This window comes from Aquitalea sp. FJL05 (genome assembly GCF_003852595.1).
GTDB lineage: Bacteria > Pseudomonadota > Gammaproteobacteria > Burkholderiales > Chromobacteriaceae > Aquitalea > Aquitalea aquatilis.
This window is the reverse complement of sequence record NZ_QAJS01000021.1, coordinates 1-55,836: the sequence shown is the minus strand read 5'-3', so window position 1 is coordinate 55,836 and position 55,836 is coordinate 1. Positions and strand designations below refer to the sequence as shown.

Annotated in this window: 57 protein-coding genes and 2 pseudogenes (1 of these 59 only partly in view); 36 read left to right on the top strand and 23 right to left on the bottom strand. The window is 57.5% G+C overall.

The features are described from left to right. Window positions 1-591, bottom strand: the 5' portion of a protein-coding gene (locus tag DBR44_RS19055) for a competence protein CoiA family protein (protein WP_124645567.1). Its footprint begins 648 nt before the window's first position; the window shows 591 of its 1,239 coding nt (coding positions 1-591); its start codon is at window positions 589-591; the stop codon falls past the left edge of the window. Window positions 592-690: 99 nt separating this feature from the next. Between DBR44_RS19055 and DBR44_RS19050 the strand changes: the two genes are divergently transcribed. Then, window positions 691-1,704, top strand: coding sequence for a hypothetical protein (locus DBR44_RS19050; RefSeq protein WP_124645566.1), 1,014 nt, complete (start codon window positions 691-693; stop codon window positions 1,702-1,704). Window positions 1,705-2,053: 349 nt separating this feature from the next. After that, window positions 2,054-3,670 (top strand): methyl-accepting chemotaxis protein, encoded by a 1,617-nt coding sequence (locus DBR44_RS19045; protein WP_124645565.1) that lies wholly within the window; start codon window positions 2,054-2,056, stop codon window positions 3,668-3,670. A 551-nt stretch (window positions 3,671-4,221) separates the two neighbouring features. On the opposite strand, the gene DBR44_RS19040 is transcribed toward DBR44_RS19045, so the two are convergent. Further along, on the bottom strand, window positions 4,222-4,482 hold the full coding sequence (locus DBR44_RS19040) for a hypothetical protein (protein ID WP_124645564.1): 261 nt from the start codon (window positions 4,480-4,482) through the stop codon (window positions 4,222-4,224). A 123-nt stretch (window positions 4,483-4,605) separates the two neighbouring features. Between DBR44_RS19040 and DBR44_RS19035 the strand changes: the two genes are divergently transcribed. Continuing rightward, window positions 4,606-5,004 (top strand): PleD family two-component system response regulator, encoded by a 399-nt coding sequence (locus DBR44_RS19035; RefSeq protein WP_124645563.1) that lies wholly within the window; start codon window positions 4,606-4,608, stop codon window positions 5,002-5,004. A 321-nt stretch (window positions 5,005-5,325) separates the two neighbouring features. On the opposite strand, the gene DBR44_RS19030 is transcribed toward DBR44_RS19035, so the two are convergent. Beyond that, the gene (locus tag DBR44_RS19030) at window positions 5,326-5,928 is read right to left on the bottom strand and encodes a helix-turn-helix domain-containing protein (RefSeq protein ID WP_124645562.1); all 603 of its coding nucleotides are present in this window, start codon (window positions 5,926-5,928) and stop codon (window positions 5,326-5,328) included. Window positions 5,929-5,971: 43 nt separating this feature from the next. Here DBR44_RS19030 and DBR44_RS19025 point away from each other — a divergent pair, with 43 nt between their 5' ends. The 3 genes from DBR44_RS19025 to DBR44_RS19015 are packed head-to-tail and all read left to right on the top strand — an operon-like array spanning window position 5,972 to window position 7,992. Beyond that, on the top strand, window positions 5,972-6,661 hold the full coding sequence (locus DBR44_RS19025) for a B3/4 domain-containing protein (protein WP_124645561.1): 690 nt from the start codon (window positions 5,972-5,974) through the stop codon (window positions 6,659-6,661). 23 nt (window positions 6,662-6,684) lie between these two features. Beyond that, entirely contained in the window at window positions 6,685-7,302 is a 618-nt protein-coding gene (locus DBR44_RS19020) for a LysE family translocator (protein WP_124645560.1), read from the top strand. 45 nt (window positions 7,303-7,347) lie between these two features. After that, the gene (locus tag DBR44_RS19015; protein ID WP_124645559.1) at window positions 7,348-7,992 is read left to right on the top strand and encodes an FMN-binding negative transcriptional regulator; all 645 of its coding nucleotides are present in this window, start codon (window positions 7,348-7,350) and stop codon (window positions 7,990-7,992) included. Window positions 7,993-8,203: 211 nt separating this feature from the next. On the opposite strand, the gene DBR44_RS19010 is transcribed toward DBR44_RS19015, so the two are convergent. The 4 genes from DBR44_RS19010 to DBR44_RS18995 all read right to left on the bottom strand — a co-directional run bounded on the left by DBR44_RS19010 (window position 8,204) and on the right by DBR44_RS18995 (window position 10,410). After that, on the bottom strand, window positions 8,204-9,085 hold the full coding sequence (locus tag DBR44_RS19010; protein WP_124645558.1) for a GTPase family protein: 882 nt from the start codon (window positions 9,083-9,085) through the stop codon (window positions 8,204-8,206). Window positions 9,086-9,173: 88 nt separating this feature from the next. Next, a complete protein-coding gene (locus DBR44_RS19005; protein WP_124645557.1) occupies window positions 9,174-9,623 on the bottom strand; it encodes a hypothetical protein in 450 nt (149 codons plus the stop codon). Between the two features lie 75 nt (window positions 9,624-9,698). Further along, window positions 9,699-9,887 (bottom strand): hypothetical protein, encoded by a 189-nt coding sequence (locus tag DBR44_RS19000; RefSeq protein WP_124643840.1) that lies wholly within the window; start codon window positions 9,885-9,887, stop codon window positions 9,699-9,701. A 19-nt stretch (window positions 9,888-9,906) separates the two neighbouring features. Beyond that, window positions 9,907-10,410: a hypothetical protein gene (locus DBR44_RS18995; protein ID WP_124645556.1), complete on the bottom strand. Its 504-nt coding sequence runs from the start codon at window positions 10,408-10,410 to the stop codon at window positions 9,907-9,909. A 185-nt stretch (window positions 10,411-10,595) separates the two neighbouring features. Between DBR44_RS18995 and DBR44_RS18990 the strand changes: the two genes are divergently transcribed. Next, window positions 10,596-10,880 carry a helix-turn-helix transcriptional regulator gene (locus tag DBR44_RS18990; RefSeq protein WP_233578687.1) on the top strand — a complete coding sequence of 95 codons (285 nt, stop codon included), beginning with the start codon at window positions 10,596-10,598 and terminating at the stop codon, window positions 10,878-10,880. Window positions 10,881-10,903: 23 nt separating this feature from the next. On the opposite strand, the gene DBR44_RS18985 is transcribed toward DBR44_RS18990, so the two are convergent. The 5 genes and pseudogenes from DBR44_RS18985 to DBR44_RS19910 all read right to left on the bottom strand — a co-directional run. Continuing rightward, complete coding sequence (locus DBR44_RS18985; protein WP_124645554.1) at window positions 10,904-11,800, bottom strand: hypothetical protein; 897 nt, start codon at window positions 11,798-11,800, stop codon at window positions 10,904-10,906. Next, window positions 11,797-12,780: a YqaJ viral recombinase family protein gene (locus tag DBR44_RS18980; protein WP_124645553.1), complete on the bottom strand. Its 984-nt coding sequence runs from the start codon at window positions 12,778-12,780 to the stop codon at window positions 11,797-11,799. The genes DBR44_RS18985 and DBR44_RS18980 overlap by 4 nt, the downstream gene beginning before the upstream one ends. A gap of 157 nt (window positions 12,781-12,937) precedes the next feature. Then, window positions 12,938-13,399, bottom strand: a complete 462-nt coding sequence (locus DBR44_RS18975) for a hypothetical protein (protein ID WP_124645552.1) — start codon at window positions 13,397-13,399, stop codon at window positions 12,938-12,940. 4 nt (window positions 13,400-13,403) lie between these two features. Beyond that, window positions 13,404-14,360 (bottom strand): DUF932 domain-containing protein, encoded by a 957-nt coding sequence (locus DBR44_RS18970; protein ID WP_124645551.1) that lies wholly within the window; start codon window positions 14,358-14,360, stop codon window positions 13,404-13,406. Between the two features lie 211 nt (window positions 14,361-14,571). Continuing rightward, a pseudogene (locus DBR44_RS19910) lies at window positions 14,572-14,913 on the bottom strand (transposase); the annotation flags it as partial. 212 nt (window positions 14,914-15,125) lie between these two features. Between DBR44_RS19910 and tatA the strand changes: the two are divergent. The 17 genes from tatA (at window position 15,126) to DBR44_RS18880 (ending at window position 31,207) form a co-directional block, all read left to right on the top strand. Beyond that, window positions 15,126-15,314 (top strand): Sec-independent protein translocase subunit TatA, encoded by a 189-nt coding sequence (gene tatA / locus DBR44_RS18960; RefSeq protein ID WP_124645549.1) that lies wholly within the window; start codon window positions 15,126-15,128, stop codon window positions 15,312-15,314. A 366-nt stretch (window positions 15,315-15,680) separates the two neighbouring features. Continuing rightward, on the top strand, window positions 15,681-17,636 hold the full coding sequence (gene nosZ, locus DBR44_RS18955) for a TAT-dependent nitrous-oxide reductase (RefSeq protein WP_124645548.1): 1,956 nt from the start codon (window positions 15,681-15,683) through the stop codon (window positions 17,634-17,636). Between the two features lie 70 nt (window positions 17,637-17,706). Then, window positions 17,707-18,972: a nitrous oxide reductase family maturation protein NosD gene (locus DBR44_RS18950; RefSeq protein ID WP_124645547.1), complete on the top strand. Its 1,266-nt coding sequence runs from the start codon at window positions 17,707-17,709 to the stop codon at window positions 18,970-18,972. After that, entirely contained in the window at window positions 18,965-19,873 is a 909-nt protein-coding gene (locus DBR44_RS18945; protein WP_124645546.1) for an ABC transporter ATP-binding protein, read from the top strand. The genes DBR44_RS18950 and DBR44_RS18945 overlap by 8 nt, the downstream gene beginning before the upstream one ends. A gap of 31 nt (window positions 19,874-19,904) precedes the next feature. After that, on the top strand, window positions 19,905-20,717 hold the full coding sequence (locus tag DBR44_RS18940) for an ABC transporter permease (protein ID WP_124645545.1): 813 nt from the start codon (window positions 19,905-19,907) through the stop codon (window positions 20,715-20,717). Beyond that, window positions 20,714-21,235, top strand: coding sequence for a nitrous oxide reductase accessory protein NosL (locus tag DBR44_RS18935; protein WP_124645544.1), 522 nt, complete (start codon window positions 20,714-20,716; stop codon window positions 21,233-21,235). The genes DBR44_RS18940 and DBR44_RS18935 overlap by 4 nt, the downstream gene beginning before the upstream one ends. Before the next feature lie 11 nt (window positions 21,236-21,246). Next, on the top strand, window positions 21,247-21,540 hold the full coding sequence (locus DBR44_RS18930) for a hypothetical protein (RefSeq protein WP_124645543.1): 294 nt from the start codon (window positions 21,247-21,249) through the stop codon (window positions 21,538-21,540). After that, a complete protein-coding gene (locus DBR44_RS18925; protein WP_124645542.1) occupies window positions 21,521-21,874 on the top strand; it encodes a hypothetical protein in 354 nt (117 codons plus the stop codon). Before DBR44_RS18930 ends, DBR44_RS18925 begins: the two co-directional genes overlap by 20 nt. Window positions 21,875-22,094: 220 nt before the next feature. Continuing rightward, window positions 22,095-22,505 (top strand): cytochrome c5 family protein, encoded by a 411-nt coding sequence (locus DBR44_RS18920; protein ID WP_124645541.1) that lies wholly within the window; start codon window positions 22,095-22,097, stop codon window positions 22,503-22,505. An 11-nt stretch (window positions 22,506-22,516) separates the two neighbouring features. Further along, window positions 22,517-23,119, top strand: coding sequence for a hypothetical protein (locus DBR44_RS18915; RefSeq protein ID WP_124645540.1), 603 nt, complete (start codon window positions 22,517-22,519; stop codon window positions 23,117-23,119). A gap of 111 nt (window positions 23,120-23,230) precedes the next feature. After that, window positions 23,231-25,372 carry a NosR/NirI family protein gene (locus tag DBR44_RS18910; protein ID WP_233578685.1) on the top strand — a complete coding sequence of 714 codons (2,142 nt, stop codon included), beginning with the start codon at window positions 23,231-23,233 and terminating at the stop codon, window positions 25,370-25,372. After that, window positions 25,359-26,468 carry an FAD:protein FMN transferase gene (locus DBR44_RS18905; RefSeq protein WP_233578683.1) on the top strand — a complete coding sequence of 370 codons (1,110 nt, stop codon included), beginning with the start codon at window positions 25,359-25,361 and terminating at the stop codon, window positions 26,466-26,468. Before DBR44_RS18910 ends, DBR44_RS18905 begins: the two co-directional genes overlap by 14 nt. 1 nt (window position 26,469) lies before the next feature. Then, window positions 26,470-27,141 (top strand): ATP-binding cassette domain-containing protein, encoded by a 672-nt coding sequence (locus DBR44_RS18900; protein WP_158613674.1) that lies wholly within the window; start codon window positions 26,470-26,472, stop codon window positions 27,139-27,141. After that, window positions 27,138-27,890 (top strand): ABC transporter permease, encoded by a 753-nt coding sequence (locus DBR44_RS18895; RefSeq protein ID WP_233578682.1) that lies wholly within the window; start codon window positions 27,138-27,140, stop codon window positions 27,888-27,890. The genes DBR44_RS18900 and DBR44_RS18895 overlap by 4 nt, the downstream gene beginning before the upstream one ends. Before the next feature lie 502 nt (window positions 27,891-28,392). Then, window positions 28,393-30,321: a PAS domain S-box protein gene (locus tag DBR44_RS18890; protein WP_199731113.1), complete on the top strand. Its 1,929-nt coding sequence runs from the start codon at window positions 28,393-28,395 to the stop codon at window positions 30,319-30,321. 297 nt (window positions 30,322-30,618) lie between these two features. Next, a complete protein-coding gene (locus DBR44_RS18885) occupies window positions 30,619-30,891 on the top strand; it encodes a hypothetical protein (RefSeq protein WP_124645538.1) in 273 nt (90 codons plus the stop codon). Further along, window positions 30,881-31,207: a hypothetical protein gene (locus DBR44_RS18880; RefSeq protein ID WP_124645537.1), complete on the top strand. Its 327-nt coding sequence runs from the start codon at window positions 30,881-30,883 to the stop codon at window positions 31,205-31,207. Before DBR44_RS18885 ends, DBR44_RS18880 begins: the two co-directional genes overlap by 11 nt. 463 nt (window positions 31,208-31,670) lie before the next feature. Here DBR44_RS18880 and DBR44_RS18875 read toward each other — a convergent pair whose 3' ends face one another. Next, window positions 31,671-31,979, bottom strand: a complete 309-nt coding sequence (locus DBR44_RS18875; RefSeq protein WP_124645536.1) for an H-NS family nucleoid-associated regulatory protein — start codon at window positions 31,977-31,979, stop codon at window positions 31,671-31,673. Between the two features lie 31 nt (window positions 31,980-32,010). After that, a complete protein-coding gene (locus DBR44_RS18870) occupies window positions 32,011-33,297 on the bottom strand; it encodes a tyrosine-type recombinase/integrase (protein WP_124645535.1) in 1,287 nt (428 codons plus the stop codon). 649 nt (window positions 33,298-33,946) lie between these two features. Between DBR44_RS18870 and DBR44_RS18865 the strand changes: the two genes are divergently transcribed. From DBR44_RS18865 to cobA, 11 genes and pseudogenes are all read left to right on the top strand, one after another. Then, window positions 33,947-34,492: an iron transporter gene (locus DBR44_RS18865; protein ID WP_124645534.1), complete on the top strand. Its 546-nt coding sequence runs from the start codon at window positions 33,947-33,949 to the stop codon at window positions 34,490-34,492. 121 nt (window positions 34,493-34,613) lie between these two features. Then, a complete protein-coding gene (locus DBR44_RS18860) occupies window positions 34,614-34,937 on the top strand; it encodes a cupredoxin domain-containing protein (protein WP_124645533.1) in 324 nt (107 codons plus the stop codon). Between the two features lie 26 nt (window positions 34,938-34,963). Next, entirely contained in the window at window positions 34,964-35,782 is an 819-nt protein-coding gene (locus tag DBR44_RS18855) for an FTR1 family protein (RefSeq protein ID WP_124645532.1), read from the top strand. Beyond that, window positions 35,779-37,230: a 4Fe-4S binding protein gene (locus DBR44_RS18850; RefSeq protein WP_124645531.1), complete on the top strand. Its 1,452-nt coding sequence runs from the start codon at window positions 35,779-35,781 to the stop codon at window positions 37,228-37,230. Before DBR44_RS18855 ends, DBR44_RS18850 begins: the two co-directional genes overlap by 4 nt. A 320-nt stretch (window positions 37,231-37,550) precedes the next feature. Then, a complete protein-coding gene (locus DBR44_RS18845) occupies window positions 37,551-38,141 on the top strand; it encodes an ANTAR domain-containing response regulator (protein WP_124645530.1) in 591 nt (196 codons plus the stop codon). A 9-nt stretch (window positions 38,142-38,150) separates the two neighbouring features. Further along, entirely contained in the window at window positions 38,151-39,254 is a 1,104-nt protein-coding gene (locus DBR44_RS18840; RefSeq protein ID WP_124645529.1) for a CmpA/NrtA family ABC transporter substrate-binding protein, read from the top strand. Between the two features lie 253 nt (window positions 39,255-39,507). Continuing rightward, window positions 39,508-40,710: a NarK/NasA family nitrate transporter gene (locus DBR44_RS18835; RefSeq protein WP_124645528.1), complete on the top strand. Its 1,203-nt coding sequence runs from the start codon at window positions 39,508-39,510 to the stop codon at window positions 40,708-40,710. 18 nt (window positions 40,711-40,728) lie between these two features. Next, a pseudogene (gene nirB / locus DBR44_RS18830) lies at window positions 40,729-43,116 on the top strand (nitrite reductase large subunit NirB); the annotation flags it as partial. Between the two features lie 81 nt (window positions 43,117-43,197). After that, the gene (nirD, locus tag DBR44_RS18825) at window positions 43,198-43,515 is read left to right on the top strand and encodes a nitrite reductase small subunit NirD (protein ID WP_124645527.1); all 318 of its coding nucleotides are present in this window, start codon (window positions 43,198-43,200) and stop codon (window positions 43,513-43,515) included. A gap of 58 nt (window positions 43,516-43,573) precedes the next feature. Next, a complete protein-coding gene (locus DBR44_RS18820; protein WP_124645526.1) occupies window positions 43,574-46,282 on the top strand; it encodes a nitrate reductase in 2,709 nt (902 codons plus the stop codon). Window positions 46,283-46,297: 15 nt separating this feature from the next. Further along, a complete protein-coding gene (gene cobA, locus DBR44_RS18815) occupies window positions 46,298-47,062 on the top strand; it encodes a uroporphyrinogen-III C-methyltransferase (protein ID WP_124645525.1) in 765 nt (254 codons plus the stop codon). Between the two features lie 266 nt (window positions 47,063-47,328). On the opposite strand, the gene DBR44_RS18810 is transcribed toward cobA, so the two are convergent. Continuing rightward, on the bottom strand, window positions 47,329-47,793 hold the full coding sequence (locus DBR44_RS18810) for a nuclear transport factor 2 family protein (protein WP_124645524.1): 465 nt from the start codon (window positions 47,791-47,793) through the stop codon (window positions 47,329-47,331). Window positions 47,794-47,838: 45 nt separating this feature from the next. After that, a complete protein-coding gene (locus DBR44_RS18805) occupies window positions 47,839-48,387 on the bottom strand; it encodes a carboxymuconolactone decarboxylase family protein (protein ID WP_124645523.1) in 549 nt (182 codons plus the stop codon). A 109-nt stretch (window positions 48,388-48,496) separates the two neighbouring features. On the opposite strand from DBR44_RS18805, the gene DBR44_RS18800 reads away from it, so the two are divergent. Beyond that, entirely contained in the window at window positions 48,497-49,411 is a 915-nt protein-coding gene (locus tag DBR44_RS18800) for a LysR family transcriptional regulator (RefSeq protein ID WP_199731112.1), read from the top strand. Window positions 49,412-49,769: 358 nt separating this feature from the next. Here DBR44_RS18800 and DBR44_RS18795 read toward each other — a convergent pair whose 3' ends face one another. The 7 genes from DBR44_RS18795 to DBR44_RS18765 all read right to left on the bottom strand — a co-directional run bounded on the left by DBR44_RS18795 (window position 49,770) and on the right by DBR44_RS18765 (window position 55,755). Continuing rightward, window positions 49,770-50,276, bottom strand: a complete 507-nt coding sequence (locus tag DBR44_RS18795) for a DinB family protein (protein ID WP_124645522.1) — start codon at window positions 50,274-50,276, stop codon at window positions 49,770-49,772. Window positions 50,277-50,411: 135 nt separating this feature from the next. Next, complete coding sequence (locus DBR44_RS18790) at window positions 50,412-51,044, bottom strand: LysE family translocator (protein WP_124645521.1); 633 nt, start codon at window positions 51,042-51,044, stop codon at window positions 50,412-50,414. A gap of 383 nt (window positions 51,045-51,427) precedes the next feature. Then, window positions 51,428-51,958 carry a hypothetical protein gene (locus DBR44_RS18785; RefSeq protein WP_124645520.1) on the bottom strand — a complete coding sequence of 177 codons (531 nt, stop codon included), beginning with the start codon at window positions 51,956-51,958 and terminating at the stop codon, window positions 51,428-51,430. A gap of 89 nt (window positions 51,959-52,047) precedes the next feature. Beyond that, window positions 52,048-52,563 (bottom strand): hypothetical protein, encoded by a 516-nt coding sequence (locus DBR44_RS18780; protein WP_124645519.1) that lies wholly within the window; start codon window positions 52,561-52,563, stop codon window positions 52,048-52,050. A 238-nt stretch (window positions 52,564-52,801) separates the two neighbouring features. Then, the gene (locus DBR44_RS18775; protein WP_124645518.1) at window positions 52,802-53,143 is read right to left on the bottom strand and encodes a hypothetical protein; all 342 of its coding nucleotides are present in this window, start codon (window positions 53,141-53,143) and stop codon (window positions 52,802-52,804) included. 185 nt (window positions 53,144-53,328) lie between these two features. Continuing rightward, the gene (locus tag DBR44_RS18770; RefSeq protein ID WP_124645517.1) at window positions 53,329-54,168 is read right to left on the bottom strand and encodes an oxaloacetate decarboxylase; all 840 of its coding nucleotides are present in this window, start codon (window positions 54,166-54,168) and stop codon (window positions 53,329-53,331) included. 444 nt (window positions 54,169-54,612) lie between these two features. Then, the gene (locus DBR44_RS18765; protein ID WP_158613672.1) at window positions 54,613-55,755 is read right to left on the bottom strand and encodes an alpha/beta fold hydrolase; all 1,143 of its coding nucleotides are present in this window, start codon (window positions 55,753-55,755) and stop codon (window positions 54,613-54,615) included. Window positions 55,756-55,836: the final 81 nt, after the last annotated feature.

Genomic DNA, 55,836 nt, shown 5'->3' with positions numbered 1-55,836 from the left:
CGTCGTGATGGACTCCATCGGCACGAACGCGATATCTGCGATGTCAATCTCTAGAACGGAGTAGCCCTGCTGCTTCAGCCATGCCGCCTTCTCTGTATCGACCTCGTGCGTATTGCGGATTTCGATCGCTAAGGGATGGCCATCCAGCAGAGCCAACACGTCTGGCCGACGTATCCCATCTTGCGGGTTGTTGCCGTAAATGGTTTTCTCCGTCACGCAACCGGTTAGCACCTGTACGCCGGAGCCCTGAACGGTTACCGCTATCTCTTCACTCCATACTTGCTTCTCGCCATGGAGCATTTTCCTGAAGCTGCGCTCTGGGACGTAAACCTGCTGTCGCTCTTCGATCAATTGCTTGGCCATACGGTGCACTGCCGCTTCCGCTGCATGTTGGCAGTTGCTGTCTTTGTGGTGTGCGAAGTGCCATGCTCGAACTGTCCCTTGCTTTGCTTGCAAGGGGGCGGAGCAGGCGGAACAGATACATTCGCAAGCCAGACCATTTGCCACTGAACTTGCGTCAACCATACGTTGAGTAGGAACATGCCATCCAAATGGAATGCCATGTTGTTTGATCTGCCGCTCATGTTGCATTTGGGTTCTCCTCGTCAAGTAACGAAGGTCACCTTATGGCTGTGATGCGTGCTGCTGTAGTCAGATTGAGTAATTTTAGGGTCAGTCTAGGTGGGGAAAATGATTAAAAATCATGGTGTTGGTGATACTTCTGTTTGCTACTCGGCTGATGATTACGTTCAGGTCGCCAGGGTTTTGCAAGACGCCATTCCGCGTGATCGTCGGACTCAATGGAGTGGCAAGATCATGGATTATCTGGCCAAGCAAACAGAACATGCCTGCGTTGATGGTCAAGAGGTGCCCCAGATCTCGACCAAGGAGATTCATATGGATCTGGAAGGGAATCCGAACCAAGAGCCATCCGCTTGGTTGAGTCCATTGTGGAAGGAAATAGAGAAGCAGCGCTATCCTGAAATTGTTGAGAAGTTGCAGAATTTGTGCCGCCAGACGGGTCTGCCTGGCTACCCTGTTATCACGAAGCTTAGTGGAAAACCTGCACTTTATTGCCTTGAAATTCGGCCATTGCCCGAAGTGGCCATTACGGCAGAGACCCCAGATGCATCGATACCTGTAGGCACTATCCGGTATGAGCGTGACCTTTCATTAACCCTGTCGTGGATCGGTCGTATTTTTGCTAATCAAGGCATGCAGTGGACAACTGCTAAAAGGCTGAGTTTTGTGTCATTGAATTTGTTGGTGTTGATCGTCTTCCTCGGCTGGGAATGTCTTGTATTTTTCTATCTATGGTTCCGGCGTGTGCCGATTACAGGGCAAGACCTCTTAGTTGTTCTACTCGCGATCATTGCCCCATATGGCCTTTATACACATTTCAGGGATACTTTCGCGCTGTTTGAAGACCGGATTGTCATCGCCCCGGAATGGATGCTTGCCTGGAAGGAGTTCGGTGCAACGGTGGAAATCAAGCGGGCAGCAGATCTCGGATCTCCATCTACGATCCATGTGTATCGCTATACCGCGACTTGCCCTGTCTGCGGCTGGATGATCAAGCTGGATAAGGGAGGTTCCGACTTCCCTCGACGGATTGTTGGACGCTGTGAAGAAAATCCAAGGGAGCATGTGTACTCTTTCGATCGGAGTACGCTACGAGGATACTCCCTAACATCCAAGGGCTAGCACTGACTAAGGGCCAAAATGGGATGATTAGCTACCCTGTATGACCTCCATCAGGTAACCAGTTAGTCTGCAGATCGGCCAAAGCCGCCGTCTGGGTCGCAGGCTTTGTCAGACAGCATTGCATCTCTCAACGGCCATTCGAATGTATCTACAAGCTCGGGAGCAATTCAACTAGAAAGGAGCGGGGGAAGCGGTTCGGTAACAATGCTCTGCTAGGGTTGATTTATCTGGCGAGCTTGAAAATCCCTACTAGGATAGGGAGTACAATCATTGTAAGACTCTGGTTGTGTGGAATTGAACTTGCACCGCTTTTACTCAAAAAAAAATAGCTACGGATAGGTAATCCCTGATGAAAATCTCACAGCGCCTTTTGCTTCTTATAGCCATCGCTTTCGCATCGCTCATCGGAACTGGTGGGTACAGCCTCTATGTACAAGCTCAGCTAGCAGCCACTGCCCAAAATTTTGCTTCCAGTGATGTGCCGAGCCTGATCACCATCGATAAGTTCAGCAATGCTTTTGATGGAGTTCGTCTCTCTGGACTGCAGGATCTTTCTGCACTCACTGATGCAGATCGTGCCGCAGCAAAAGCCAAGGTGACTCAGGAGTACGATGCAGCCAAGGCTGCTTTGAATGAATATGCAAGTTTGGTGAATGATGATGAAGACCGGGCGCTGTACAACCAGGAAATTAAGCTACTGGATCAGTACCATGCAGCCATCGGTCCCATGCTGGCTGCCGCAGAGAGAAATGACATCCAGGAGGCGATGAAAATCCGGGCTAACAACGTTAGCCCCATCGGTGCAGAACTGCGTAAGACAATCAAAGCTCATGTCGAATACAACAAGCGATTTATCGACAAGGAGGTAAAGATTGCGGAAGAGCTGATCAGTAATGCGAAGCTACTCACGATCCTTGTGGTGGCGGTATTGCTGGTTGTGCTGGCGACATTTGCTTGGCTGACACACCGCGCAATCATGTATCCCCTGAGCCAACTGAATCAGACCATGGCCCAAGTAGGAGAGCAACTCAACTTTACCTTGGCTGTTAAAGTGCACAATGAAAACGATGAGATTGGTAGTACCGCAATCGCTTTCAATACCCTCATTGATCGCATCCGCAGCAGCTTCATCAGCATCCAGAGTAACTGCAGTAAAGTGAGTAGCTACTCCGGAAGTCTCAAAGAAGCAGCTAACCATGTATCGATTGCGACATCACAGCAGAATGAAGCCTCTGCTGCCATTGCAGCCACCATGGAAGAGTTGACCGTCAGTATCAATCATGTTGGTGACCGCGCAGAGCACAGCAACAAACAAACCGAAGAGGCAAACCGCCAAGCAGGAAACGGCCACGAGGTGATTGTGAAGGCCGTCGATGAAATCAACTCGATTTCGACCACCGTTGACCAAGCACATACCAGTCTCAGTGAGCTGGCCGAGCAAAACAGAAAAATTGCTGACTCCGTCAGTAGTATCAAAGACATTGCAGACCAGACCAACCTACTGGCATTGAATGCTGCCATTGAGGCGGCCCGAGCTGGCGAAACCGGTCGTGGATTTGCGGTCGTTGCAGACGAAGTGCGTAAACTGGCAGAGCGGACGACTGTTCTGACTGGGGATATTGATAAGGTGATTCGTGGTGTGACAGAGTCGGCAGATAAAACCACGCAGCACATGACCCAGGCACACGGCTTCGTCGCATCCGGAGTGGTTCGGGCAGATGCTGCGATGAGTGCTATTGGCGAGATCGGCCGCTCTTCTGGGGCTGCCCAGCAAATGGTATCGGAAATTGCTGATGCTATTCGTGAGCAGGCCAGTGCTTGCAACACGATTGCCAGCCAAGTCGAAAAAATTGCCCAGATGGCAAATCAGGCCAGTACCGCATCCTATGACACAGCCACTACGGCCCAGAGTCTGGATACCGCAGTAACTGAAATGAACAAAGCAATCAGTCGATACACACTGTGAACTTGGGTTAATCCTCGTACACGAGGACCGGCACCATAGAACAAACCCCGCGTCTTTTGCGCGGGGTTTTGCATTCCTGCGGTACCGACAACCTGACCGTCAGACAGCTAGCCCATCGACAAGCCCATAACCCATGTCCTTTGCTGGCTGCGCCCATGCCAAGGCAAGCTGGGAAGCGTACATTCAAGAGTTGGCGCTGGTGCCCTGCGAGGTGACATGGTAGGCCGTCCATCAGACATTGGTCGTAAGGCAACTTCCTAGTACTGACCTGACACGAACACCGGTAAGGTCACGTAAAACTTACCCAGCTCAAGGCGTGCAAATAGGTGTTGTAGGAAATTTCTGTCATGGAACAGCTCGTGATCAGCCCCGGATTTTGCCCACCAAGCATCATCGCTCACACAAATGAGTCACTCCGCCACATTCCATCCGGCCAGTACACCATCACGGGCCTAAGTATTGGCTCTAATGGGGAACGCTTTCTAACACCTCAGCAAGGGGATACATCCTACTTGGTAGACGAAGCTTTTCTCGACTGGGTCAGCACGACATCATTCTCCTGCGGACCTTGATGACCTCATGATCCGTGCAATCTGTGCCTCGGCTTCAAGAGCAGACACTACCCCTTCTGCGTCCTGCAAGCACAGCTCTCTCCCGAACCTAATCATCATGTTCATTTCAAGAGGGGTGAGCTTAGGAGAGATTTCTGACAATGCCTGAGCAAACGCAACTGCCAACGCATAAGGACGACCCGCACGTTGCGAAGGTACTTTCGTATCTGCCATCAGGGTAAGGATGTCTGCAACATTCATGGCCGCCTCCTTTTCTTTTGTTATGGCACACCAGATGATTGGTTGCTGATCACTCAGAGACGCGGGTAGCCGTATAGCTACTGAAACCTGGCTCACCTAAACTAAAAGAAAAGGGACCGTGCCATGAACGAATCAAAGATCCTGCTCGTTGAAGACGATGCACTATCGGCAATGCTGATGAAAAAGAGGCTTGGCAACACAGCAAGACTCCTACACTGCGCCACACCCCAAGAGTTTCTGCAAAGCGCAATCGGCTTTGCGCCAGACATCATCCTTATGGACATCGAGCTTGGTGCCGATATGTCTGGCTTTGATCTTGTCGAGTGGTACAGACAGCAGAAGGGAGCAGCGCAGATTATCTTCATCTCGTCATACGAAACGGCTGAGGTTCTTGCCCGCATCTACGCCTGCGGTGGCAATGACTACATTCTCAAGCCGCCACGCCTGGACGTTCTGGAGGCAAAGATTTTGGAAGCACTGGAGTGGCGCATGATGGATGCCATGCAGCCGAGAGGGGAATAGATACGATCGGGCGAAGTACCAACACGGTCCCCAATAGGGGTTTGAGTGCTGGTCTCCGTAGACCTGCGTTTCGATGAAGGCTGACATACCCGTCCTAGCCGGAAGGGCTGCTTCCCGGTGCATTCCCGACCGACTCTTTCGGCCCTTCTAACGGCGGCTATGGCCGAATTGCCGGCTACCAAGCTGACTTACTGACAGGTGGTCGGCCTAAGCGGTCAGTTGCATTTGCCTCCCTTGCGTTCCGCTTTCATTAGGAAACCGGCCACCAAACTGACCGGTTCATAAAAGAACAATGCAATCCGTGGATTACCTGACACCTTGTCATGAACCAGGCTCAGCAACCGTCATGGTAAATATCAGCAAGCCATCGCCATGATTAGCGTAATGATGCGGTGCATCGGTACGGGCCACCGCAGCATTGCCAGCGCTTATGGTTGTCACCGTATCTGCCACGCACAATTCCAATACGCCTTGTTCAGCATGGAACAGTTCAAATGTGCCATGCGGGTGACCAGGGGAGGTAAATACCTCTCCAGGGTGCATTTCCCAGCGCCACAACTCCACCATGTCCGGGCCACTGGTTCCTGCCAGCAAACGTGCGCTGCCTCCTGCGGGCCCCGTCCAGAGCACTGGAATGTCCTGTTGTTCGATTACATGAATCGATGGAGTGCTGGCTACATTCACAATGTCTGCAACGGAAATGCCCAAGGCAGCTGCCAGTTTGCAAAGGATGGCAATACTGGGATTGGCATTGCCCTTTTCGATTTCCACCAGCATGCCCTTGCTGACCCCGGCCCGGCGCGAGAGCTCATCAAGGGACAGTTTCTGCTCTTTGCGATGCTGCTTGAGTCGAGCCGCGAGGGCAGCACTGATTGTTTCCGCATCTGAACCCGGGTCGGTCGGCATATTGACTATTTTGGACATTGGTCGGTAATATGGAATGAAACGGTCAGTAAAGGATACCTCAATGTCGGCATTTTTACCTTCAATCAGCCCGGAAATTGCTTCAATTGCACCAGGATTTCGAGCCGTCAGCATTCGTGTGGCAGCAGCCGATCTGGCTGTGCCCGAGTTTGGTACACAGCAGTTACAGGCGGCCTGTGGCTTTGTACAGACAGGAGGTCCTACATGGGCGGATGCGCATTTGCAAGCATGGGCCGAGGTTTTCCGTACCTTTGGTGCCAAGCCTCAGCGCACGCCGTGTTCGGCCGAGGCCTTGCGCAAACGTGTATTGAAAGATGGCGGCTTGCCTGCCATTGACCCTGTTGTTGATCTCTACAATGCCATCAGCTTGCGCTACGCCATTCCGGTTGGAGGTGAAAATCTGTCGGCTTACATCGGCTCCCCCCGCCTCGTTATTGCCGATGGCAGCGAGCTGTTTGACACCATGAAGGCAGGCGAGCCGGCAACCGAGTCACCAGAGGTCGGGGAAGTGATCTGGCGTGATGACGCAGGCGTCACCTGCCGGCGTTGGAACTGGAGACAAGGCGTCAGAACCAGGCTCAGCGCCACTGATCAACACATGTGGTTCATTCTGGAAAGCCTGCCGCAAATGCCGCTCGAGGCACTGCACCAAGCGGGTGAAGAACTGATGCAAGGTATAGCACACATGATGCCGGGTTCGGTGATTGACTCCCATCTGATTACCTTGTCTTGATATCAGCGGAGAATTAAACAGCCATGTTGCTTTCATTCCCATTTTTGCTGGCGGCGGTATTACTGGCCATCATCCCAGGACCCGGCATTGCTTATGTTGCAGCCAGGACAGTGTCAGGGGGAAAGGCAGAAGGTATTTCCTCTTCACTTGGTACTGCGCTAGGTGGCATGGTGCATGTCATGGCGGCGGCGCTGGGATTGTCATTGCTGATTGTCAGTTCGCCAGTGGCCTATGGCTTGCTCAAATATCTTGGCGCAGCTTACTTGATCTATCTGGGCTACAAGACCTGGAATGCACCGGCAAGTAGCAGCAATACTGCAGCGGACCAGGGGCATGGTGTATGGAAGGCTTTTCGGGACGGTATCGTGGTTGAAGCCATGAATATCAAGACAGCCATGTTCTTTCTGGCCTTCATCCCGCAATTCATCCAGCCACAACAATCAGCCACAGTCCAGTTTGTGTTGATGGGTTCGGTATGTGTCCTATTGAATACCAGCGCAGACCTGATTGCCGTCTTTCTTGCTCATCAACTGGTATCCGGCAGTAGTGGCAAAGCACTTCGTGCCAGACTCATGACACGTGTCTCAGGCTCAATTATGGTCGTGCTGGGCTTGATGGTTGCGTTGGCGAGTCATTCATGAACGAATGTGGTGCAATTGCCCTGATGGCAGCAAATGGAGATATCTATGTACTTGCCAGAACACTTTGCTCAGACGGACATTTCAGCTCTGCATGACACCATTACTGCACACCCATTTGGTAGCCTGATCACACACGGGACATCCGGGCTGGACGCCAATCACTTGCCATTCGAACTATTGCGCAACGAGGGAACACTGGGGGTGCTCAATGCACACATCGCCAGACGAAACCCCTTGTGTAGTGAAGTAAGTGATGGAGATGACGTCCTGGTGACATTCCGGGCGGCGGATGCTTATGTATCACCCCATTACTATCCCAGCAAACAGGAAACTCAGCGCCAGGTTCCAACCTGGAACTACATGGTAGTGCATGCCCATGGACAGATCCGCTTTATCGACGATGACAAGTTTCTGAGAGCCGTGGTGGGTAGGCTGACCAAAATGCATGAAGGCAAGCAGCCTGTCCCTTGGAAAATGGCAGATGCGCCACCGGACTATCTGCAAGATCTGCTGAAAAATATTGTCGGTATTCAGATTGGCATTACCCGTTTAATCGGAAAAAACAAGCTGGGACAGGATGAGGAATTAAAAGATATGCGAGGAGCCGGGCAGGCGCTCCAGCTGGAAAGCTTCACTGATAGTCATGTCATTGGTAGCGCAATGTTGGAACTGGCGAGGCAAAGAAAATAGCGCACACTAGAATCTTGATATTTTTTTGTAACCACTGGCTTGTATTGCCTCTTCTTTCGCCTCACAGAGCACGAGAACGACTGAAAACCTTACAAAAGCGGAAGCCAATAATCTGTCGGTGAATGACCGCTTTGGCCGAAACTCGGTCATTTCCCCATCACAATCGCAAATAAAACACTCTCCGGCAAAGGGAGTGCTTTATGCCGCCAGTTCAGTGCCCCCGCAGAGTCCTGAGCTTGTCGGTCATCACAGTGTTGCCCTTTCGGGCCAGATCCCCCAGGCGGTTACGCAGTAGCTGCCACAGGCAAGCCAGACAGAGTTGCCAGGTGGTGTTGGAGATCTGCTCCGGCTTGGTTTCCCGTACCACCCCCCACTTTCTCTCATGCGGCAGTGCTCGCACGATGTTCGCCACCAATTCTGGCAGGCCGTAGTTTTCTGCAGCGGCAATCACACTGATGTGGCTCGTCGGGATGTTGAAGGACTCGGCGATCACCCGTTGCTTCAGGTCCAGATTCTCTTGTTGTAATGCACCGGGACGATGCTGTTGTTCATCCCATTCCCGGCATGGTTCTATCTTGTCGGCCTGGCTGATGACAAACAGCACTGGGATAGGATGTTCAGCCAGATTGGGCTGCAGCAATTCCTGATAGCACTGTTGATCCAGGCTGAGGGCGCGGTCGTCAGCTTTGATCAGCCACAGAATCAGATCCAGCTTAGGTAGCAGTGCCTGGTACTGTGCGCAGTACTCCGCATTTCGTTGCAGGCTTTCTCCTACGCCGGGCATGTCGATCAGAGAAATGCCTCGTCCGGTTTGAGAGGCCAGGGTGATTTCTTGTGGGTAACGGGTGCCTCCGGTCACATCACTGACCGCTGTTTCCTCTTGCCCGAATAACGCGTTGCACAGGGAGGATTTGCCGGTGCCACTCTTGCCCATCACGCCGATGGTGGCCTGGTAGCTGACGATCTTCTGTAGCTCATCCTGCAGATACTGGCGGTAATCTGCTGACAGATGGCGGGTTTGCTTGTCCAGCCACTGGCCCAGGCAGGCTTGCAGTGGTGGGGTGGATTTAGGCGGGTTGGTAGGCGTGTTCATGTCAGGCCTCACTTTCGTTGGGTGCAAAAAAAATCGCCACCTCGGGAGAGATGGCGATTTGGATCAGTAGGTCATGCCGGGCGGCTGATTACCAGGTTTCGCAATGGCTTCGCTGCAGTGGTGGCAATACCTTTGCAGCATCTTCCACCGGCAGAATCATGCTGTTCCTGCCGCCCTTCACGCTAATCTTCTTACCCGCACGGATAGCCTCCCAGGCGTAGCGGAAGTTGTCACCACCGGCATTGCTGCCAGCATCGGATGGCATCAGTTTCTTGCCATCGATGATCATGACGAAATCCCCCTTGCCATAGTTGCTACGCATGCTTTCGGGTGCGTATTCATTCTTATTGATCACCGCCGACATGGTCGCCGGCTCTTTGCCACAGAAGATGGTCAGGTTGTTGCCTTTGGCATCGCTGACCGAGTAGTTCATGGTTTGGCCATCCATACCCATCGCAGATGACCAATGGCCAGGTTGTGCCGCCAGAGCGGATGTACTGAAGGCTGCCGCGATGAGAGCAAGGGAGAGCGATTTCATGTCTTGTCTTTCGTAAGGGGAAAACTGGCAGGCCTCCCTACCAGTAAATTGAATCAGGTGAATGGACTGCAGGGCTTAGCGATCCGGCCTAGGGTGTGACGGTTCCTGTCGGTGCAGGCTGTCCCCCAGGGCAATGCCCAGCAGTAACAGACTGAGCGAACCGATACGGTCGGCCGAGGCATGCTTGAGTAGCAGTACACTGACCACCATCAGCAAGGGCAGCTGCATCGGATGACGACGTGGGGGAAGCAAGCTGTTGAGCATGGCGCTTTCCTTTCTCGGCTTAGATTCCCACCCATCCGTTGTCAGATTTGACCATTCGCAGGTTGTCGTAGGTGTAGTCGATGTGGATGGTGCTGGAGTAGGACGTGATATTGGCCTGCGAATAGTCACCGTAGACATTGCGCGGCATGTTCGGACAGGTGCGGTGCAGGTTGGCCATGATGCGCTCGCGTACCTTGACGATGAATTCATTCTTCTCCCATTGCACCCAGTCAGTGTGGCTGGTCAGCTGAGCATTCATGTCATCCAGCAGCTTGGCATTCTCGGGCAATGGTGCAAATTCCAGTGCGTACTTCACCTGCAGGGTGTAACGGTTATCGCCATCGGCAATCCCGTTGACCTTGTCGAAACTGCTGATGGTGACAATGCTGCAGTCCCCCAGTGATTTCTGGATGGCTTGCTTGGCTTCGGAAGAGGAAGGCGAGCTGGAGCCGGAGCAGCCGGTTAGTAATAACAGGCTGCCAAGTACGGTACCAAGGCAGAGGGCATGTTTGGCTGTAGACATATCAAAACTCCTTGAGCAATTTGAAATGGATTGATGATGGGTGGTGTGCTGATATCCAATTTGATTGTTGAATATACACGCCAATTGATGATGTGTTTAGAGCGTCGTTAATTTATCGTCAACTGGGCATCCTGTGTCGCATGACCGATGCACACACAAGCACAACTGCAGCAGGCCCCTCTCCGATGGCCATCGCTTTGGGTAAACGCCTGAAGCAGTGCCGCCATGCAGCGGATAAGTCGCAGGAAACCCTGGCATTTGAAGCCCAGGTGGATCGGACCTATATCTCTGCCATTGAACGTGGTGCGGCTAATCCGTCGATAGAAACGCTGGCGGATATCTGCCATGCGATGAGAATCAGCCTGGCCGAATTCTTTGGGACTTTTACGGAGATACCGCAGGCACCAGACGGTGAGCGGCGTAAGAATGCGGCGAAGCCAAAGGAGATCAAGCGCAGCCGGCTGCGCTGATTGAGCGTGGACAATCGGTTTGGCTAAGCCGTCCTGACTGCACCCAGCTTGGACGTGAGTCTTGTCGGCCGGGCAGCTGTCTTTGGCTTCTCCTCAGACTCAGCACTGCCTGCCACTGCCGGATAAAACTCCTCCAGCAGCTGCGGTACTTCCTCCTCGGTATCCTCGAACTGGCCGTTCTGCAGTAACAGCCGGGCGGCTTGCTCCAGTTCGGCAGTGTCGATACCGGCTTCCAACTGCTCGTCCGCTGTTTTACGTGCGGTACTGACCGCTTCGGCCAAGGTCTGGCCATCGCGCAGCGTCAGATCCACGTAGTACACCGGGGTTCGGTGCGACTGGGTGGTGCTCTTGGCCCGTAGACGTAACAGCAACGGCAGATGCTTGGTATTGCCACCACTGGCTGCTTCGTAATACTTCAAGCGCGCTGTCAATGTCCGGACCGAGTTGTAACCGGTGGTGCGGAAGATGAAGCTGCCCAGCTCATCCTGCTGACCTTCCACCTGGACGTTGAGACGACCGTACAGCTTGCAGCCCAGCTCCTTGGTCAGCGGACAACGGTCTGGCCCAGCACAACCAATCTCCTCCATGCCCTGACTGGTCACCCGCCGTGCCGTCTCTCCGTTACCGACACAGACCGGCCGCCCGTTATTCCGGTCGAAGGCACTGTATTCGGCCCGTAGATTCAGCTCGCTATCGTTGAACAGCAGTTGAATGGGAATGGCGCGGATCTTGCCATTCTGTGCCTGCTCCGACAGCGCCTGGTGCAAGGGATGCAGTAACCAGCCATCCCGGCTTTGCACCTGAGTGGTGAGTGAAAAGCTGTCGTCCTTCTCCGGTAGCCAGCGTTCTTGCTTCTGCACCAGCTTGCCAATGCTGATGCGCCCGATCACGGGCGGGGTAATGGCGAGACCCTTGATCACGATGCTTTCCTTTCCGTTTGAATGACAAATCGCCGGGAACCGGCAATGGACTTGCTGTACTGGGCCAGCAGGGTGGGATGGTCTTGCGACAGGCGTTCGACATCCGGGGCAACGCGATCTTTGGACCGCTTCCAGCTGATGCGGCCAGACTGGAAGACCGCAGCAGAGGCATGACCCAATACGTTCTGGATCTGCTGGCGGATGGCTGCCTCCCTAGCTTCCGCGTCTTCTTTCCTCTGCCGTTCTGCCAACAAGGCAGAGAACAGCCGATTGCCTTCAATCGATTCCGACAAGTCGATGGTCTGGCCATCGTCACGGGGAAACAGCCAGGACAGGGCAGAAGCCGCATCATCCGAACCATCCGGTGCCGGTTGGGTATCCAACACTACGTGCTGCCAGAACACCGTTTCGCGGGCAATCAGGTCCGAGATCTTGTCCTCATCCCGATTCACCCGATAGATCCGGAAGTCCTGACCACCGATCAGTACCGCCACATCAGCCCAGTCATGGCCGGTGACAGCGAGCTGGTGCAGTACCTGGCACTGATAGGCCACCGGAATGCCTTCTTCCCACTGCGGGGCAGAGTGATAACTGGCGGTCTTTATTTCCAGGATGCCCCAGCCTTCTTCTGGACAACGGACCTCCCGATCCAGATTGGCCAGCATGAAACGATGCTCCGGGTGCTGCAGCACTGCATTCACCCGGCGTACCTTGCGCCCGGTACGCTCGGCATACACCCGGGCCAGAATGGGTTCCAGAATCGTGCCCCAGATGACAGGCTCTTTCTCTGACAGATCTTCCGGCTCCTTCCGACTAGTCTTCTCCAACCAGAGAGACAAAGGGCACTTGTACGGTGACAGCCCAATCGCCGGAGCGGCATCAGAAGAACCAATGCCTAGCTGGCGAATGCGCAGCCATTCATCACGAGACAACTTCAGGGTAGAGGCCAGACGAATGGCCTGTGCGTAGCGTTCAGCCATGGCGAAACACTCCTTATAAAGGCATAAAGCCCGGCAGCAAGGCTGACCGGGCAATGGATGAAATAAACGGGGAGAGCAGAAGAAAGAGAAACGACAGCAGAGAGCCGGACAGTAGAACCAGGAGAACTAGCGGGAAGAAATCAGACCAATATCAGCTTCAAGCCGGAGCTACCGGTACGATCACCGGCAGCTCCGGAGAGAGCGTCAGCAGGATCTGGCGGATGGCAGGCCACTGCTGCGGCTGACCACGCAGCATGAACTCCCCGGCCAGTCGTACCAGGCAGGCTTTGACCCAATCGAGGGAAGGCGGCAGGCCATCATGCAAGACGATCCACTCGGCAATGGCACTGCCCAGCGTTTCCGTTACTTCGTAGTGCCACACACCCGGTGCAGCCTGACCCAGCTGGTCGTACAAGGTATCCGCTAGGGCTGCCACCATCGGTGCGTACTGCACCAGTTCAGCATGTAGTTCCAGACAGCCCTGGCCCCAGATCACCAGCAGGCTGCGCTCGGCATCCGGGCCGTCGTATGCCACACCCAGGCTGTTCCAGGTACAGAAGTCACGCATGCCTGCCGTCAAACAAGCAGCGGTCAGGGCAATGGATTGCACGGAAGCCATGGCATCACTCCACCAAGGCCAAAGCATGCTCTAGCGCCTTGCCCTTCAACTGGGCACCCTGACCGAACCAGGCTGAATCGAGACGGTAGTCCTGACTGCGAGCGCGACGACGATGATCCACATATTCGGTCATGGCATTCACCAGGCCCCAGGCTGTTCCCTTGGTACCAGCCAGCAGCGAACCCATACCGCCACCGCTATACAGGGCCGATATCTGCTGCAGCGCCTTCGAGGTGACGGCATCCTCCACGCCTTCCACCAGCGGTTCGTCCAGTACTTCGCGGAAGAACTGACAGGCTTCTTCAGGAGATACCGTGCGCTGCGACAGCTGTTTGATGTTGCCGATGAAACGGTCCCAGGCTGACAGCCCAATTCCCAGCGCATCTTTCACCTGCTGCGGATCAAATACGGTGGAGTGAGGCACCTTCACCGCACCGGTTCTATCCTTCACCGCCATCTGCAGGGTGTTGTTGCACACCACCCGCACCGAGGTGAACTGGGCAGTCGTGCACAGGGTACCGTCACAACTAGTGGCCAGCAGCAGATAGGCTTTCACCCGATCCCCGCCCTTGAGCAGGGCTTCCTGGCCGGTCTTGGCCAGCGCCCACAACTTGCGACCACCTTTCAATACCCCAGCGGTTTCCAGCTCAAAGCCACCGGCACTGACCAGGTCGCGATAGAACTCCAGTACTTCAGATGGTTGCACCACCTTGTAACGCGGTGACACTACCGACAACGGTGCCAGAGAATCAGACCGATACAGCACCTTGGAATCAGTAAACGGCCGGATGTGCATGCCATCGGCTGCGACATTGAACAAGACATCACTCTGCTCGAGACGCCAGTCCATGCCGGCTTCAGTCAGCCACACTTCCAGCGGCTGTTGGGGAGAAAGCGGATTACCCAGACCATGCCAGGGCGTGGCCCCGACAAAGGCCATGGATTCGATGAGATGGGACATGAGATCACTCCAATGAAAATGGCCTCCGTCAAGACGGAGGCCAGGGCATAAATGACACCCGGAGTGGGTGTCGCTGGGCGTGTTCAATGGAGTGATATAGGGCTGAAAAAATATGGAATTGCGTCATGAAGGGGGGCTGAGGAGTGGCTGGTTTACATAAAATATCAGACACGCCCCGACCTGAAGTCAGAACTTGGCTCCCTTGGGCTTAAAGCAAGATGACTTTGTCGTCAAATCCGGTCCAGCGGTTCTGATGCTTGGGGATGAGTTGTGGCTCTTAAGGTACCTTGGCGGTCGCGTGGTACCTCAATGTGTAATTCGCTGAAGTCGCCCTTGAGGGGCTTGCTGCTCTTGCTGTTCCGGGTGTCACCGTCGGGATTGAACATCGACTCATGTTTGTAATGGCCAAGATGCGCGGCCATCTTGGCATTCAGCGCTTTTTCGACCAGCCGCTTTGTAAGCTGTTCTCACAGATGAGATCTTCGGGCTTCCGGTAATCGGCCAGCAAATTGTCCAGTGCAGGTGCGTTGTGGTGGGTGATACATGTGGCTATCTATGGGTGACTGCCCTCCATCGCAGTCGGTTAGAAACGGATTGCCCTCTATCCTTGCTCACCTTGTGTCAGGTTTGCTTGCCTTGCACTTTTTATCGGCTTGAGCGGAATCAATGCCTTGGCAGCAGCTGGCAGCTAAGCTGACGCCGATATGACAGCAGCGTCAACAAGGTGCCGGCCGGTGTCCGGATGCGGCTGTGCGCGGAGGTGACATGGGCTCGTTCAGTCTGTTGCATTGGGTAATTGTGTTGCTGGTGGTCATCCTGATTTTCGGTACCCGTAAGCTGAAAAATGTCGGTGAGGATCTGGGTGGTGCCGTGCGTGGTTTTCGGCGTGGTATGCAGGGGGACGACGACTCATTGCCGCCAGTCCGGCCATCGCGTGGTGATGATGCTATCTGAGTGTCGCAGGAGGCGCTTTCTGGTCTGATCCTCTGGTTTGACTGCTGTTCATCTCTGCAGGCGGGCCACTCAGCCTGCCTTGTTTCCTGCATTTCCCTTACTCGCAGTATTTTTTGCCGGCAGTTTTTACGGCGGATTGTTCCTGCGTGGCATATGCGTGCTAGGTTTTACCTCTGTGTTTTATTTCAAATGCATCGCGTGCTGGTTTGATTGATTCATATCAATTTCAGCAAAAATACCCAGGACGTAGGATGCACCCGCTGCGACAAATTGTCGCACCTTGCCGCGTGTACTGCAGGAAACCCCCACCCCCGACAGGCGGAAAGCGGCAAGACATATCGGACTTTCAACGCGAGAGAGCGCTCCATGACTACTCCGAACAACAAGCAGGAAACTGATAGCGCGCCGGATCTGTCCCGACGCAAGTTCCTGGGTACCACAGCAGTCGCCGGTCTGGCCGGTGCCGGTCTGTCGATGGGCCTTAGCGCCTGCAACAAGGGGGCGGGTAACAGCGATGCCGGTGCAGCCAGCGCCGGAGCTGCCGGCAAGGCGGCAGCCGCCATCGATTACGAAAAGTACGAAGTGCATCCGGGCAAGCTGGATACCTACTATGCCTTCTCCAGCGGTGGTCACTCTGGCGAAGTACGCGTGCTGGGCATTCCGTCCGGCCGCGAGATCAAGCGCATTCCAGTGTTCAATTACGACTGCATGGTGGGCTGGGGCATTACCAACGAATCCAAGGCCATCATCGGCACCAAGCCGGATGGTTCGCTCAAGTACACCACCGGGGACACCCACCACGTGCACATGAGCTATACCAACGGCACCTATGACGGCAAGCACATCTTCGTCAACGACAAGATCAATGCCCGTCTGGCACGTATCCGCCTGGATACCATGGAATGCGACAAGATTCTGGAGTTGCCCAATGTACAGGGCTTCCACGGCGTATTCCCGGACAAGTGCGACCCGGTAGACCCCAAGATCAACCACACCACCCGCGTCTTCTGCGGCAATGAATTCCACATTCCGCAACCCAATGACGGCCGCGATCTGGAAGCGCACGAAAAGTATTTCTGCCTGTTCACCTGCGTGGATTCGGAAACCATGGAGCCTCGCTGGCAGTGCAAGGTGGATGGCAATATGGACCTAGTTGCCACCTCCTACGACGGCAAGATTGCCTGCTCCAACCAGTACAACACCGAAAACGGCGTGCATTACGAAGACATGATGGCCGCCGAGCGCGATGCTTGCGTGTTCTTCCACATCGAACGCATCGAAGCGGCAGTGAAGGCCGGTAAGACCTTCACCATCGGCAAATCCGGCGTGCCCATCGTGGATGGCACCAAGGACGCCAACAAGGACCCGAAAACCGCGCTCACCTGCTATGTGCCAGTGCCGAAAAACCCGCATGGCGTCAACACCTCGCCGGATGGCAAGTACTACGTCTGCGCTGGCAAGCTGTCGCCGACTGCCACCGTGATCGAGCACGACCTCATCCTCAAGTGGTTCGAGGGTAGCCTGAAAGAACCGCGCGACACCGTGGTGGCAGAGCCGGAAATCGGCCTGGGCCCCTTGCATACCGGCTTTGACGGCAAGGGCAGCGCTTATACCACGCTGTTCCTGGACAGCCAGATCGTGAAGTGGAGCCTGGATGCGGCCATCAAGGCCTTCAAGGGCGACAAGAGTGCCAAGGTGGTGCAGGACCGTATCGACGTGCACTACCAGCCAGGCCATGGCTTTACCTCCATGGGCGAAACCAAGGAACCGGATGGCAAGTTCTTCCTGTCCGACAACAAGTTCTCCAAGGACCGTTACCTGCCGGTAGGCCCGTACCATCCGGAAAATGCGCAGCTGATCGACATTTCCGGTGACAAGATGCAGCTGATTCACGATGCCCCGGCCTATCCGGAGCCGCATGACTCCATCATGGTGCGTCGCGACATCATCAAGACCCGTCAGATTTACAACCTGGACGAGTTCCCGCTGGCTGTCAAAAACATGAAGGACAGCCGTGTGGAGCGCAAGGGCAAGAAAGTCACGGTTTACCTGGCGTCACAAGCACCAACTTTCGGTCTGCGCGAATGGAAGGTGAAGAAGGGCGATGAGGTTACCATCATCGTGACCAATCTGGACAAGGTGGAGGACCTGACGCACGGGTTTGCCATCCCCAAGTACAACATCAACTTCGTCATCCATCCTCAGGATACCAAGTCGGTTACCTTCATCGCCGACAAGCCGGGCGTGTTCTGGTGCTACTGCACCAACTTCTGCCATGCACTGCACTTGGAGATGCGTTCACGCATGCTGGTAGAAGCCTGATCATTACTTGCAACGAGACGAGCAATGAATTCCGGGGGAGTTCGCTCCCCCATTTTTTTCCGAGGCTGGCGTGGTAAACATCCGGATTGTTTTTTCCCTGTGTCTGCTGCTGGTGCTGCAGCCGGCACTGGCTGCCACCCTGCAGATATCTGCCAGCGCTGGTGCCATTGCCACTGCGCTGCGTAATGCCCGTCCGGGCGATACCTTGCTGCTGGCACCAGGGCATTACCGGGAAAACCTGCAGATAGCCAAGGCCATCACCCTACAGGCAGCCAATCCGCAGCAGCGGCCGGTGGTGGACGGCTCGGGACTAGGCGATGTCATCCGCATTACCGCCCCAGGCGTGGTGTTGCGCCAGCTCATCATTACCGACAGTGGCAGCGACCTCACCGCACAGAATGCCGGCGTTTACGTACAACCCGGCGCGCATCGGGCGCGGATAGAAGGCTGCGATATCGCCTACAGTCTGTTTGGGCTGTGGATTGAAAAATCCAATGATGTCACCGTCAGCCACAACCTCATCACCGGCAAGCGCGACCTGCAATCCTCGCAGCGCGGCAACGGCATCGAGCTGTACAACACCACCGGTGCGCACATCGAAGGCAATCACATCAGCTATGCCCGCGATGGCATCTATGTGGATGTCTCGCACTATGCCCGCTTTGTCGGCAACCGCATCCACAATGTGCGCTACGGCACGCATTACATGAATTCCTATTACAACATCTGGGAAAACAACGAGGCCTACCACAACCGCAGTGGTCTGGCGCTGATGGAAACCCGTAACCAGATCGTGCGTGGCAACCGTGCGTGGGGCAATAGCGATCACGGCATCATGCTGCGCACCATCCAGGACTCGGTGATCGAAAACAATATCGTCGCCGGCAATCAGCGCGGCTTTTTCATCTACGACGCTGAATACAACGTGCTGCGCAACAACCTGGTGGTAGACAACACCGTGGGTGCCCACTTGTGGGCCGGCTCCTACCGTAACCAGGTGTCGGGCAATGATTTCATTCACAACCGCGAGCAGATCCGTTACGTGGCCAGCCGTGACGTGCAGTGGTCCGGCAACTTTTGGAGCAATTACGCCGGCTGGGACCGTAAGGGCAAGGGCATAGGCGAAGTGCCGTATGCTGCCAACGACGTGGTGGACCGGCTGATGTGGCGCCTGCCCGCCATCCGCCTGCTGATGGGCAGTCCCGCCATCCAGACGCTGCGGCTGATTGCACAGCAGTTTCCGCTGCTGCGTGCCCCCAGCGTGGTGGACGACCAGCCGCACATGCACCCGCTGCATCAGGGTTGGGAACAGTGGTTAGGAAAAAGCAATGATTGAAATCGACAACGTCAGCAAACGCTACGGCCCGCATCTGGCGGTGGATGGTGTCAGCCTGCAGGTGGCCGCCGGCGAGCTGTTCGGCCTGATCGGCCACAATGGTGCCGGCAAAAGCACGCTGTTTCGCATGATACTGGGCCTGATTCCGGCCAGTGACGGTGATATCCGGCTGTGCGACCAGTCCACTCGCAGCTCCGCCTTTCGCAAGGTGCGTCGTCAACTGGGTTATCTGCCGGAAAACGTAGTGCTGTACGACAACCTGACTGGTCTGGAAACCCTGCATTACTTCGCCCGCCTCAAGGGTGCTTCCTGCCAGGAATGCCTGCCGCTGCTTGAGCGCATGGGGCTGAGCGCGGCCGCCACCACGCGGGTACGCACCTACTCCAAGGGAATGCGCCAGCGGCTGGGCTTTGCCCAGGCCCTGTTGGGCAATCCGCAACTGCTGTTTCTGGACGAGCCCACCAACGGGCTGGACCCGGAAGGCGTGCGCGAGTTTTACCAGATTCTGCGCGAGCAGCAGGACCGAGGCGTCACCATAGTCATCACCTCGCACCTGCTGTCGGAAATCCAAGAGCGAGTGAGCCGTCTTGCCATCCTGCGCGCCGGACAGCTGCAGGCAGTGGGCAGCCTGGAAAAGCTACGTGAAGGCTGCAGCCTACCGCTTACCTTTGATGTCAGGTTGAGCCAGCCGGCCAGCGCCGCTCTACGCGACACCCTGCAGGCGCTGCCGGTGGACGCATTGGCTATCAGTGGAGACCGCGCACGGCTGGCCTGCCAGCGCAGTGCCAAGATGACAGTGCTGGGGGCGTTGTCGGCGCTGGGGGAGCAGATCAGCGATCTGCAGATTCGCGAACCCTCGCTGGAAGATGTGTTTCTGGGTTACAGCGGAGACGGGCAATGAGTAGCAAGCAGCACAGCACAAGGATGATGAAATGAACAGTCCTGTCTTGACCATTGCCGGCAAGGAATTCCGTGACCGCTTGCGCAACCGCTGGGTGGTGGCGGTTACGCTGGTATTTGCTGCCTTTGCCTTCACCATCAGCTATTTCGGCGCGGCCACCCAGGGCAGCGTGGGGGTGCAGGGCACCGAGGCCACCATACAAAGCCTGGTCAGCTTGGTGATTTACCTGGTGCCGCTGATTGCCCTGATTCTCGGTTTTGACACCGTGGTGGGGGAGCGCGAACGCGGCTCGCTGGACCTGCTGCTGGCCTTGCCGGTCAGCCGTATCCAGCTGTTGCTGGGCAAGTATCTGGGGTTGGCCAGTACGCTTGCTGTGGCCACCATACTGGGCTTTGGTGCCGCTGGGGGGCTAATTCTCACCCAGTTGCCGGCCAGTGCCTGGTTTCACTACGTCGGCTTCATGCTTAGCACTTTGCTGCTTGGGCTGGTATTCCTCAGCGTGGCGGTTGCCATTTCGGTAATGGCACAGGACCGCGCCCAAGCCAGCGGCATGGCCATTTTCGTGTGGTTCCTGTTTGTGCTGGTGTACGACCTGCTACTGCTGGGCCTGCTGGTGATGAGTGGTGGCGACATCGCCGGCCCGGCCTTTCCCTATCTGATGCTGCTGAATCCGGCAGACGTGTTCCGCATTCTCAACATCTTTGGCCCGGACGATTTGCGGCTGATGTTTGGTCTTACTAGCCTGTTTCCCCCCGCACTTGCCAGTCCCTGGGTGCTAGGTGCGGTGATGTTGGGCTGGGTGAGTACGCCGCTCTTGCTGGCCATTTGGAGGTTCCGCCAATGAAACCCATCACCCGCCGTTGCTGCTTGGGCATGTTACTGGCAACGCCCTTGCTGGCCGCCTGCAGTCACGAAACCCCGCCGACCGCCAAGGCCGCACTGGAGCCAGACCGTAATACAGCCTGTAGCCTGGATGGTATGAGCCTGAGCGACTACCCCGGCCCCAAGGGGCAGCTGCAATATGCCCAAGGTGCGCCGGACTTCTTCTGCGACACCATTGAGCTGTTTGCCGTCTACCTGAAACCGGAGCAGCAACGCTTGGTGGCTGCCGTGTACGTACAGGACATGAGTAAGGCCGACTGGGAACACCCGGTGGGCCACTGGATGGATGCCCACAATGCATTCTATGTGGTTGGCTCGCGCTTGAAAGGTTCGATGGGCCCGACCTTTGCCAGCTACGGCAGCGAGGCCGCCGCGCGAGCCGTGGCCGCACGCGAGGGTGGCAAGGTTTACCGTTTCAGCGACATCACGCCGGCCATGGCCGAGCTGGACGGTGGTGTGCTCAAAGACAAATCCATGTAAGGGAGGTGCAGATGACCCAATTTTACGACCAGCTCCCGCTGGACACGGCACAGCAGATCGAGCCGCTTAGCTGGCTGTCCTATCAACTGCGGGAAAACCGCAAGGCCCTTCTGGCCCATTATGGCGTGGACAGCGCACAAGCGCTGCTGGCGCGCATCGAGAGCGGCGCGCTGGAAGAACACCCGGCCTACGAACACTATCTGTCGCTCTTCATCCTAGAGCAGCAAAGGGAAGCCACGCGCGAGCAACTGCGGCTGGTACTGGCTGGTAACGAGGAGGAAGCACATGTTGCATCTGCATCTTAAGGAAGTGATAGAAGACGACCTGTTCGACATCCTGCGCGAGGAAGTCACCCTGCATCAGGATGCATTGATCGTGGCCTTGAATAATGGAGTGGATATCGAGCTGCGTTTCCGCGACGATGATGTCTATTCCATCAACTGGCGCTGGGGTGATGCCAGCTGCCGTATCGACACGGCACCGCTGCATCCCGAGTTGGCCTCCTTCCCCAATCATCTGCACGATATGGATGGGCGCTTGCGCGCCGACCCGGTCACCCGGCCTGGCGACAGCGCCTGGAGCAATGTACAGCGTCTGCTGCAAACCTTGTCACAAGACCCTTTGCTGCAAACTGTCTGACCGGCATGACCGAGGCTCAATGCTCGCCCGGTTTGCATCCTGTTCATTGCGTGCTGCCCGCCCGGGCGGCTACCGCCTGTCTTGGCACGTGATTCTCATTGTCATGAAAAGTGAAAAAAGAGCTTTATTCCATCTTTTTTTGATTGATTGGTATCAATTTAGCGAGACAAGGCTGAGTGCTAAGCTGCAAATCATTAAATCCTGATGCACAGAGGTTCTCATGCTGAAACACTTCGTCGTTCTTGGTAGTTGTGTCCTGATGCTTGCCGCGTGTGGCAAGAGCGAACCTGCAACCCCGGCGGAACAGCCTGCTTCCGCACCGGCGGCAACGGCTGCCGCATCCGCCCCGACCGCCGTGGCGGTGGCTGAGGTCAGTAATCCCGTCGGCGAAAAAACCTTTAAGTCGGTATGTTCCATGTGCCACCAGAGCGGCGCGGCCGGTGCACCCATTCTTGGCAACAAGGATGACTGGTCACCCCGCATCACCCAAGGCAAGGACACGCTGTACAAGCATGCATTGGAAGGCTTCTCCGGCCAGAAGGGTGCCATGCCGGCCAAGGGCGGCAATCCCTCGCTGTCTGATGCCGACGTGAAGGCCGCAGTTGACTTCATGGTGGCTAAGGCCAGCTAAAAGGAAAATCCATGGCCGCCCGCCTGTTGCAGGCAGCGCTGCTGCCTGCGGTGCTGGGCCTGCTGTCGCTGGCAGCGCCTATGCCATCCTTGCAAATCATGCCGCAGCTCACTGCACGCGGCATGCCGGTATCTTGGCTTGCCGGGAGACTGCAAGCCAGGGCCGTGCAGTCCTCTTCGCTTGCCGAGGGTGGACTGCAACAGGTGGTGCTGGCTGCACCGCCATCCGCGTGGCGGCGTGGCGGTCAGTGGCAGGTGGCCCTACCGCGGCCTGCCGTCACCCTGCAACTGCAATCCGGCCAGCGCCTGCTGTATGCCTGGCGCAGTCCTCGCATTGTCATTCCCCGCCCACCGGCTGCACAGGCCGTGGCCATCATTCTCGAGCGTACACTCCCCGTGGCCGGATTGGGCCGGCTGCTGCTGGACGCCGGCCATATGCGGGCTTTTCAGGCCGGTTTTGACCGTGGCATCAGCCAGATCTTGCTGCTGGACGGTGAAGGCGGCATCTGGGTCACGCCACGCATGCTGCCTGCCGTACGTTGGCAGGATGGGGCGGCAACCTTCCAGATACTGCAAAGAGTTTGTCAGATGGGCCAGGTGAAGACTGGGCAGTAACGCTAGCCGGCAACAGCGCTGCCGGGATAACAAGACAAGGAAATCAAGGTGCTATCCGCATGTATTAGCAGATTGTCCGCCAGTCACGGTTTGTGGCGTCGTTGTGCGATATTGTTACGCATTGTCTGGCTGGGCTTGCTGTGCTGTCTGGTGTACAGCCCGGCCACACAGGCTTCCAGTTATGAACGGGAGCTGCCCAAGGCGCTGTCTACCGATCCGGACATGTGCCGCTGGGTGGACTGTGCGGCGGTATTGCCTGGCGCAACTGCCTTTTCCTTGCGCAAGGGCGCACCACCCTATGTAGAAGGCTACGGCGCGGACAAGAAGCTGAAGGGCTATGTATTTTTGTCCACCGACATCGTGGATACCCAGGGGTATTCTGGCAAACCCATTGTCACCCTCATCGGTATGGATGGCAGCGGTCACATCAGCGGCGTGCGGGTACTCAAGCACAGCGAGCCCATCCTGCTGGTGGGGATTCCGGAAAACAAGCTCACTGATTTTCTCAACCAGTATCTGGGCCGTTTTGCCGGTGCGCGCATGGAAATCGGCGGCAGCGGCAAGGACAGGCTGGATGCCATCTCCGGTGCCACGGTCACCGTGATTGCGGAAAATCAGCTGATCTCGCGCTGTGCGCAGGCCGTAGCCTACCAGGCTGGCATCATGAAACAGGCGGTACGCCCGCCGGCACGCTTTATTGACAGCAAGCAGCCCGCCAGCTGGCAGGCATTGCTGACGGACGGTAGCGTGCAACATCTGACAGTAACGCCCGCCGATATCGGCACGAGTGGTAGCGAGGCGTATCTGGACCTGTACTACGGCTATCTGAATGCCCCCGGTATTGGCCGCAGCGTGTTGGGTGACGAGGACTATGCCAAGTTGATGAAAACGCTGAAACCGGGCGAGCATGCGCTGTTCATCGTCAACAATGGCAGCGGTTCGTTCAAGGGTTCCGGCTTTGTACGTGGTGGCTTGTACGACCGTATCCAGGTGCGGCAGGATCTGTCGGCCTACACCTTCCGCGATACCGATTACCTCAACTTGTATGCCTTGCGCGCAGCCGGTGCGCCGGAATTCCGCGAAAGCGGCATCTTCATCCTGCGTGATCCGCATTTTGCCGCTGCCTGGCCGTGGCGCTTTGCCTTTCTGGCCAATAAGGAAGACCAGCAAACCGGAGCCAAGCAATTCACCTCTTTCGAAAGCAATTACTGGCTGCCGGGCAATCAGCTGCAAGGTGGCCGGCCTGCAGTAGAGCTGCCGCAGGCTGCCTGGAAAAAGGCCTGGCACGACAAGCAGGCCGAAGTGCTGCTGTTTGCGGGCTGGATGGCGGCGGTGCTGGTTTTCTTCATCAGCCGCGACCGCTGGGTGCGCCGTTCGCGCCGTGGCAGCAAGCGCTGGGTGTCCTGGCCCAAGACCATCAGCTGGCTGATTGCCATCGCATTTGCCGGTGGCCTGGAAATGGCCCAGCCATCCATCACCCAGGTGCTGACGGTATTCCATGCGCTGTCTGACGGCTGGAACTGGTCACTGTTTTTGAGTGACCCCTTCATCTTCATGTTCTGGCTGCTGATTGTACCCACCACGCTGATCTGGGGACGTGGCCTGTTCTGCGGCTGGATGTGCCCCTTTGGCTCGCTGTCGGAATTGCTGTACAAGATAGGCCGCTTGCTGCATCTGCCGGTGGGCAAGCTGCCCATGGCCTGGCATAACCGTCTCAAGTGGCTGAAGTACGCCATTTTCTTCCTGCTGCTGGCGGTGTCCTTCTTCTCCATGCCATTGGCGGAGAAACTGGCCGAGGTAGAACCGTTCAAGACCACCTTCCTGGTCGGTGTGCTCAATCGCAGCTGGCCGTTTGCGCTGTTTCTGGCGGTGCTGCTGGGGCTGTCGCTGTTTGTCGAGCGTCCCTTCTGCAAATACCTGTGTCCGCTGGGGGCGTCGCTGGGGCTGCCATCCCGTTTCAACTTGCTGAAGCTGCGCCGCAAGGACGGCTGTAGCAGCTGCAAGGCCTGCGCCGTGGGCTGTGGCTCGCTGTCCATTGACGCAGTAGGACATATCGACTCGCGTGAATGCCTGATGTGTCTGGACTGCATGGTGATGTATTACGACGGCCACAGCTGCCCGCCACTGGCTCAGGAGCGCAAGCGCCGTGAAAAAGCCGGTCAGCCGCTGACGCCGATAGGCCGTGACGGGCTGTATATCCCGATCAAGCCGGCAGCAACGCCGGCCAAGGATACGCTCCGTGCCAAAGGCTGAGGTGCTGGCGGCCACTGCAGTCGGCAGGCCGACGCTAAGGCGGCGCCTGCTGGTCTGGCTGTTGCCGCTGGGCTTGCTGGCGCTGGTGCTGGGCCTGGCCCTGCGCCAGCCGGAACTGCATTCGCAGGGCAGCTATGTGTTTGGCACCCGGGTGCAGCTGTCTATCTCTGGGGTGTCGGCGGAGGAGGCGCGTCAAGCTGAAAATGCCGTGTTCGGCCTGTTTGAAGACATGCACCGCAGCCTGCATGCCTGGCAGCCATCGGAGCTGATGCGCATGAATGCGGCGTTGGCCGAGGGCAAGCCATTCACGGTTTCACCACGGCTGGTGGAAATCCTGCGTGCGGCCCAGGCGCTATCGCGGGAAAGCCAGGGCCTGTTTGATCCGGGTATTGGCCGGCTGATCCAGCTATGGGGCTTTCAGGACGATCAGTTCAATGACAGTCACTTTCCCACCGATGCCGCCGTGCAGGCGCTAATGGTGCAGCACCCCAGTATTGCTGATCTGCAGATTGCAGCCGACGGTACAGTCAGCAGCCGCAAGCGGGTGGTGGCGGTGGATCTGGGAGGCTATGCCAAGGGCTGGGCGCTGGATCTGGCGGCAGCACGTTTGCGCCAGATGGGGGTGAGCAATGCGCTGATCGACGTGGGTGGCAATCTGCTGGCTCTGGGCAGCAAGGGCGGGGAGCCGTGGCAGGTGGGCATCCAGCATCCGCGTACATCCGGCCTGCTGGCCACGCTGCAATTACAGGATGGCGAGGCCATTGGCACCAGCGGTGACTACTACCGCTATTTTAGTCATGGCGGCATCCGTTACTGCCATATTCTCGATCCGCGCAGCGGCTACCCGGCCCGACAAAGCCAGACCGTGACCGTACTGGCCGATCCCGGCCCGCATGCGGGAGCCATGTCCGATGGTGCCAGCAAGGCACCGTTCATTGGCGGGCCAGGCCATGCACTCACCCTGTCGCGTGCTACCGGTGTCAACAAGGTACTGATGGTAGATGCCGCCGGGCAGGTATGGCTGACGCATGCCATGGCTGCCCGGCTGCACTGGCCTGGACCATGGCCAGTCATTCACTGGCTGGACGGAGGCTGATATGGACGCAGTAAGCATTGCCGGTGTGTATCAGCGCCGTGGGCGGCAGCAGGTGCTGGTGGATGCCAATCTGCGCATCGCCGCCGGTGGACTGTGCGCGCTGGTGGGGGCCAATGGTGCGGGCAAAAGTACTTTGCTGGCCTTGCTGGCTACCATGCTGCAGCCCGACCGGGGCAGCATCCACCTATTGGGGCTGGATGTGCGCCGTCAGGCGGCGCAGATTCGCCGCCAGTTGGGAGTAGTGTTTCAGGACAGTGCCTTGGAGCCGCGGCTGTCGGTATGGGACAACCTGTTGCTGATTGCCTGTTGCTACGGTTATTCCGGCGCGGCGGCCCGCAGCCGCTGCACGGCACGGCTGGCGGCAGCCGGCTGGGAAAACCGGGCCGGGCAGGCGGTGGAAACCCTGTCCGGTGGTCAGCGCCGGCAACTGGAGCTGATGCGGGCCAGCCTGGCTGCGCCGCGTCTGCTGCTGCTGGATGAGCCGACACAGGGCCTGGATGAGGCCGCCAGCGCAGCGTTCTGGCGACAGATCGCCGTACAGCGCCAGCAAGGGGTTACCGTACTGTTCAGCACCCACCGGCAGGAAGAAGCGGAGGCTGCTGAGCAGTGCGTACGGCTGCTGGAGGGTAGGTTGCTACCGGTGCAGGCTGCTGGGCGCGGGGTGGCGGCATGATGCTGCGGGTGCTGTTGCCGCTGGTTTGGCTGGAGTTAAAGCGTTACTGGCTGAATCCGCTACGCATTGTACTGAGCCTGGCGCAGCCGCTGATGTATCTGTTCATTCTGGGTGCTGGGCTGGCTGGTGGTACTTATGCGCTGGACAGCAGTTACCAAGCCTATATTTATCCCGGCATCGTGGCGATGGCGCTGATGTTTGCCGCCGCATCAGCCGCGGTGGGCGTGGTGCACGACCGTCAGGTAGGGGTGTTCAAGGCACTGCTGGTTTCCCCTTTGCCGCGCAGCACGCTGGCACTGGCGCGGATTCTGTCCGGTGCCGTGCTAGCGCTGGTACAGTCGCTATTGTTGCTGCCATTTGCGCCGCTGCTGGGGCTGGCCTTTTCGCCGCTGTCCTTGCTGTATTTCCTGCTGGCCATGAGCTTGTGCGCCCTGGTATTTTCTGCGCTGGGGCTAGTGATGGCGCTGCCATTCCGCTCGGTAATGGTGTTTCCCGTAGTATCCAATACCTTGACCCTGCCCATGTTCCTGCTATCCGGTGCCTTGTATCCGCTGGAGCTGGCCCCGCGCTGGCTGCAGCTGCTGGCGCGTGGAAACCCTGCCGCCTACGCGGTGGATCTGCTACGAGGTGTGCAAAGCGGCCATTTTCAGTACGGTCTGACGACGGCCGTAGGGGTGTTGCTGCTGATTGGCCTGCTGGCTGTCGGCTGGGTGGTGCGCGCGCTGCATGGCAGGGGTGGACGCGTGTAATTCACCCTATGGGAGGCTGCAGGATTGGCAGTGACCGCCGCAGTTGCATTCGTATGATGGAGTGCAACTCGCCAAACTGGCTTAGTAAAGAGAAGATTAATCGAAGTATTCTGCATCAAACTGTTGTGCAACGCCGAACACTGCGCTGAAGGCGTACATGTTAGTGGAGTTAGCTACCCCCGACTTCCGTAGAAAAATTCGAGTGTCTGCTTGGCAGCGAAGAGCTGCCGTAAGCTGCATGGCGGCTAAATGACCGATTTGGCCAACCAGCAGTTGGTGAGTCCGCTAGGTAGACGGCAGTTCGGTCAAAGTGGACGGTCCTAGCCAAAGGCACAAAGCCCGCTTTTGTATTCATTGCAGCCGATAAGGTATCTATAAAAGTAAGGGCGATTCACCTGCAACAGGGACCAGCAGTTTTTCTGATGAATAGGTTGGTAGCGAGAATGGCGAATTCACTCTACGCTTACCTACAAGAGAGACTAGCGACAGTAATCAACCAAGCATGCAATTGAATTCATATCCAATTCCTCCGAATGAGCCAGAACGTCTACAGCTGTTGCACGCGCTCGCCATCCTGGACACCCCTCCTGATGAAGTTTTTGACAGAATTACCCGGCTTGTTTCCAGATTGTTGAAGGTACCGATTGCACTAGTCTCCTTGGTGGACGAGGATCGGCAGTGGTTCAAGTCCAAGGTCGGTTTGACTGCTCCGCAAACACCAAGAGATGTAGCGTTCTGTGCGCATGCCATTGCTCAGACCGAACCTCTGGTTGTTGAGGATACGCAACTGGATGCCCGGTTCTTCAATAATCCCTTGGTAACAAGTTCCCCAGATATCCGTTTCTACGCTGGCGTGCAGATCAGGTCCGGCGGTGGCCTAGCGCTGGGCACCCTATGCGCTATCGACACGAGCCCTCGTGCACTTAGCCCCGAGCAGATTGCGATCCTGGTTGATTTGGCGGAAATGGTCAGCCGAGAAATGCAATTGCGTGAAACGCTCTTGTTGACTGAGGCAGAAATAAATCATTCACAGGATGTCATTGACGCAGCGGAAATACGATTCCGTACCGTTTTCGAGCGTGCCGGTGTTGGGATCGCAATGGTTGCGCCTGACGGTGGGTGGATCGGCGTCAACGATGCTTTATGCGACATAGTCGGTTACACGCGTGAAGAACTAGCCCATATGACGTTCCAGCATATTACCTATGCTGATGATCTCAACGCCGACTTGAGCATGCTCGAGCAGCTCGTAGCCGGTGAGATTGACCGTTATCAGCTGGATAAACGATACATTCACAAAAGCGGCAAGCTAGTCTGGATCAATTTGACAGTGACCAAGCAGCTGAATAAGCAGGGGCAGTTGGAGTACTTCGTTTCAATCATCAAAGATATTCACTCCAGAAAAGAAGCCGAGAGTTCACTTGCCGAGTTAAGACGGACGCTCGAGGTGCGTGTCAAGGATAGGACAAAAGAGCTGCGCTCGGCCAACGAAATGCTTGCGTCGGTCATTAACCAGCAATTGCAAACAGAGCAGGCGCTACGTAAGCGTGACACCGAGCTAAGCGCCATTCTTGAAAATGCAAATGATGCGTATGTGTGCATCAATCAGGCCGGTGTTGTGAGTGCATGGAACCAGCAAGCTGAGAGTACTTTTGGCTGGAGTAAGGATGAAGCCGTTGGTCACCTCCTGGAAGAGCTGATTATTCCTCCGGTCATGCAAGAAAGGCATCGCAAGGGAATGCAGCATTATCTTCAGTCGAGAACATCAGATGTCATTGGCCATCGGCTAGAGCTTGCCGCAATGAGAAGGGATGGCAGCATCATCCCTGTCGAGGTGCGTATCCAGGCATTACAGTTTGATGATGAGATATTGTTCAGTGCATTTCTGCATGACATTTCCGCACGCAAACAGATGGAGACATTGCGTGAGCAAGAGGCTCGGATTGATGCATTGACTGGTCTTCCGAATCGCCGTGCGTTCTTTGAAACCCTACCCAAAGCTATTGTGCGGTGCCAGCGTAGCGATCAAGCCCTAGCTCTCCTCTTTATCGATCTGGATGGCTTCAAGGCCGTCAACGATGCGCAAGGGCACCATACCGGAGATTTGCTCTTGGGCGAGATTGGTCAGCGTCTGTCCGGTCTGCTGCGGGAAACCGATACTGTTGCTCGCCTTGCCGGAGATGAATTCGTAGTCATTCTGGAAAATCTGGATACTGCAGACCCGAGAGCGCAGGAAATAGCTCAGAAAATTCTAGCCAAAATTGCACAACCTCTCGCTTTGGACACAGTGTCTGTTCAAGTCAGTGCCAGTATCGGTATCGCGCTACATCGGCCTGGTGATGATATTGATATCGAAGCCTTGCTCAGCCGTGCTGACAAAGCGATGTACGACGCCAAGCATGCGGGGAAGGCCAGGATTGTTCTCGCTTGATTGCACTGGCCTGTGTCCGTGACCATTTTTCACTGCCCATGCCGACAGAATGCGGTGGCTGCCCCGAGTCAGCTAGACAGGCATGCTGCCAGGTGGTCGGCAGTTAAGAAAAGTCAAATATCTGCTTGATGATAAGTCGTGACTGACCAGTGAAGACGACTGGTCATTCGGTACTGGCTGAGGAGCATTACCTGCTTCAGGTCAATTTTTCTACGTAAGAACTGGTCAAGAATTTGCAGCATGCAGAGCTGTCGTATATAACATCGTCATTTGATGCACTGCCGCATGGAGCCTAGCATGAATGCCGCAAAAAAAATCCGCTTGCTGATCGATTCGGGAGAGAGTCCTGAGCAAGTACAAGTCTTGAAAGAGATGGCCATTGCCTTGCAAATGAAAGACGACTTCAGCATCGACCGGCTGTACCAGATTGACCAGCGCTACTTTGATGTGGCCATGGATCTGCTCAAGGAGTGGCGTTTTGACCATCACATTGCATCACGCAGCAAGCTAATCGATATGCTGCTTCCAGAGGTCATGCCTGCAGTCCTAGCCGTTTGCAATGAGCCTTAACCACTCCATTGAGTCTGGAGACATCCTCTCTGCCGAGGAGGCAATGAGTAGAGACGAAGTATCTTATCGCGGACGGAAAATCCGGATTTTTGCCATTTACCACGAAGGTGAAAGCAAGTGGGAGGGGTGGTCGGGTATCAGCGTTACCGAAGCGGACCATTTCATTGGCAGTTACTCAGGTCTGCTTGACTTACACGAAACCAGAGAAGGTGCATTGGCGATGGCTCTCTATGTGGCCATGGCATGGCTTGATGCATTCGAGCTGGGCTTGCTGTCTTCCATTGCAGGCGATGCATTGGTTGATCGTGTAGGCTGACCGCCTGCATAGCCAGAAAAAAAGCCCCTGATTACAGGGGTATTCGTCAGTCAGACACCACTATTCGGATGCTAGTAGTAAGTGGGGATGAAAGTAGTGTGATGAACAGGAAATTTTCGAAAACCACATGGCAGCTCATCGCCGGGGTACTGATAGCTCTAGTTCTACTGTATGTCGATCACGACATGGAACACCCTAGTCATTACTACGCAAGCCGCTTGGTTCGATTGCTGGCGAAGGTGCTGTAGCAGTCATGAAAGTTTTTGATGCTTTAATGGAAGTTCTCATTGTTCAAACTGCCATTCATCACGCGGTGTGTGAGTAGTCGGTATGTCAGAACAACTGGCAATCTAACAGTTATGTTGACGGCAGGGTTGCCAAATTATTGCCCGGGGCCACTAAAGGCTTGAAATTAAGAAAAGCGCTACATGATAGCGCTTTTTTATGTCCGCATTTTGTCAGATCAGATTGCCAGGTCTTCCAGGCTGAAACCTTCATCCAACTGAGCTTGCACCCAAGCCGGCTTACGGCCACGACCAGTCCAGGTCTGGGAAACATCATTCGGGTTCTTGTATTTAGCTTCTACCGGCTTGCGTACAGCAGCTGTAGCTTTACTCATTACATCATCCAGGCTCAGGCCATACGACTTAGCCAGCTCAAGGATCTGCTTTTTTGCATTAGCTTTCTCTTCAGTTTCACGACGGCTAATTTCAGCGTCTACCGACTTCAGCAAGTCCTGGAGTTCAGTAAAGTTAAGATTCGAAAGTTCCATATGGGTATCCATGGGTAGTAAAGGGATCGGGTTATGCGGTATGTGCTTTTATTGGAATTATACGTGTTGTTTTTATATTGCAATATATAGCCCATTCTTGCATGAGCTGCATACGCTGTGGGAGAAGCTGATCACGTGCGTATGCGGCACGGGTTTGATCGTTGTTGACGTGTGCCAATGCAAGTTCCGATACCTCATCCGAAAATTCAGTCCCTTTGCAGCTGCGTGCCCAATCTTTAAAAGTACTCCGAAAGCCATGGGTCGTGATATTTGCTACCTGCATGCGGTCAAATAGTGCTTTGAAGGCCTGATCGGACATGATGCCCCCTTTGGGGGCGGGAAAAATGAGGCTATTACCAACAATCTTGGGCATGTTTTTCAAGAGCATATAAGCCGAATCGGATAGCGGAACCGTGTGACTTTTACTGGCTTTCATTCGCTCCGCACTAATCGTCCAAGTCTTGTTGTGCAGGTCAACTTCATCCCACGTCGCACCACGAACTTCACCTGAACGGGCTGCGGTCAGAATAGCGAACTCCAAGGCTTTGGCCGATATGCTACTGCGTTCGCGAAGCTTCTCCATGAATGTGCCAATTTCACTGAAGGGGAGGGCGGCATGGTGCTCCACTTTCTGAATCTTGCCTGGTGCTGGCAGAACATGCTTTAAGTTGCCCTGCCATGCTGCCGGGTTTTCGCCTTCTCGGTAGCCAGAAACCTTGGCCCAGTCAAGAATGGACTCAAGCCGGCCACGGAGCCGACTGGCTGTCTCATTCCTTGCATTCCACAGTGAAGAAGTGCTGCCGTCTTTGGAGCTTACCTCTTGGCGTAGCACGAGCAGAATGGCGTCATTGTCTATTGCGTTAATGGGAAACTGACCAATGAGGGGAAAGGCGTAGGTTGTGAGCGTTGAGGACCACTGTTTGACGTGTTTGTCGTTCCGCCATTCGATCTTTTTGTCTTCGATGAAGGCGAGGGCGCACTGTTCGAAAGTTTTGGATTTGGACGAAGTCAGCTTGGCTTTTCGCTTTTCCTGAAGGGGGTCAATCCCATCACGGATCTTCTTCCGCAGAGTACGCGCTTTCTCTCGGGCTTCCGCAAGACTGATCTCAGGAAATGGTCCTAAGCCAATACTCAGACGCCGTACAACTTCCTTGCCGCTTTGATTGATGCGTGATCCCATGGCCGCGCACAACACCCAGGCTCGCGAGTTGCCTGCAATGCGTAGATACAGGCCATCGACACCGCCGACGGCATGCTTGCCATTTTCTTTGAGTCTGGAGACCGCAAGTGCAGAGAGTTCTTTTGCTTTCTTTGGCATGATGCACAATCCTTGTACTGCATAGTGTCCTGCATAAAGTACTGGATTTGAGTGGCGCTGACAAGATGTCGTTAGACACTAAATTTTATAAGGTATTGATATTAAATGGTGAAAGTAGATTTCATTAGATGTGCTTAGACAATACTTGGACGGACCCCCTCTCCGCCAGATTCAAAAAAAGCCCGCTTTTGCGGGCTTTTTTGCGTCCGATCCGGGCATTTCGCTACATTATTGGCAGCCTAGTCATCATCCATGCTGGTGTGTTTCAAGCAGTAAACCGCAGTCCGATTGATCCCTCGTTCCAGCTAACCGCTTTCCATGCATTAACGTCAGTTGCGGTAGCCTTGTCGCCGTTGTGAATGGTAGCTGGCAACACCCCGGCTATTTGTCACTATCTGTGCTTGCGTGTCGTCCGTGCGCAAAAATCACGGTGGATTGAGCACGCCCTTCATCGCTGCTTTTCCTGCCATGGTGGAGGAGTGCTCAGTCCTGCTATGGCTGTCTTGCTGGTGTCGGTGGTCTGCAGTTTTTACATAGAACCCAATTGCAAAAGAGAATGATTTGCATATAGAATGCGAAAAATTATCATTCTCTTGCAGCCATTCCGCATCCTGTCTGTGGCCATGCTGCTCAAATAAAAGGGTATCTCATGCGTTCTACCATCAGCACCGTATTGCTGGCTTCTGCCGCCTTGACTCTGAGTGCCGTAGCGGCGGCCAAGGAATATCCAATTGGCAAGCCCGCCATCAAGAATGGCATGGAAATCGGCGCGGTTTACCTGCAGCCGACCAAGATGGAACCGGAAGGCATGATGCGCAAGGCGGAAGAGTCCGACGTGCATCTGGAAGCCGACATCCACGCAGTGAAGAACAATCCCAACGGTTTTGAAGAAGGGGCGTGGATGCCCTACCTGATGGTCAAGTACGAACTGACCAAGGTGGGCGGCAAGGGCAGCATCAAGGGCGACATGATGCCGATGGTGGCCAACGATGGCCCGCACTATGGCGACAATGTGAAGCTGCAAGGCCCCGGCAAGTACAAGCTGAAGCTGACCATTCTGCCGCCGTCGGAAAACCCGCACGCTCACTTTGGCCGCCATGTGGACAAGGAAACCGGCGTTGGCCCGTGGTACAAGTCTTTCGAGGTGAACTACGAATTCACCTATGCCGGCATTGGCAAGAAGGGCGGCTACTAAGTCGCAGCGCCCGACGGCAAAGTGTAATGCGAATCTAAACGCAAACCATTCCCGTTGGAGTATGATAAGAAACAGCGCTGCCTGATTTGAGCAAGCGCTGTTTTCCATTCAGGGGTTGCACATGAAAGTTGCGATGTTTCTGGCGGCAGCACTGCTGTCGATGTCGGCGCTGGCTGACGACATGCCTACCTACAAGCTGGAGCTGAAGGATGGCGTACTCAAGCCGGCGCGGCTACAGGTGCCGGTCAATACCAAATTCCGCCTGGAAGTGAGCAATACCGGCAAGACGCCGGCTGAGTTCGAAAGCACCCAGCTGCGCAAGGAAAAGGTCTTGGCACCGGGGGTGACTTCTTCGGTGGTGATCCTGCCGCTGGCGGCGGGCGAGTACAAGTTCTTTGATGATTTCCACATGGCAACCGCACAGGGTGTGATTGTTGCCAAGTAAGTGACACGCGCAGGAAGAAGGTAAAGATGGGTCAGGTACTGTTCATTGTCTGGCGCGAAAGCGTGGAAGCCTTGCTGGTGGTGGGCATTCTTAATGCCTGGATGAACCAGAACCCGCAGGGCAAGGCCGGTAAACCCTATTTGTGGGGTGGCGTGGCCCTGGGTATTGCGCTAGCCATTTTGCTGGCGGTGGCGCTGTTTTCTGCCAGTACGCTGATGGCCGGTTCGCAAGACGTGTTCCAGACTGTCATGGAGTTCATGGCTTCCGGCCTGATCGTGCAAATGGTGCTGTGGATGCGCGAGCATGGCCGCACGCTGAAGAAAGAGCTGGAATCCGGCCTGGCCGACAATGCCAGTTCGGCCAACTGGTGGGGCGTCACCACGCTGGTGGCCATTGCCGTGGCGCGTGAAGGCAGCGAAACCGTGGTGTTTCTGTATGGCATGCTGGGCAGTGCCGACGGTCAGACCCTGCTGAACATGAGCGGCGCGGCACTGTTGGGGCTGGGGCTGGCCTTCCTCACCTTCTATGTGTTGCAGCTGGGTGGCAAGGTGCTGTCGTGGCGGCTGTTTTTCCGTTTGACCGAAATCATGCTGCTGCTGCTGGGTGCCTCGCTGTTCCTGGCTGCGGTGGAAAAGCTGATTTCCATGGAAATCCTGCCGGCGCTGATCGACCCGCTGTGGGACAGCTCGGCCCTGCTGGATGACATGACGCCCGCTGGTGGCGTGGTGGCTTCGCTCACTGGTTACCGTGCCCATCCGGCCTTGATGAGCCTGCTGGCTTATCTCTCATTCTGGGCAGGCGTGTTTGGCCTGTTCTTCTGGCGCAAGCGTCGTCAGGCCGCATGAAACCGTTTGCTGATCACCGGCGTCGGCCCGAACTGGCGCGCCCGCTGACTGGCGGTTGCGGCAGCCACGCGGCAGCCGGCCATGGCCGCCTGGCCGTGGTGGGCAACTGGCTGCGCGACCATGCCGGCACCCTGCGCCTGCTGCAGTGGTTGGTGGTGCTGGTGTATGCGGCGCTGCTGCTGATTCCGGCCTGGCTGCCGCTGCCGGGTGACAGCGCGCGCATCGTCAACAATCTCACCATCTTTGCCCAGTTTGTGTTCTGGGGTATCTGGTGGCCTTTCGTGCTGCTGTCCATGGTGCTGTTTGGCCGGCTGTGGTGCGGCGTGCTGTGTCCGGAAGGGGCGCTCAGCGAATGGGCGGCCAAGAAGGGCCTGGGCCGACCGATTCCACGCTGGATGCGCTGGGACGGCTGGCCCTTTGTCGCTTTTGCCCTTACCACCTTGTACGGCCAGCTGGTGAGTGTTTACCAGTATCCCAAGGCGGCGCTGCTGGTGCTGGGCGGTTCCACCGTGGCCGCCATTGCCATCGGCCTGGTGTATACCCGTGGCAAGCGCGCCTGGTGCCGCCATCTGTGCCCGGTCAACGGCGTGTTTTCCCTGCTGTCCAAGCTGGCCCCCATGCATTACAAGGTGGATGAACAGCGCTGGCTGGAATCCACCCGCCAGTCCGTCATTCGTATTCAGGCGGTAGACTGCGCACCGCTGCAGCCCTTGCGCCACATGCAGGGCGGCAGTGGCTGTCATATGTGCGGCCGTTGCAGCGGTCACCGCGATGCCATCAGCCTGGGCCTGCGCTCACCGGCAGAAGAGGTGGTGAAGGTGGCGGCCAAGGAAGCCACGGTGTGGCAGACCTTGCTGATTGTCTACGGCTTGCTGGGCATTGCCATGGGGGGCTTTCACTGGACGGCCAGCCCCTGGTTTGTCGACATGAAACAGGCGGCGGCGGAATGGCTGGTGGACCACGACATCATGTGGCCGCTGGATACCGATGCGCCGTGGTGGCTGCTCACGCATTACCCGGATCACAACGACGTGTTTTCCTGGCTGGATGGCATGGCCATCATCGCCTACATGCTGGGTACCGCGCTGGTGATCGGCAGCGGCCTGCTGCTGGCCTTGTCCTGTGCGGTGCGTCTGGCCGGCACGTGGCGCAGCCAGCGCCTGCATCATCTGGCACAAAGCCTGATTCCCTTGGCCGGTATCGGCGTGTTTCTGGGCTTGTCGGCGCTGACGGTGACCCTGCTCAAGGCCGAGGGCATTGCCACCGGTTGGGCCAATGACCTGCGCCTGGGCCTGCTGCTGCTGGCCAATGTCTGGTCGTTGTGGCTGGCGGCGGGCATCGTACGGCAATGGCAGGCCGGCTGGCGCATGCTGCCGGCACTGGCTTGCCTGCTGGCAGGCATGGCGCTGGTGGATGCGGCCTGGGGCTTCATGTTCTGGTGGTGGTAAACCACCAGGCGTGTATGGCAGACAGGGCGGCTTGACCGCCCTGTTTTGCGTCTGGAGTCAGGCGGCGGCCGGTACCCGCAGTAGCTGCAGTACATGACTGCCTGCGGATCGATCCCAATACACGGTGCTTGTCCATGCGCAGTCTCTGCGCATTTGTACTGATGCTCGCGCTTACCCCGCTTGCACTTGCCCAACCGGCGGGAGGCTTGGCTGGCTGGCCTCGTATTACGCGGTCTGGCATTGGCCGGTCTTGTTTGTCTTAAAACATGGTTACAGGCACGATTATTGCGAGTCGGTATCAACGACTTCCTGACGCTGCCATGACTGCTTCCTCTCCATTACGACTGTTGCTGGTCAACGATACCGACCGCCCGATGGCGCAGCTGCATGCCGCGCTGACGGCGGCCGGCTATCTGGTGATCGTCCAGGCCCAGGGTGCGGCCGAGCTGCTGCAGCTGGTGGACAGCCAGGCCCCCGACATCATCATCATCGATACCGAATCCCCCTCGCGTGACACCTTGGAACAACTGGCGCTGATGGGCCATGCCGCGCCACGCCCGGTGGTGATGTTTGCCGAGCAGGGCGGGCTGTCTACCATTCAGGCCGCAGTCAGCGCCGGGGTCACCGCCTATGTGGTGGACCAGGTGGCAGCCAGCCGGCTGGCTCCCATCATCGATATGGCGCGGGTGAAATTTGAAGAAGACGCTCGGCTGAAAAAGCGCCTGGCCGAGGTGGAAGAACAGCTGGCCGACCGCAAGCTGATCGAGCGCGCCAAGGGCATCCTGATGGAGCGCCGCCAGCTCACCGAAGCGCAAGCCTATGCGCTGCTGCGCAGCCAGGCCATGCAAAGCGGCCTGCGTCTGGTGGAGCTGTCCCGACAACTGATCAATTCCAGCAAGCTGCTGGGCTGAAAGCCTTTGATGACTGCTCCTGCATCCCTACACACGCTGAATCTGGGCTTTGTTGCACTCACCGACTGTGCGGCACTGGTGGTGGCCCGCAAGCTGGGGCTGGACCGGGAGCTGGGCCTGCAGTTCTGCCTGCAGCGCCAGCCGTCCTGGTCTGCCGTGCGCGACAAGCTGATGAATGGACAACTGGATGCCGCCCATGCCTTGTATGGCTTGGTCTACGGCATGCAACTGGGCATGGGCAGTCCGCAATGCGAGATGGCCATCCTGATGACGCTGAACCAGAACGGGCAGGGCATCAGTCTGGCCCCGGCGCTGGCGCAGCAATACCGCGAGGGTGTCAGCCTGACCGAGATCAGCCAGCAGCTGGGCCGCCCGCTGACGCTGGCGCACACCTTTCCTACCGGCACCCACGCCATGTGGCTGTATTACTGGCTGGCGGCGCAAGGCGTGCATCCGTTGCGTGAGGCCCGCTGCGTGGTGATTCCCCCGGCCCAGATGAGTGACGCGACGCAGGGCGGCCTGCTGGACGGCTTTTGCGCCGGCCAGCCCTGGCACGCCCTGGCACAGCAGCAGGGTGTGGCCAGCCTGGTGGCCGACAGCGCCGCCATCTGGCCGGATCATCCGGAGAAAGTATTGGCCTGCCGCCGTGAGCTGGTGCAGCAACAGCCCGAGCTGGCCGGGCGACTGGTGCAGGCGTTGTTGCTGGCCAGCCACTGGCTGGACCAGCCGGAAAACCATGCGCAGACGGCCGCCTGGCTGGCGGAGGATGATTGTCTGGCCATGCCGGCCGAGCTGATCCTGCAGCATTGGGAAACCGCCACTGCAGGCCAGCTGCGCTTTTGTGATGAGGGCCGGGTCAACTATCCCTATCTGTCGGACGGGCTGTGGTTCCTGCGGCAATACCGGCGCTGGGGCATGTGGCAGGGCGAGGCCGAGCAGGGCGTGGTGGCCGCCGTCAACCAGACCGCGCTGTACCAGCAGGCGGCGCGGGCTTGCGGTCTGCCGCTGCCTGCAGCCGGCGAGCGCCACAGTGTGCTGATGGATGGCTGCCACTGGCCAGCGCTGGCGGATGCTGCGCCCAGTGTCGGTGCGCTGCAGCATTTCACGCACTAATGCAGTGCAGCATAAGGCCGCAGGCGACGTGAAACAGCTATATACCGGCATTTTGCTGCTGGCACGCTCTTTGCATTGATTAGCTCGCAGCGGCGCAATGGCGTGCCGCCTGCACCAGACATCGCGACAGCGGCCAACGGCGGCCACTGCCGACCCGGACAACGGCGTCCTCTCCTGATTTCACCATCAGGGAGGACGCCGTTTTTGTTTTGGCCATTTGGCGGGAAGCACGCTTCCCCGACAGGAGCACTACATGGACCGCACTTTCTGGCAAGCCGGACACAAGCCGACCCTGTTTTCAGCCTTTTTGTATTTCGACCTCAGTTTCATGGTGTGGTATCTGCTGGGGCCCCTGCAGGTGCCCATTGCCACTGCCCTGCATCTGTCCACCCAGCAGCGCGGCCTGATGGTGGCCACGCCGATTCTGGCCGGGGCCATCCTGCGCTTGCTGATGGGCGTGCTGGTGGACCGCATCGGCGCACGCGCTGCCGGCATCATCGGCCAGCTGATCGTGATTGCCGCCTTGCTGGCGGCCTGGCAGATCGGCATTGCCAGCCTGGGCGGTGCGCTGCTGCTGGGCCTGTTCCTCGGTGTGGCCGGGGCCTCGTTTGCGGTATCGCTGCCGCTGGCCTCGCGCTGGTATCCGCCGCAGCACCAGGGCACGGCCATGGGCATTGCCGGGGCGGGTAATTCCGGCACCGTGCTGGCAGCCTTGTTTGCCCCCGCGCTGGCGGTGGTTTACGGCTGGCAGAACGTGTTCGGCCTGGCCTGCATTCCGCTGCTGGCTGCGTTGGCCATTTTTGCTGTCTGTGCCAAGGACGCACCGAATGCGCCGCCGGCCAAGAAGCTGGCCGACTATCTGGCCGTGCTGAAGGAAAAGGACGCCTGGTGGTTCATGTTCTTCTACGCCATGACCTTTGGCGGCTTCTCCGGTTTTGCCAGCGCGCTGCCGGGCTATTTCCACGACCAATTCGCTTTTGATGCCAAAACGGCTGGCCTGTATACCGCGGCCTGCGTGTTTGCCGGTTCGGTGATGCGGCCGCTGGGTGGCATGCTGGCCGACCGTCTGGGCGGTACCCGCTCGCTGCTGGCGGTTTACCTGTGCTGTGCACTGCTGATTGGCGCGGCCGGTTTCAATGTGGGTGGCCCGTCTGCGGCGCTGGTGTTGTTCATCCTGGCCATGCTGTGCCTGGGGGCCGGCAACGGCGCGGTGTTCCAGCTGGTGCCGCAACGCTTTGGCAAGGAAATCGGCGTGCTGACCGGCCTGGTGGGCATGGCCGGCGGGGTGGGGGGCTTTGCACTGGCCGCCAGCCTGGGGGCGATCAAGCAGGCCACTGGTGGCTATGCGGCTGGCTTGTGGCTGTTTGCCTGCTTGTGTGGCCTGGCCTGGCTCAGCCTGGCCGGCGTGAAACAACGCTGGCGCAGTGGCTGGACCGTCGCCGCGGCCCGCGTATAAGAAGCGAAGGAGAGCACGATGGATATGGCAGAACTGCAGGGCAAGACCCGGCAAAAGCTGGTGGTGGTGGGTAACGGCATGGCCGGCATCCGCACCGTGGAAGAGTTGCTGGGCCTGGCACCGGAGATGTACGACATCACCGTATTCGGTGCCGAGCCGCACCCCAACTACAACCGCATCCTGCTGTCGCCGGTGCTGGCCGGGGAGCAAGACTTCAAGGACATCATTCTCAACAGCGTGGCGTGGTATGCCGAGCACGGCATCACCCTGCACATGGGCAAGAACGTGGCCACCATCGACCGGGTAAGGCGCAAGGTGATTGCCGAGGACGGCACCGAGGCCGCCTACGACCGCCTGCTGCTGGCCACCGGCTCCACGCCCTTCATGCTGCCGGTGCCGGGCAAGACGCTGGATGGTGTCATCAGCTACCGCGACATCCGCGATACCGAGTTGATGATGGATGCCGCCAAGACCAAGCGCCAGGCAGTGGTGATCGGCGGTGGCCTGCTGGGGCTGGAAGCCGCCAATGGCCTCAAGCTGCGTGGCATGGACGTGACCGTGGTGCATCTGGGCGACTGGCTGCTGGACCGCCAGCTGGACGATGTGGCCGGCGACCTGCTGCGCCGGGCGCTGGAAGAACGAGGCATCGATTTTTTGCTGGGCAAGCAGACCGCCGCCATTCTGGATGACGGCCAGGGCGGGGTGGCCGGGGTGCGCTTCAGCGATGGCGAACAGCTGGACGCGCAACTGGTGGTGATGGCGGTGGGCATCCGCCCCAATACCGCGCTGGCCGAATCCTGCGGCCTGCATTGCGAGCGCGGCATCGTGGTGAGCGATGCGCTGCAAACCTACGACCCGCGCGTGTATGCCGTGGGCGAATGTGTCAGCCACCGTGGCGTGGCCTATGGCCTGGTGGCCCCGCTGTTCGAGCAGGCCAAGGTGTGCGCCAACCATCTGGCCCAGCTGGGAATCGGCCGCTATCAGGGCTCGGTGCTGTCCACCAAGCTGAAAGTGACCGGGATTGATCTGTTCTCCGCCGGCGACTTCATGGGTGGGCAGGGCATGGAGGATATCGTGCTGTCCGACCCGGCTGGCGGTGTCTACAAGAAACTGGTGATCAAGGACGACAAGCTGGCCGGGGTCTGCCTGTATGGCGATACCGCCGATGGTGCCTGGTATTTCAAGCTGCTGCGCGAGGGCCGCTCGGTAGCCGACCTGCGCGACACGCTGATGTTTGGCGAATCCGCCATTGGCGACGCCGGGGTGCAGGGCCAGAGCAAGGCCGCCTGCATGCAGGACAGCGACGAAGTGTGCGGCTGCAACGGCGTGTGCAAGGGAACCATCGTCAAGACCATCAAGGACAAGGGCCTGTTCACGCTGGACGAGGTGAAAAAGCACACCAAGGCCGCCAGCTCCTGCGGTTCCTGCTCCGGGCTGGTGGAACAGATCCTGATGAGCGTGGTGGGCACTGATTTTCAGGAAACCCCCAAGACCAAAGCCGTGTGCGGCTGTACCGAACGCAGCCATGGCGAAGTACGCAAGGCCATCCGCGAACAGCACCTGCTGACCCATGCCGAGGTGTTCCACTTTCTGGAATGGCGCACCCCCAATGGCTGTGCCACCTGCCGCCCGGCCATCAACTACTACCTGCTGTCCAGCTGGCCGCACGAGGCGGTGGATGATCCGCAAAGCCGCTTCGTCAACGAGCGGGTGCACGCCAATATCCAGAAAGACGGCACGTTCTCGGTGATTCCGCAGATGAAGGGCGGCGTCACCACCGCCAGCGAGCTGCGCCGCATTGCCGACGTGGCCGACAAATACCAGGTGCCGATGGTGAAAGTCACCGGTGGCCAGCGCATCGACCTCTTGGGGGTGAAGAAGGAAGACCTGGTCAACGTGTGGCAAGACCTGGGCATGCAGTCCGGCCACGCCTACGGCAAATCCATCCGCACGGTGAAAACCTGCGTCGGCAGCGAGTTCTGCCGCTTCGGCACCCAGAACAGCACCCAGATGGGCATTGATCTGGAAACCATGCTGGCCAATATGTGGTCGCCGCACAAGGTGAAGCTGGCGGTGTCCGGCTGCCCGCGCAACTGTGCCGAAGCCGGCATCAAGGACGTGGGGGTGATTGCGGTGGATTCCGGCTGGGAGCTGTATGTCGGCGGCAACGGCGGCATCAAGACCGAGGTGGCGCAGTTTCTGTGCAAGGTGAAAACCGCCGAGGAAGTGAAGGAATACAGCGGGGCATTTTTGCAGCTGTACCGCGAGGAAGCCTATTACCTGGACCGCACCGTGCACTACATCGCCCGCGTCGGCCTGGATGTGATCAAGGCCAAAGTGGTGGCCGATGCCGCCAGCCGCCAGGCGTTGTACCAGCGGTTGCTGTTTTCCCTGCAAGGCCTGCCCGACCCATGGGCGGCGCGCATTGCCGGTACGCAGAAAAACGAATTCATTCCGATCAAGCTGCACGCCTGAGGAGCGCACGCCATGACAGACAGCCAACACTGGGTACACATCTGCGCCCTTAGCGACATTCCGCCGCAAGGCAGCCGGGTGGTGGAACGCGCCAGCGGCAATGTGGCGGTGTTCCGCACCCATGACGACCAGGTGTTTGCCCTGCTCGACCGTTGCCCGCACAAGGGTGGGCCGCTCAGCCAGGGCATCGTCCACGGCCATGGGGTGACCTGCCCGCTGCACAGCTGGAATATCGATCTGGCCAGCGGCGAGGCTCGCGCACCGGACCAGGGCTGCGCCCGCCATTTTCCAGTGAAGCTGGAGCAGGGCATGGTGCTGCTGGGCTTGTGAACAAGGCCGATTGCAACGGGTTGCAACGGGACCTTGTCATCAGAAAAGGATGAGCAAAATGGGCAAGACTGAAACCCGCTCCACCTGCTGCTATTGCGGCACAGGCTGTGGCGTGCTGATTGCCAGCGAGGATGGGCGCATTAGCGGTGTGCGTGGCGACCCCGAACATCCGGCCAATTTCGGCCGGCTGTGCAGCAAGGGGCTGAACCTGGCGGCCAGCGCCGCCAGTGACAGCGGCCGCGCACTGCACCCGGAAATGCGGCTTACCCGCGATGCGCCGCGCCAGCGCGTTGCCTGGGATAGCGCGCTGGACAGCGTGGCCGAAAGTTTTGCCCGCATCATCCGCCAGCACGGGCCGGACGCGGTGGCTTTTTACGTGTCCGGCCAGTTGCTGACCGAGGACTACTATCTGTTCAACAAGCTGGCCAAGGGCGTGGTGGGGACCAACAATATCGACACCAATTCCCGCCTGTGCATGTCCAGCGCCGTTACCGCTTACAAGAAAGCCTTCGGGGCCGATGGCCCGCCCACCTGTTATGCCGACCTGGAACAAGCCGACTGCGTGCTGTTTGCCGGCAGCAATCTGGCCTACGCCCACCCGGTGCTGCTGCGCCGGCTGGAAGAGGCGCGCGCGGCACGTCCGGACACGCGCTGGATCGTCATCGACCCGCGCCGCACCGACACCGCCGCCATGGCCGACCTGCACCTGCAGATTCAGCCCGGCACCGATGTGGCGCTGTTCAACGGCATGCTGCACCACCTGATCTGGGAAGGGCTGGTGGCGGAGGATTACATCAGCGCCCACACGGAAGGCTTTGCCGAACTCAAGCAGATGGTGCGCAATACCACGCCGAAAATGGCGGCGGAAATCTGCGGCATCCGCGAGGAAGACCTGATCCAGGCCGCCGAGTGGTTTGGCTACAGCCCGGCCAGCCTGTCGCTGTACTGCATGGGGCTGAACCAGTCCAGCCACGGCACCGACAAGAACCTGGCGCTGATCAACCTGCATCTGGCCACCAGCCAGATCGGCAAGCCCGGTGCCGGGCCGTTCTCGCTCACCGGCCAGCCCAATGCCATGGGCGGGCGCGAGGTGGGCGGCATGGCCACCATGCTGGCCGCACATCGCGATATCGATAATGCCGCACACCGTGCGGAAGTGGCTGCCCATTGGGGCGTGCCGTTCGAGCGGCTGTCGGCCACGCCCGGCCTGCCGGCCATCGCCATGTTTGAAGCGCTGCAGCAAGGGCGTATCAAGGCCATCTGGATTGCCTGCAGCAACCCGGCGCACTCGCTGCCCAATCTGCCACAGGTACGCGCCGCACTGGCACAGGCCGAGCTGGTGGTGGTGCAGGACGCCTTTGCCCACACCGACACCACCGTGCTGGCCGACATCCTGTTGCCCGCTGCTACCTGGGGCGAGAAAGAAGGCACGGTCACCAATTCCGAACGCTGCATCAGTCGGGTACGCGCCGCCGTGCCGCCACCGGGCGAGGCGCAGAGCGATGGCTGGATCGTCAGCCAGGTTGCGCGCCGGCTGGAGGCGCTGCTGTATCCCGGCAGCGCCAGTTTGTTTGGCCATGCCGCTGTCGCCAGCGTGTTCGACGAACACCGTGGGCTGACCACGGGGCGCGATCTGGACATCAGCGGGCTGGACCATGCCTTGCTGGACAGCGCCGGACCGCAGCAATGGCCGCTGCCAGCCGGTGCGGCACAGGGTCGGGCACGGCGCTATGTCGACGGCGTGTTTGCCAGCGCCAATGGCCGGGCGCGCTTTCATGCCGTGCGCTACCAGCCGCCGGCGGAGAATGTATCGGCGCATTACCCCTTCCGCCTGCTGACTGGTAGGTTGCGTGACCAGTGGCACGGCATGAGCCGCACCGGCCGCCTGCCACAACTGTTTGCCCACCGCCCGGAACCGGCGCTGGACATGCACCCGGACGATGCCGAGCGCCGTGGCCTGCAGGCGGGCGATCTGGTACGTATCAGCAGCAAGCGCGGCCAGTTGGTGCTGCCGCTCTCCCTCAGCCGCGAACTGCCCGGCGGTACGGTGTTTGCCGCCATGCACTGGAATGGCCAGTTCCTCAATAGCGGCGGCATCAATGAAACCAGCCAGCCACAGGTGGATGGCCAGTCCTTCCAGCCGGAACTCAAGCACGCGGCGGTGAGGGTGGAAAAGATCAGCCTGCCGTGGCGGGTAACGGCGGCGCTGCGCTGTGACGATCTGCCGGCCTTGCAGGCGCGGCTGGCACCGTTGTTGCGCCAGTGCAGCTATGCTGCCATCTCGCTGCAAAACCCGGATGTGCTGCTGCTGCGTGCCGCGCACCAACAGGCCGTGGCGGGCTGGCTACAACCATTGCTGGATGTGCTGGGCCTGCACACCGGGCCGGATGTGCTGGAATACCGTGACGACCGGCGCAGCGTGGTCAAGCGCGTGGCCTGGGCAGATGGCGTGCTGGCGGGTTTTGTTTTTGCCAGCAGCAGCGCCGCCGATGGTCTGGCAGCGGAAAGCCTGCTGCAGCAACTGCAAGCCGGTGAGCCGTGGCAGGGCTTGCGGCTGGCGGTGTTTGCTCCGACCGGCCAGCGTGCCGTGGTGCGGGAAAAGATCATCTGCCAGTGCAAGCAGGTGGGAGAACACGCCATCCGCCAGTGTCTGGAGCGGGGCGAGAGTGTGGAACACATCAAGGGCACACTGGGCTGCGGCAGCGTCTGCGGCTCCTGCGTGCCAGAAATCAAACGCATGGCCGCCACTGTGGCGCAGCCTGCCTGAACAGGGAGTCGGAACATGAAACGCGCAACAGGCAAGGTCGTGCTGCTGGGGGCTGGCCCCGGCGATCTGGAACTGCTCACCCTCAAGGCGGCGCGCCAGCTGCAGGCCGCCGAGGTGCTGCTGCTGGACGAACTGGTGAATCCGGACATCGTCAGCCTAGCCCCGCAGGCGCAGGTGGTGCGAGTGGGCAAGCGCGGCGGCTGCAAGTCCACGCCGCAGGATTTCATCCAGCGTCTGATGCGCCGTTATGCGCTGCAGGGCAGGCAGGTGGTGCGGGTGAAGGGCGGCGAAGTGTTGCTGTTTGGCCGTGCCGGCGAGGAAATCCGCTATCTGCAGCAGCATGGCATTGCCGTGGAAGTGGTCAATGGCATCAGTTCGGCGCTGGCGGCAGCCGCCAGCCTGAACGTGTCGCTTACCCATCGCCAGCATTGCCGGGGCGTGACGCTGGTGACGGCGCATGCGCAGGATCACAGCGAGCCAGACTGGCAGGCGCTGGCTGCCACTGGCACCACGCTGGCCATCTATATGGGCATGAGCCGCATCGGCAGCCTGAACCAGGCGCTGTTGCAACACCTGCCGGCGACTACCCCAGTGGCGGTGGTGCAGTGGGCCAGCACACCACAGGAACGGCGTTTGCTGAGCACCCTGGCTACGCTGGAGGCTGATGCCGGTGCCGCCGGCATGGGCAGCCCGGCCATCATCCTGGTGGGCGAGGCGATGGCTGAGTCAGAAGGGTTTGTATGTCCTGACATGAATGATCCCGTCGCCATTCATGCCTAATCAATACGCAGGCCGTGTGCTTGGTGTGGTAAGCCGCCACGCCGGCGGAAGAAATAATGGCTTGCTGAATCGTCCCTGCTTTTCTCGATGTGTGAATGGCGGTAGTCAATAGAGAAGACGACATCGAGACGCGGCTGTGGCTGGCCGCTTCAGCCTATTTTCGGCCAAGCGCAAAGGGGGCGGCGGCCCCCTTCGCCTAGTCTGCTATCCCGGCCTGTACCTGGCTTGACTCGCTGACGAGGCTCATCGTCGATCCGGGAGCCTGTCTACAGCCCCAGCGCCGACAGCGACGGATGCTCATCCGGCCGCCGGCCTTGCGCCCAGTGGAACAGGCGCGCGGATTCGGTGATGGCAAGGTCATTGATGCTGGCGTGGCGAATCGCCATCAGGCCGTGTTCGTCGAATTCCCAGTTTTCGTTGCCATAGGAGCGGTACCACTGGCCTGCCCGGTCATGCCATTCGTAGGCAAAGCGCACGGCGATGCGCTTATCGCTAAAGGCCCACAGCTCCTTGATCAGCCGGTAGTCCAGCTCGCGCTGCCACTTGCGGGCAAGCAAGGCTTCAATCGCTTCCCGGCCCTGGATGAACTCATTGCGATTGCGCCACTGGCTGTCGGGCGTGTAGGCCTGTGCGATGCGGGCGGGGTCGCGGCTGTTCCAGGCGTCTTCGGCCAGGCGGACTTTCTGGGTGGCAGTGGTGGAATCGTACGGCGGTAAAGGCGGGCGGCTCATGGGTGGCTCCTTGGCGATGGCCCCGGCGTGGGCCGGGGTTGAGGGTCAGGCGGTCAGCGGCTGTACTTCGGGGAAGTCGATGTCGGTACCGGCTACCGAGTTAATGTAGTTGGTCCAGGTATTGAGTGCGACGTGCAGCACGATTTCGATGATCTGTGCGTCGTCATAACCGGCTTCCTTGATGGTCTGCAGCGGGCCGCTGCCGACATGGCCGCGTTCACGTGCTACTTGGGCGGCGAAGCGCACGGCGGCATCGGCCTTGGCATCGCTCGAGCTGCCGCGGCGGTTGGCCAGGATTTCGGCATCGTCGAGCTTGGCGAGCTTCTTGCCCAGATAGCTATGGGCGGACAGGCAATAGGCGCAACGATTGATTTCCGCCACCGCCAGGGCGATGCGTTCGCGGGTCTGCGCCGGCAGGGCGCCACGGCCCAGTGCACCAGATAGCGCGAGATAGCCTTCCAGGACTTGCGGGCTGTTCGATACCAGGCGGAACAGGTTCGGGACGATGCCAAACTGCTTGTTGACTGCTTCCAGCAACGCTTGCGATGCGGCAGGGGCGTCAGCGATGGTGGCGGGGGTGTAGAGGTGCGACATGTTCTAGCTCCGTTCAGGGTGGTGGGGTGCGACAAGCCAAATCATACTTACCTTTATGTTTGATGATAATGAGGTAAAATTATGAATAACTATCCCGAAAATTGAGAATATGGCTGATCGACTGGAAGCGATGTCGCTGTTGGTGGCGGTGGTGGATGCCGGTGGTTTTTCGGCGGCGGCGCGCCGGCTTGCCCTGCCGCTGGCAACCGTCAGCCGCAAGGTGGCGGACCTCGAGGCGCATTTGGGAGTGCAGCTATTGCAGCGCTCCACGCGCCATATTGCGCTGACCGACGCCGGCCGTAGCTATGTGGAATCGTGTCGGCGCATTCTCGACGATGTGAACGAAACCGAGCGTGCAGCCACCGGCGAATATGCAGCGCCAAAGGGCGATCTGGTCATCACCGCGCCCGTGGTGTTCGGCCGCCTGCATGTCACACCGGTGGTGGTGGCGTTCCTCAAGGCTTTCCCCGCTATCAATGTCCGCCTGCTGTTGAGCGACCGCATCTCGCATCTGCTGGAAGAGCATATCGATCTGGCGGTGCGCATTGGTCCTCTGCCGGATAGCAGCCTGGTCGCCACCCGCGTGGGCGAAGTTCGCCAGGTGGTCTGTGCCTGCCCGGAATACCTGGCCCAGCGCGGCGTGCCGGTAGTGCCCGAGGACATCAGCGCGCACGACTGCATCAGCTATGAAGGGCTGGCCGGCACACAGGCCTGGGCTTTTTATCGGGGAGAACAGGTTTCGCTGCTACCCATCAAGCCGCGACTGATCGTCAACGGCGCGGAGGCCGCGCTCGATGCCGCCTGCGGCGGCCTTGGCCTTACCCGTGTGCTGTCCTACCAGTGCGAGCCTGCCCGGCAGGCCGGCAAGGTGCAGATTGTGCTGGCGGATTTTGAGCCGGCACCGTGGCCGGTGAGCCTGGTGTATGCCGGGCAGGGCAGGTTGCCAATCAAACTGCGGGCCTTCCTGGATTTCGCTGCGCCAAGATTGCGTAGTCAGCCGCTGCACCCTGGGCAGGGACGATAGCTGCTGATCGTAGCGCAGCGGTAGCTTTCCCATGAAAACAGCAGACATGCTGGCTTATTACGCAGCTGATTTATCCCGGGCAATGCCGGATAACCGAGGCAAGGTCCGCTGGGCTGTGCAGCAGCGGGAAGAGTTCATGCCGCACTGTGCCAGTGCAGCAGGACACCACAACCGTGGACAAAGCCAAGCGCGATTAGTCCGCGCCAGGCTTGTCCTGAGCAAGAGAATGCGGCCTGCCTGAGCAAACAGGGAGCGCCAGCCGGGCGTGTTGTAGCCATTTCTCTTGTCTTCTTGTGCAAGCCGCCCTGTGGCGGCTTTTTTGGCGCGATCTACCCGGTGACGCCCCCATGCGTGAGCGTCAGTTGCGCCCTCTGCGTTCTGGCTCCATGGCGTGAACAAATACCGTATAAGTGTCGGCCGGGCGCAGCCCACCCGCCATGTCCAGAGCGCGACCGATAGCCCCACGGTGATAGCTGCCGTGATTGACCAGATGGAACAGAATCTCTTCACGGGTCATCGAGCCAGTTTTCCCATCCAGAAAGCGAAAGTGGATTATTTCGCCCAGCTTTTCCGGCGACAGTGCTGCTGCATAGGGCTGCAGCCAGTCATTTGCATCTGACAAGCGTTTGCCCAGCTCCTCCAGTGCAGGGACGATTTCCGAGTTCGTGCTTGCATGCGGCTCGGGCATACCCGTCAGCCTGGCCCGGAACACTTCCTCCACCCGCACCATGTGATTCAACTGCTGGCGCGCAAAGGCCAGCTCTGCCGGAAAGGCCTGTGCATCAATCAGCGCAATGGCCGCAAGCGTGCGCTGGTCAGCCCATTGCTTGTAGCGCAGCTGGTTCAGGATTTGTGTTGAAGACATGGGAATGATCTCGTCAATTTTTGAAGCTGCAGTCAGGCAGCTGGCTGAATGGCGCAGCGCCGGGTGGGCTGCCGTGGTCGGCCCACGCCGTTACTGTCAGGCAAAGCCATGCATCCAGCCAGCAAAAATGTGGATTCAGCGAGCTGCTGAAGTCGCAAGCTTCAGACCCAGCGCAATCATCACTCCGCCAGCGATGCGATCCATCGCAGTTTTGTAGCGCAAATATTGCTTGCGTGGGGCGGCGGATGAAAGCGCTAATGCCACCAACGCATACCATCCGGCTTCAATGCAAAAAACCAGCAAGACAATGGTGCTGCTGAATGCGATGGAAGGGAGCTGCGGCAGAAATGTGGCAAAAACACTGGCATAAACAATCGCGGTTTTGGGATTGCTCAGCTGGGTACTGGCACCGGTCATGGCACTTCTCATGTAACTGCTATCGGTCGACACCGTGCCATCCGAGGGCATGGCTAGTGCTTGCTTGGCACCACGCCAGATTTTCAGTCCCAGATAGGCCAGATATAAACCACCAGCCATCTTGAGAAAGAGATAAAGCGCTGGCACGGCCAGCAGCAAACCATTCAGGCCAAGCAATGACAGCGCGGCAAAGATAAAACCACCCACGCCCATGCCAAGCGCAGTGCAAAGACCATTGATGCGGCCGGATGTCACCGCAGTTTTGGCTACCATCACAAAACTTGGCCCCGGGCTGATGGCACCAATAAAGAGTGCAGACCCGATGCTGATTAATGCGGTTATTTCTTGCATTTTCTTCTCCTGAATATTATTGGATGGCAACTTAGCTGATTGTGAATAATATCTTTCAGCGCAAGATTGTGCTGTTGTCGGTAGCCTTAATATGGAGCATGTGGCTATTCGGAGTGTGCATTTTGTTGGATGTCTGCAAATTATCCAATGACTACCAGTCAGAATTAACTAAATTTTCTTCGCTCTGGTGAGTGCGATATTTAACAATGCTACACCAGCCACAAAACACCAAAATTGAAAAGGTGGTAAGTTGCCAGACATGGCTCCGATAATTAAGCCAGACCCTAATTCTGCGAATATTTTTGACATTCTCTTTGCTCTCTAGTTACTACGTCTGGGAAGACGTTACTCGTTAAGCCCAGATATGAAAGTTGAGCGTAATATTATCCGGCGTAAATAAATGCAACCCGATTGATTAACGGCATAAGCACGATGATCCCATGCTCGGAATAAGCATACCAACTACCCTGTGCGGAGACTGCACGGTTGATCTCACTTGCAACCTCAGCTTTGATTGGAATGCCAAAGCCATACTGATTTAAGTAATTTTCCAGTAAAGGCCCTGATTCTGTACGTGAAGCCCCTTCCCCCTCAAACCACTCTCGATGACCTTGCAAGGGAGTGGCCTCCCATGTCAGTTCAGGTACCAATACGCTCGGATTTTTGTGGGTCATATGCGAAGGAAGCTCATACAAGATGACTCCCGTTTCATTTCCTCCGGGGCCAAAACCCCAAGAGTTAGTCTCAGTGTACAGAACCTTCTGCACTTCTAGCTGCGGAGGAAGCAGGGATAAGCGATTTGGTGTTCCGATAAACCATACTGCAGCCGATAGGGCTATGCAAAGAAGCAAACATGACAGTACGCAACCCAGCATTCGACGGTTCATATGAATGCTGCGTAGAAAAGTTTCCATCAGACGGTTCCTGTCCTATAGCATCCCGGCATCAATGTCTTCCAACGATCCTAAGCTGACGTTACATTGTTGGTGAGTATTGAAATATTTTAATTAGACGAGGACAGTTGATAAGCTAAAAGTGTTTGAAATATCAATCCGCTATCAACCTTAAACCATCGGGTTGGAATTTTTATGCTTTCACTGGAGTTTTTCATTGTTAGCCATAAGCATTCCTTGCGATTCTTTCCGCCGCCATCGAAAGTGATTTTCCCAATGTCACGCCACTTCAATTGCCATTTGGTAATGCCTTTGTGAATCATTGAAATTCCATCAGAATTTAATGCAAGGTTGGACTTTAGGAAATATTGAGTGAATTCAATATTTTTTGTCGTGTTAATTTTATATTTTAGCCAGTTAGCATATCTAAGATATTGAAAGAAAACATAAGAAAGTGGGAAATAAAGAAGAAACAAAGGCAAGGGATGGTGGCTTATTTCTAGTAATTTTGAAAAAAGCACACCTGCACCAACAAACATCATCAACATGTGAGTGAGTGATATATAGCCCCCATGCTTTCGAAGAAATGAAGGGAAGTTTTCCACAAGCTTATCAGAATCCAGCATATGTACCTCATTTGATTTCTTGCCGTTGATTGATTCGAATGGCTCTTATTATGCAGGTGTTATCTGTCTGCTCCTGGTCGAGAGCAGCCTGCAGTCAATTTCTTAAAACGATCCAGATCGGAAGTTGATTGTTTGAGAGATCTGTGCTTAGTCTGTCAGCTTGGTTAAGCATGCAGTGAATTTCCTGAAAACTAATATGATTCACAATTGATGCTTCATGGTAATCACTAATTTTAATTCATGCGGCTGTGTTGGTGTTTTTATTTTCAGTAACATTCATTACTCTAAGCTTATTTGATATTTCAGTTATATTTACTTGTTTTTCTGTAAATACATACCAACCTTGCTCGGTTGATATTTTTAATATTCTTAAAGATTTTTTTCGTCGCTGTCTCCAAATTGTAAAATTGGAAGCCAGCCCAGCAATTGCTAGAGAGAAGAAGCCTGATAAATAGTTATTTTCAGAATAATTTTTATTGTCTTCCTGTTGTGGCTCAAGAATTTTGCATTCGATCAGGAAAAATTTTATATCATTTACTTTGAAATAATTCTCACAAATTTTTATTTGTGTATTGAGCATGGCTGTGAGTTCTTTTCTTGTAAATTATTGGCGAAATAGTAAATTAAATTTTAATGTCGCTGAGCGCAGCTTTTAAAAGTCAGACTGCCAGTGACAGCAGGAAATGGCCGACAGCAGCCAATGCATACGTGTTGATGCGATTAAATTTAATCACACCCCGGCCGTCATTCTAAATTCTGATATCTTCAGGACCAGCCGGGGGATTCCACCATCAGTGCGTTTGTTTCATCAAAGGAAATGGATTGGTTGGCAAAGGAGAAGGTGCCATCATCAATAATTTCTCTTGCGGCGTTGATTAGTCCGCTTAATGCGGCGCGGCTAAGCGATGAGCCGAGGCTGACTCGTTTGACGCCAAGCGCTGTTAACTGCTCCATGGTGTAGGGATATCCCCGCAGCCCCATTACCACATTGACCGGTTTGGTTACCGCAGCGCATACCTCGCGGATGGCTTCTGCACTGGGTAGCCCGGGAGCGAACAAAACATCAGCGCCGGCGGCTTCGTAGGCTTGTAAGCGGCGGATGGTGTCATCGAGATCCGGTTTGCCGTGCAGGAAGTTCTCTGCTCGAGCCACTAGTACAAATGGAAACGGCAGGCTGCGGGCCGACTCTACCGCAGCGGCGATGCGTTCTACCGACAAAGAAAAGTCATAAATAGGATGTTCTTTTCTCCCCGATGCATCTTCAATCGAGCCACCCACCAGCCCACATTCGGCAGCCAGACGGATTGTTTCTGCCACCACTGCGGGTGCATCTCCAAAGCCATTTTCCAAATCGGCTGCTACCGGTAAATCTGTTGCCTGGACAATCTGTTGCGCATTGGCCAGGGTTTCAGTGCGAGTGAGGGCACCTTCGGCATCGCGTCTGCCCAGGCTGAAGGCCAAGCCTGCACTGGTGGTGGCCAGGGCTTCAAAGCCTAGCGATGCCAGGATGCGTGCTGTACCGGCATCCCATGGATTGGGAATGACAAAGGCCTTTTCGCGCTGATGCAAGGCCTGAAAGCGTATTGCTTTATCGAGCTGATTCATTTGGGGACTCCCAAGTAAACAGATGGAAACGCTATTTGAAATGCATGGCGTGGTGATGCTGTTCTACAAAGGGCGGCTTTGTCGAATTGGGGGGTACGCACGGCCGATCTGCAACAACCGCACCTGGCAGCTCCCAGCCACCTTACACCCAATCCATAGTGCATAAAAGGGGCGTCGACTCCCCTTGTCTTTGCTGCCATCCGGTACGGTATGTGGGCTTCTCGGTTGGGTGATTTCCACTCGCTGCTTGGCAGCCTGGGCCATGAGTGATGGCGTGCATGTCTGCAGCGGCGCTCATGCTTTAGCGATGCACAGGTCTGGTAAGCGCGCAGTGAGCCAGTGACTTGAATGGGGAGGGGCGGGCTGGATGGCGAGGGCTGTGAGCGGGGGAAGGTCATGCACTGTGAGCGACACCGCCAGCCGGGCAGGCGTGGTGGTGCTGGCTTATCGCAGGTGCTGCAGCAGCTGGTCGGCCACGGCTTGCCATTTCGAACTGGAAATCACTGCATGGCCGGCATCTTCGATCATCACCGCTTCGGTGTCGTAGGAGCGGGCGGTGGCGGCGACCACATCGGGCGGGATCAGGCGGTCGCGGCTGCCGCCGATGACCTGGACCTGCGCGCTGATATTGTCCGGATTGACATAGGCGGGCTTGCCTTCGGCTGCCTGCAGGGCGATGGCCTTGCCCAGCGGGTCGCCCATGAATTCGACCACCGGTTCCAGGGTTCCCGGCAGCAGGCCCCAGGGCGGTACCGAGCAGATCAGGCTGGCCTTGCGTATGCTCTGGTTGCCGTCCAGCACGCGCTGGGTGAGAAAGCCGCCCATGGAGTGGCCCACGATCAGCACGGGTTTGTTGGCCAGCTGGTCGAGGACGTGGTAGACGTCTTCTTCATAGCCGCGCAGGGTCTGGTTGGCGCGGGCCGGGCTGCCACCATGGCCGCGCAATGACAGCGCGGTGCTGCTGAGGCCGTGGCGGGCAAAGTAGGGCAGGAAATTTTCCCGCCACTGCCAGCCGTCACCGGCCACCCCGTGAATGAACAGCACGTGAGCACGCGCAGCGGCGGCATCGGCATGAAACAGTTCGATGCCGTCGTTCATTTCATAGCGGCAGGCTTCGGCCGGGTCGGCTTCGGCCAGCTGGATCAGGCAGGAGGTTTCCTCGCCGTCCTGGGCAAAGCGGGTGCTCAGGCCACGGCATAGCGAGGCCATGCGGCCGTTGCGCCGCAGATACTGGATGCGCAGGCTGTTTACCTTGCGGCGGCGGGCATGTTCCAGCGCCTGGTCGAACAACATGCGCCCTATGCCCTTGCCCTGGCAAAAGCTGTCTACGCTGATGCCTAGCTCGCCGCAGGGGTGACCTTCGTGCTGGAACACGGCGATATGTACCACGCCGATCAGCAGGCCACGGTACAGCACGCCCATGACGATGTCGCGATTGAAGTTGATGCGGTCGACGTAGTCGGCGAGGGCGGCCTCGCTCATTTCCAGACCAAAGCGGGTAAAGCGGTCTTCGTCGTTGAGTATTTGCAGGTGGGCAAGAATGGCCGGGCGGGTGGTTGCCTGAAGCCGGTTGAATTCGACGTTCATGGGGCTTCCTTTATTGTGCATTGCAGCAATTTCTAGTGTAGGCCTTTCCTCCGGCAATGCAAGCAGTCGTGGCAGCCCGCC

Bases quoted from the DNA above. Each gene is read 5' to 3' on its own strand.
- DBR44_RS19050 (WP_124645566.1), top strand. From the start codon at position 691: ATGATTAAAAATCATGGTGTTGGTGATACTTCTGTTTGCTACTCGGCT.
- DBR44_RS19045 (WP_124645565.1), top strand. From the start codon at position 2,054: ATGAAAATCTCACAGCGCCTTTTGCTTCTTATAGCCATCGCTTTCGCA.
- DBR44_RS19040 (WP_124645564.1), bottom strand. From the start codon at position 4,482: ATGAATGTTGCAGACATCCTTACCCTGATGGCAGATACGAAAGTACCT.
- DBR44_RS19035 (WP_124645563.1), top strand. From the start codon at position 4,606: ATGAACGAATCAAAGATCCTGCTCGTTGAAGACGATGCACTATCGGCA.
- DBR44_RS19030 (WP_124645562.1), bottom strand. From the start codon at position 5,928: ATGTCCAAAATAGTCAATATGCCGACCGACCCGGGTTCAGATGCGGAA.
- DBR44_RS19025 (WP_124645561.1), top strand. From the start codon at position 5,972: ATGTCGGCATTTTTACCTTCAATCAGCCCGGAAATTGCTTCAATTGCA.
- DBR44_RS19020 (WP_124645560.1), top strand. From the start codon at position 6,685: ATGTTGCTTTCATTCCCATTTTTGCTGGCGGCGGTATTACTGGCCATC.
- DBR44_RS19015 (WP_124645559.1), top strand. From the start codon at position 7,348: ATGTACTTGCCAGAACACTTTGCTCAGACGGACATTTCAGCTCTGCAT.
- DBR44_RS19010 (WP_124645558.1), bottom strand. From the start codon at position 9,085: ATGAACACGCCTACCAACCCGCCTAAATCCACCCCACCACTGCAAGCC.
- DBR44_RS19005 (WP_124645557.1), bottom strand. From the start codon at position 9,623: ATGAAATCGCTCTCCCTTGCTCTCATCGCGGCAGCCTTCAGTACATCC.
- DBR44_RS19000 (WP_124643840.1), bottom strand. From the start codon at position 9,887: ATGCTCAACAGCTTGCTTCCCCCACGTCGTCATCCGATGCAGCTGCCC.
- DBR44_RS18995 (WP_124645556.1), bottom strand. From the start codon at position 10,410: ATGTCTACAGCCAAACATGCCCTCTGCCTTGGTACCGTACTTGGCAGC.
- DBR44_RS18990 (WP_233578687.1), top strand. From the start codon at position 10,596: ATGGCCATCGCTTTGGGTAAACGCCTGAAGCAGTGCCGCCATGCAGCG.
- DBR44_RS18980 (WP_124645553.1), bottom strand. From the start codon at position 12,780: ATGGCTGAACGCTACGCACAGGCCATTCGTCTGGCCTCTACCCTGAAG.
- DBR44_RS18975 (WP_124645552.1), bottom strand. From the start codon at position 13,399: ATGGCTTCCGTGCAATCCATTGCCCTGACCGCTGCTTGTTTGACGGCA.
- DBR44_RS18970 (WP_124645551.1), bottom strand. From the start codon at position 14,360: ATGTCCCATCTCATCGAATCCATGGCCTTTGTCGGGGCCACGCCCTGG.
- tatA (WP_124645549.1), top strand. From the start codon at position 15,126: ATGGGCTCGTTCAGTCTGTTGCATTGGGTAATTGTGTTGCTGGTGGTC.
- nosZ (WP_124645548.1), top strand. From the start codon at position 15,681: ATGACTACTCCGAACAACAAGCAGGAAACTGATAGCGCGCCGGATCTG.
- DBR44_RS18945 (WP_124645546.1), top strand. From the start codon at position 18,965: ATGATTGAAATCGACAACGTCAGCAAACGCTACGGCCCGCATCTGGCG.
- DBR44_RS18940 (WP_124645545.1), top strand. From the start codon at position 19,905: ATGAACAGTCCTGTCTTGACCATTGCCGGCAAGGAATTCCGTGACCGC.
- DBR44_RS18935 (WP_124645544.1), top strand. From the start codon at position 20,714: ATGAAACCCATCACCCGCCGTTGCTGCTTGGGCATGTTACTGGCAACG.
- DBR44_RS18930 (WP_124645543.1), top strand. From the start codon at position 21,247: ATGACCCAATTTTACGACCAGCTCCCGCTGGACACGGCACAGCAGATC.
- DBR44_RS18925 (WP_124645542.1), top strand. From the start codon at position 21,521: ATGTTGCATCTGCATCTTAAGGAAGTGATAGAAGACGACCTGTTCGAC.
- DBR44_RS18920 (WP_124645541.1), top strand. From the start codon at position 22,095: ATGCTGAAACACTTCGTCGTTCTTGGTAGTTGTGTCCTGATGCTTGCC.
- DBR44_RS18915 (WP_124645540.1), top strand. From the start codon at position 22,517: ATGGCCGCCCGCCTGTTGCAGGCAGCGCTGCTGCCTGCGGTGCTGGGC.
- DBR44_RS18900 (WP_158613674.1), top strand. From the start codon at position 26,470: ATGGACGCAGTAAGCATTGCCGGTGTGTATCAGCGCCGTGGGCGGCAG.
- DBR44_RS18895 (WP_233578682.1), top strand. From the start codon at position 27,138: ATGATGCTGCGGGTGCTGTTGCCGCTGGTTTGGCTGGAGTTAAAGCGT.
- DBR44_RS18890 (WP_199731113.1), top strand. From the start codon at position 28,393: ATGCAATTGAATTCATATCCAATTCCTCCGAATGAGCCAGAACGTCTA.
- DBR44_RS18885 (WP_124645538.1), top strand. From the start codon at position 30,619: ATGAATGCCGCAAAAAAAATCCGCTTGCTGATCGATTCGGGAGAGAGT.
- DBR44_RS18880 (WP_124645537.1), top strand. From the start codon at position 30,881: ATGAGCCTTAACCACTCCATTGAGTCTGGAGACATCCTCTCTGCCGAG.
- DBR44_RS18875 (WP_124645536.1), bottom strand. From the start codon at position 31,979: ATGGAACTTTCGAATCTTAACTTTACTGAACTCCAGGACTTGCTGAAG.
- DBR44_RS18870 (WP_124645535.1), bottom strand. From the start codon at position 33,297: ATGCCAAAGAAAGCAAAAGAACTCTCTGCACTTGCGGTCTCCAGACTC.
- DBR44_RS18865 (WP_124645534.1), top strand. From the start codon at position 33,947: ATGCGTTCTACCATCAGCACCGTATTGCTGGCTTCTGCCGCCTTGACT.
- DBR44_RS18860 (WP_124645533.1), top strand. From the start codon at position 34,614: ATGAAAGTTGCGATGTTTCTGGCGGCAGCACTGCTGTCGATGTCGGCG.
- DBR44_RS18855 (WP_124645532.1), top strand. From the start codon at position 34,964: ATGGGTCAGGTACTGTTCATTGTCTGGCGCGAAAGCGTGGAAGCCTTG.
- DBR44_RS18850 (WP_124645531.1), top strand. From the start codon at position 35,779: ATGAAACCGTTTGCTGATCACCGGCGTCGGCCCGAACTGGCGCGCCCG.
- DBR44_RS18845 (WP_124645530.1), top strand. From the start codon at position 37,551: ATGACTGCTTCCTCTCCATTACGACTGTTGCTGGTCAACGATACCGAC.
- DBR44_RS18840 (WP_124645529.1), top strand. From the start codon at position 38,151: ATGACTGCTCCTGCATCCCTACACACGCTGAATCTGGGCTTTGTTGCA.
- DBR44_RS18835 (WP_124645528.1), top strand. From the start codon at position 39,508: ATGGACCGCACTTTCTGGCAAGCCGGACACAAGCCGACCCTGTTTTCA.
- nirD (WP_124645527.1), top strand. From the start codon at position 43,198: ATGACAGACAGCCAACACTGGGTACACATCTGCGCCCTTAGCGACATT.
- DBR44_RS18820 (WP_124645526.1), top strand. From the start codon at position 43,574: ATGGGCAAGACTGAAACCCGCTCCACCTGCTGCTATTGCGGCACAGGC.
- cobA (WP_124645525.1), top strand. From the start codon at position 46,298: ATGAAACGCGCAACAGGCAAGGTCGTGCTGCTGGGGGCTGGCCCCGGC.
- DBR44_RS18810 (WP_124645524.1), bottom strand. From the start codon at position 47,793: ATGAGCCGCCCGCCTTTACCGCCGTACGATTCCACCACTGCCACCCAG.
- DBR44_RS18805 (WP_124645523.1), bottom strand. From the start codon at position 48,387: ATGTCGCACCTCTACACCCCCGCCACCATCGCTGACGCCCCTGCCGCA.
- DBR44_RS18800 (WP_199731112.1), top strand. From the start codon at position 48,497: ATGGCTGATCGACTGGAAGCGATGTCGCTGTTGGTGGCGGTGGTGGAT.
- DBR44_RS18795 (WP_124645522.1), bottom strand. From the start codon at position 50,276: ATGTCTTCAACACAAATCCTGAACCAGCTGCGCTACAAGCAATGGGCT.
- DBR44_RS18790 (WP_124645521.1), bottom strand. From the start codon at position 51,044: ATGCAAGAAATAACCGCATTAATCAGCATCGGGTCTGCACTCTTTATT.
- DBR44_RS18785 (WP_124645520.1), bottom strand. From the start codon at position 51,958: ATGGAAACTTTTCTACGCAGCATTCATATGAACCGTCGAATGCTGGGT.
- DBR44_RS18780 (WP_124645519.1), bottom strand. From the start codon at position 52,563: ATGCTGGATTCTGATAAGCTTGTGGAAAACTTCCCTTCATTTCTTCGA.
- DBR44_RS18775 (WP_124645518.1), bottom strand. From the start codon at position 53,143: ATGCTCAATACACAAATAAAAATTTGTGAGAATTATTTCAAAGTAAAT.
- DBR44_RS18770 (WP_124645517.1), bottom strand. From the start codon at position 54,168: ATGAATCAGCTCGATAAAGCAATACGCTTTCAGGCCTTGCATCAGCGC.
- DBR44_RS18765 (WP_158613672.1), bottom strand. From the start codon at position 55,755: ATGAACGTCGAATTCAACCGGCTTCAGGCAACCACCCGCCCGGCCATT.